This window comes from Ruegeria sp. THAF57 (assembly GCF_903914075.1).
Taxonomy (GTDB): Bacteria; Pseudomonadota; Alphaproteobacteria; order Rhodobacterales; family Rhodobacteraceae; genus Ruegeria.
Map to the genome: position 1 here is coordinate 113,876 of NZ_CAIWNQ010000006.1, position 53,805 is coordinate 167,680.

Below are 53,805 nucleotides of genomic sequence, written 5' to 3' on the forward strand. Positions count from 1 at the left end.
TGACCGTTCTGACAGATACGGACCTGACATTGCGATCCGCAGGCCAGACGGCCCCGGCAATGGCGCTTGTTGAACGGGCGATGATCCGTCTGGCAATGCTTGCACGGCCGCGTTAGCGCCCGGTTTCCAGCCAAACGCAAGCTCTGCGACCTGCCCAACGCCCGGTTGCCAGACATGCCGTTAGCAAATATCCCCCGGTCGGGGCCTCCCAATCCAGCATTTCACCAGCACAAAAAACCCCCGGCAAAGACGTAAGCATAAGTCTGTCATCTACAGCCGCTTTGGCAACGCCCCCAGCGGTCGAGATCGCCTCGTCCATGGGGCGCAGACCGGCGTGATGAACGGGTAAGAATTTGATATAATGAATCAAATTATCTGACGCAAGAACCTCACTCTTTGTCACTTCGTGGAACAGAGCAACTTTTTGAGGGGACAGTCGCAGCGATTTCTTCAGCCACTGCGACACGGTTGCCTTGGGCTTTTTGGTGGATAGACGTTCCGTCAGGACAGACGTTTCCAAGTCAGGTGTAAGATCAACATGCAACGAAGCACCTTGGCGCAAGGCGGGGGTCAGTGAATACAATCCTCCGCCCTCTAGCCCATTGGCGGAAATTGTGGCTTCGCCTCGGCTGGTGACGTCCCCGGCCAGCCATTGAACCGATTTCAGGGCCGCGCCAAAATGAGGGCGCATGTGATGGCTCCAATCCACCGAAAGGGCCGAATTCGCCGGTTCGAACGGGGCAATTGGAACCCCTTTGGCCGCCAGAATTTGTGCCCATTGCCCGTCAGAGCCCAACCGTGCCCAACTTGCGCCGCCCAGTGCCAGAATCGTTGCATCCGCGTTTACACTTTGTTTGCCGTCAGGTGTTTCGAAGACCAGAGCTTCGTCCTCCCATCCGATCCACCGCCAGCGCGTTTTGATCTCAACGCCAGCCGACCCGAGCCGACCCAGCCATGCGCGCAGCAAGGGGGAGGCTTTCATCGCAGTTGGAAATACGCGCCCAGTGGACCCGGTAAACACCTCCTGCCCCAGATCACGGGCCCAGTCCTGAACATGGGTTGCGTCAAATTCGGCCACAATAGGACGCAGCCACAGGGTAGCAGGACCAAAGGATTGCATCAGGTCTTCGAATGGCTCATCCTTGGTCAGATTCAATCCCGACTTCCCGGCCATCAGGAATTTGCGCGCGACCGATGGTTTGGCCTCGGCCACCAAAACGTCGTGACCGGCCGCCGCAAGCTCTTGCGCAGCCATCAGGCCAGCGGGCCCTGCCCCGATCACCACTGCCTGTGCCATTCCTGTCCTATTGCCTTCTGCCGAATCCAACGCAACTCTTACCAAGTCATGCCGGAAATTGATCCAATCTGCCCACTTTGCGACCGTCCGATCCCGGATGGGGACGGCAGCCTGCACCATCTGATCCCAAAACTCAAAGGGGGCAAGGGCGGGCCCACCGTTTTACTGCACGTGATTTGCCATAAGGAAGTCCACGCAACCCTGACCGAGGGCCAGTTGGCGCGCGAGTTCAATACGGTAGAGGCTTTGCGTGCGCATCCAAGGTTGGAAAAATTCTTGAATTGGGTTCGCAAGCGCCCGCCCAGTTTTCGCTCGAAAGTGCCGGGCCGCAGGCGCCCGCGTTGATCAACCAGGCCAAACTTGATCCCCGAAGGCGTCCCTTACCGGGGACGAAAGCCCGCTGATCTCAAGCCCGCGATAGTCCGGGGAAGGCGCGAAAGTTCCACCGGAAGCGTGCTGAAACTCCAGCGTGGTATACGGCCTTTTCCACAGCCATTCCCGGTTTTCGACAGCCCATAAATCCGCATTTGGGGGCGTTTCATCCGTGAACGCATAGAAATGCAGGTCAAACCCGTATTGCGCAACATCCTGCATCGACAACAAGCGCATCCCCTGCGCGCGGCAAAATGCATCCTCGGCAGCGATATCGCCCGTGCGCAGCGTGATCTGACCAAGGCACGCTTTTGCAAATGGGTGTGACGAAGTGGCCGCATTTTCAGGCCGATTACCTTCAAAATCCCACTGTAACAGTTCGATCACGAACCCCTCGGGATCTTTGAGGTGGCACATGTAACCAATATCCAGAAATTGCTTCGGATCCGAAACCTCCACCCCCTTGTGACGCAGGAAGGTCGCCGCCAGGTCCACATCGGGAAGGGTTATTCCGATCTTCCAATATCGTTGCCCCTGATCGTGGCTGTATTTGCCGCCACCCGGCATCATGACCACGTCGGCGTCAGGGCCGCCATAGCCGACACGCTGGCATACGCCCTGAGCTTGAGCCGTCATGCCTAGAACATCGCTGTAAAATACCGACAATCGTTCCGGATCAGAAACGCGCAACCGAAGTCCAGATAACCTCATTCGCACAGCCTTGCGATACCCTGCGCGATTCTGGGATCGGCCTGCACACTGTCGGCAACCAGCTCATGCGCCGTTTGCATCAGCAGGTCAGGTTCTACAACGCGATCCACCAGACCAAAGGAATACGCCTCATCCGCGGTGATCTTTTGTCCCGCCATCAAAATCATCTTGGTGCGTGCCGGGCCGATCAATGCCGCCATACGCTTTGGGTCCGAAGGTTGCGGCAGAAATCCAAGCTTCATCACCGGGTAAAAGAACTTGGCCGATGGCACCGCAATACGCAGATCGCAGGCCAGAACCATACCATTGGCACCACCGGCCAATGTGCCGTTCAGTGCAGCGACCGTCAGGCATGGCAAAGCTGCGATGGCTCCTGACAAACGCTCCCACAGGTCCGAGGTCGCAAGGCCCGCGCGGGCTTCGTCCAGATCGGCACCGGCGCTGAATACCTTGCCTGCACCGGTCAGGATCAGGGCGCGAGCCTCAGTCGCGTTTTCCGCAATTTCACACAGTTCGGCCAGCATCGCCCCGGTCAATGCATTGGCCTTGCCCGGGTTGTTCAGAGTGACAGTCCACAACCCGTCAGTCTTGGTCAGTTGAATCACGTCAGCCCCACCCTTTGCCGAATGTCTTCGCGCCTTAACGAAATTTCAGTTCCCAGAAACTCATCCGCATCCTTTGAACACATCCAAAGCAACGCACGGGCAGGCCAATCAGCCGGGATATGATCGCTCCAATCAAGTTGGCTTACCGCGTTGATGCCGCTTGCCTTGATGACGCGCTGCATATCGGTGGCGACGGTTCCGGGCGACAACCCCATCGCGCGGATGCCATGGATGGCTTCTTCAAGATGCAAGCACTCAGTCAGCATCTTCGCCCCCGCTTTCGAGGCGCAATAATGGCTCCACGCCTCGATGGGGTTTGATGCCGCGCCCGAGGATACGGTCAGCACAGTGCCGCCACCGGCCGCACGCATCACGGGCAGTGCCGCGCGCATTCCGTAAAAGACCCCCTTCAGGTTGATGTCGATCGCACTGCTCCACGCTGCGACATCGGCGCTGGACATGTGAAAGATCGGGTCAATAACACCGGCATTCCCGATCAAAACGTCCAATCCGCCAAACCGGTCCACGCAATCAGCAACGGCTTGTTCTACCTGAGAAAAATCGCTCACGTCGCATTGCAGCGCCATTGCGTTATCGCCCAGCGCTTCGGCCAGGGTTGCAATTTGATCGCGGCTGCGCGCGACCAGAGCGACGTTTGCCCCGGCTGCGGCAAAAACACGCCCAGCCTCGGCCCCGATGCCGCGGCTTGCCCCTGTGATCAGTACGGTTTTCCCTTGCATATGAACCCTGTACCTCCGTTGTTTTTAAATTGTGTGAACCTCTACCGTGCGAAGGGGGAAAGGGTCCACCCCTTGCCCCTTGACGCCCGCCGCCACAGACACGACGATGCGCGCAAGATTTATCAAGAAGGGTTCTGTAATGTCCGTTTTTCTTCGCCGTAGCTGCGGCGCAGTATTTGCCTATGCCATTGTGACTCAGGGCGCGCTGGCCGATTTGACCGCGCAGGATGTCTGGAACGACTGGCAGTCCTATCTTACCCAGATGGGATATACCGTGTCCGGCGAACAATCCGTAGACGGAAACGTGACGAGCGTCAGCGACATGAGCATCGCAATGGCTCTGCCAGAGGAAGACGCGACATTCCAGATGCTGGTTCCGCAGATGACCCTTACCGAAAACGGGGACGGGACTGTCAGCATCGGTTTCCCCGAAAGCTTCCCCATGACCGTTTCGGGCGAGGGTGAGGGCGAGACTTTCTCGGCCAATATTCTCTACACCCATAACGGTCTTGAAATGGTTGTATCCGGGGCGCCCGAAGATATGACCTATGACTATTCCGCAGCCTCGCTTGGCATCAAGCTGGATGGTGTGGATGTCAACGGTGAAGAAATGCCCGGCGATATCCTTGGCGCCAATATGGAAATGAACGACCTGACCGGCAGCTCGCGGATGAAGGTTGGCGAAAACCGTAGCGTTGATCAGACGTTCAAGGCCGCTGGACTGACCTATGGTCTGGTATTCGAAGATCCTGAAAGCGACGAAACCGCAAAGATCGACGGCAACCTGAGCCAGCTTGATTTTGAAGGCACCAGCGTGATCCCATCCGATTTTGACATGTCGGACCCGCAAGCCTTTTACGACGCCGGGTTCGAGTTTTCGGGCCTGTTCACATACGGCTCTGGCACGACCGCGATGGCCGGCACCAGTGACGGCGAGGCGTTCTCGATGGGCAGCGAGTCCGAGGGCGGTCGCTTTGCCGCAAGCTTTAACGCACAGCGGCTGGCCTATGACGTTGAACAAAACAGCGCAAAACTGGCCGTGACAACTGCTGACCTTCCTTTCCCGATCGAAATAGCGATGGCCAATGCCGGGCTGAAATTCGAGTTTCCCATTCAGCAGTCCGAAGAAATCCAGCCCTTTGGATTTGCCATCAACATGACCGATTTCACCATGTCCGACGTGCTGTGGAGCATGTTTGATCCGGCGGGCGCACTTCCGCGCGATCCGGCCACGATTTCGATTGATACGTCGGGCACGGCCAAGGTCTTGACCAACTTCTTCGATCCCGAAGCCGTAGAATCGCTGGAATTCGCCGAAGATGCACCGGGCGAACTGCACTCTCTCAAGATCAACGAACTGCTGATCTCGCTGGTCGGGGCAAAGCTGACGGGTACGGGCGACTTTACCTTCGACAACAGCAACACCGAAGAACTAGGCGGATTGCCTAACCCGACAGGGGCTGCAAACCTGACGCTGACTGGCGCGAATACACTGATCGACAAACTGATCGGCATGGGCCTGATATCGGACAGCGACGCACTGGGCGCACGGATGATGATGGGTTTGATGGCTGTTCCCGGCGAAGAGCCCGATACGCTGAACTCGAAAATCGAGTTTACCGAAGACGGGCATATCGTGGCCAACGGTCAACGCCTCAAGTAACCATTAAAGAGAGAAGGCCAACCGGCCTTCTCTCGACCCATGTGCCGGGCCGTCGGATCAGATTGACGGACGATGGCAAAGGCCCGACCCGGCAGGCCGATTTCCATAGTTTCAGGCAATGTGCCGTAATCAGCGACCCTTGGAGCTTCGTCGAAAACCTCTCCAGGGGTCAATTTGCACCATAGTTTGAATTCCGGATTCGCCCTTGCCCGGCTTCAGGTCTTGCGAGCAGCGCGGTGCAACGCTAGGTCCAATATATACAGACCGGAGACCTCATGACCCGAACACCTGAAGACATCAGCCAAGACCTGTTGGAAACGGCCCTAAAAGCCGGGGCCGAAGCAGCAGATACCATCGTACTTGACGGATCATCGGTCTCGGTCGAGGTCCGTGGCGGGGCGCTGGAACATGCGGAACGGTCGGAAGGTACCGATTTGGGGCTGCGCGTTTTTCTTGGGAAACGCCAAGCTATTGTTTCCAGCTCGGACAGCCGTCCGGAAACCCTGAAGGCCATGGCCGAACGCGCCGTTGCCATGGCGCGTGAAGCACCCGATGACCCCTACACAGGCCTTGCCCAATCTGACCAGCTTGCAACGGATTGGGACATTGAGGCACTGGAACTTTTTGACCCTACCGCTGAACCTTCTGCCGAGGACCTGATGCAGGACGCACTGGCGGCCGAGGCAGCGGCGCTTTCTGTTCAGGGCGTTACTCAAGTTTCTGACGCGGCCGCCTCATACGGGACGCATCGCGTCCATCTGGCCGCCACAAACGGGTTTTCAGGCGGCTATGTGCGCAGCAGCCGATCCACATCCTGCGTTGCAATCTCGGGCGAAGGCACCGGGATGGAGCGTGATTACGACGGCGACAGCCGCACGTTCCAGTCAGACCTGCGCAGCCCGGCTGATATCGGCCACAGTGCCGGAGAACGTGCCATGCAACAGCTCGGCGCCCGCCAACCCGCAACAGGGACTTATCCGGTTCTGTTTGATGAGCGCATTTCGTCATCGCTGATTGGTCATCTTCTGGGGGCCAGCAACGGCGCGGCCATCGCACGTGGCGCATCCTGGCTATCGGATTGTCTGGGTAAGCAGGTACTGCCCGACCACCTGTCGCTGATCGAAGACCCGCACCGCCCGCGTATTTCGGGTTCGCGCCCCTTCGATGCCGAAGGTTTGCCCACCCGACGCAGGGCCATCGTTGAAAACGGCACGCTAACCGGCTGGACCCTTGACCTGTCCAGTGCGCGCAAGCTTGATATGGCTTCAACCGGAAACGCCGCGCGGGGCGTGTCCGGCCCACCATCGCCCAGCAACTGGAACCTGAGCCTGACACAAGGCGATCAAAGCCGGGCGGAATTGCTGCGCGACATGGGCACAGGGTTGCTTGTAACTTCGATGATCGGATCGACGATCAACCCGAACACGGGTGACTATTCCCGCGGTGCATCCGGTTTCTGGGTCGAAAATGGCGAGATTGCCTTTCCGGTCAACGAATGCACCATCGCAGGCAACCTGCGCGATATGCTCAAACGGATCATTCCGGCAAACGACGCGCGGACATACCTGTCCCGTGTGGTTCCGTCCTTGCTGATCGAAGGAATGACACTTGCCGGCAACTGACCTGCCTCTGCTGATTGATGCCGCACTGGAGGCCGGAAAGATTGCCACGCGCTACACGGGCAGTTCTGCGCGGCGGTGGGACAAACCGGATGGCGCAGGACCGGTCACCGAGGCGGATCTGGCCGTCAACGCGATGCTCGAACGGGATCTTCCCGCCGCCCGGCCCGATTACGGTTGGCTCAGCGAAGAGACCGAGGATTCGGAGGACCGGTTGAGCAAATCCCGCGTGTTCATCATCGACCCGATTGACGGCACACGCAGTTTTGCCGAAGGATCGCGCACATGGGCGCATTCTCTGGCCATTGCCGAAGATGGCAAGGTGACGGCGGCGGTGATCTACCTGCCGCGTCGCGATTTGCTGTATGCGGCCACCAAGGGACAAGGCGCGACGCTGAACGGCGCGCCAATACGGGTATCTGGCGTCACTGATTTACAGTCCGCAGAGATACTGGCTGCGAAACCCAATCTAGACGCACGCCATTGGCTGCACGGTCACCCGCCTGAGTTCCTTCGCAATTACCGGCCTTCGCTCGCCTATCGTCTGGCGCTTGTGGCTCAGGGCCGGTTCGACGGAATGCTGACGCTTCGCCCCAGTTGGGAATGGGATATCGCCGCCGGAGACCTGATCATTCGTGAGGCGGGCGGGGTATGCTCGGACCGTTCAGGACAGCCGCTGCGGTTCAACAACCCCCATCCCCGGCTAACAGGTGTGATAGCGGCTGGCACTGCCGTTCACGATCAGCTTTTCGAGCAGCTTGACCCGCGGGGCTCGGGGATCACCCCATGAGCAAGCCGCGCTCACTCAGCCTTGCTGCGTATCGCATCCTGTCCTGGGGCGTGCCCAACGCGACAGACGATCCCTATATTCCCCGACCGGATGGTGAGGTGATCTGGATCCACGTCGGAGCACAGGACCGGCAACGCGCGGCCGTCGACTTTTGCCAGCGGTTGCGGCAATCCCGTCCTACACTTTCGATCATCATGTCCGCGCCGCCCGAGGCAGATCTTTCCAGATGGGATGCCTGCCCGCATCCGTTGGTTAATCTGCCTGCGGAACAGACCGGTGCGGCCCGCGCTTTTCTGGACCATTGGCGCCCGGATATCGGGCTTTGGATCGGCGGTGGGCTTATGCCCAACCTGATCACCCGCGCATCCGAGCGGGATATTCCCCTGATCCTGATCGAGGCTGAAGTCGACATCAAAGTCGCACGCGGTGGGCGCTGGCTGCCGGACATCACCCGATATACGTTTGACTGTTTCCACACGATCCTTGCGACCACACCGGACGTCGTGCGCCATATTCGTCGTTTGGGTGTATCCTCGTCCAAGGCCGAGGTCTCTCCACCCCTGCATGTCAGCCCCAACCCACGCCCTTGGCCGGAAGACGAGTTGATCGAGATGACGCATGCCTTTTCGGGCCGACCGGTCTGGCTGGCGGCATGGGTTCAGGACAAAGAGTTCATCTCGGTCCTCAGCGCGCATCGTCAGGCCATGCGGATGCTGCCCCGACTGGCACTTGTCCTTCACGTCGCCGATATTTCCGAAGCCGGTCCGTTGCACAGACGCCTGGAATCCATGGACCTGCGCTGTATCAACTGGGACGATGGCGGAACCATCGAAGACAACACTCAGGTCGTCCTGTCGGCAGAGCCTGAAGATCTGGGTCTTTGGCAACGTGTCTCACCTGTGACCTTCATGGCCAGTTCTCTGGAACGCGGCGCGGGCGGTCAGGATCCGCTGATCGCGACCGCACTTGGCTCTGCCGTCATTCACGGCCCATTTGTGCATCGCCATCAGCAACTGTACGATCAATTGGACCGGGCAAATGCGGCACGAACCGTAAAATCCGCGACTGAACTTGGCGATGCCGTTGTCTCTCTTCTGGCCCCCGATTGCGCAGCGGACATGGCCTTGGCCGGATGGCAGATCGTGACCGAAGGCGCACCCCAGGCAGATCACCTGATCGACATCGTGCAGGATTGTCTGGATCAGCGGAGTTGAGTTGATGCGAGCACCTGACTTCTGGAACACCACCCCTGACAGATTGAACTTGCAAGCGCGGGTCCTGTCACCGCTGGGGCGTATTTACGCAGCTGCCACCGCGCGCCGGGTAGCCTCGGGGCCGGGTCTGAACCCCGGTGTGCCCGTCATTTGCGTCGGTAACCTGAACGCGGGTGGAACGGGCAAAACCCCAACCGTGATCTGGGTCATCGAACAGTTGCGCGACGCATGGCACACAACGCATGTGGTTACTCGTGGACATGGCGGGTCGCTGGAAGGCCCCGTTCGGGTTGATCCCGCCAAACATTCCGCCGCCGAGGTTGGTGACGAACCGCTGCTCCTTGCAGCATTTGCAGATGTTTGGGTCTCCAAGGACCGTGCGGCAGGTGCGCGCGCCGCCGCAGCCGAAGGTGCCACGGTCATCGTCCTTGATGACGGATTTCAAAACCCGTCTGTTGCCAAAGATTTCTCGATCATCGTTGTGGACGCGGAACGGGGTTTTGGAAACGGCCTTTGCCTGCCTGCAGGCCCCCTTCGGGAACCCGTCGACATTGGCCTGAAACGCGCCGATCTTGTGCTTTCGTTGGGACAGCAAAACGCGCAGAACCAGTTCGCGGATACTTGGGGAAGCGCCCTGACCGTACCCCATGCGACCGGCGCGGTCGCCCCCCTGCAAACAGGGATGGACTGGGCCGACACACCTGTGCTGGCCTTTGCTGGTATTGGCCATCCCGAGAAATTCTTTGCAACCCTTCGCCAGCAGGGTGCCACCCTCTTGCGTGCCGAGGCGTTGGACGATCACCAGCCCTTGACACCCGCACTAATGACGCGGCTCGAGACTGAGGCGCGCGCGCTTGGGGCGCAGATGGTCACGACAGAGAAGGATGCCGTGCGCCTGCCTGCCGCGTTTCGCAGCAAGGTCATAACCCTGCCGGTGCGCCTGAACGTGAACGAGGGCGACAAAGTCAAGCAATTGCTTCTGCAGTCCGCCCCTTCACCCTGATCTGTGGCCGGTCCGAAGACCGGCCATTGCAAGACTTAGCTTCCCAGCTCGTCTTCGATCAGCTTTTTGAAGTCATCATAAGACTGGTTGTCGACTTTCTTGCCGTTCACAAGAAATGACGGGGTCGCCTGAACGCCATCGCGTTCGGCATTTTCCTGATACCAGGCCACCAGCGTCTGCGCGCGTGTTCCGTCCTGAAGGCAGGCTTCCAACTGGTCATTGTCGATCCCGGCCAGACGACCGATCTTGCGCAGCTCGTCCACAATTTCAGCCGGGCCACCAGCGCGGGTCCATTCGGACTGGCCGTCATAAATCAGATCAGAAATGGCAAAGAACTTTTCGGGTCCGCCGCAGCGCGCCACCATCGAGGCCCAGAGGCCGTAGCGGTCAAAATACACTTCGCGGTAGATGAACTTGACCTTACCGGTGTCGATAAAGTCCTTCTTAAGTTGCTTGTACGGCCCAGCATGAAAATTTGCACAATGCGGGCAGGTATAGGATGCGTATTCTATGATCTCGACAGGTGCATCCTCGGCACCAAGTGTCATTTCCACAATGGTCGATGTGTCCAGATCAGCCTCTTGCGCCTCGGCGCTGCTGATCAGCGGATAGGCAGAGTTTGAATTGGACAGCGACAGCCAATAGCCGCCAGCGGCTATGGCGACAGCCGCGCAGATTCCGGTTGCAATACGGCTCATGTCTGGGCCCTTTCTCAGCGTTTTTGTTTGGTTAATACGTTACGGCCCAGACGTTCAAGGGCTGCGCGCAGATCACCGTCGTGAACATCCCGCGCGGCGCGGTCCGCCTCGGCCGCAATCTCTGGTTCGATCTTGGGTTTTGGCGCTTTCGGCTTGTGGTCGAAACTGACCTGCCCCTCGGCAAATCCGGTCGAAGCTGTCTGCGTGATGCGCACCCGACTGATGGCGTTATAGCCGTAGACCGCGTTCACTTTACCGCGCAATTGTTCCTTTTGCATTTCCAGCATCGGAGCCTGCGGCCCAGTGGTCAGCACAGTCAGCGTAGCTCCCATCCCGCCCTTTCCATAGCCAACCTTCACGGGTCGCGCGATCGCGGCCATGTCCTGCCCTACGATTTCGGCCCAATGAGTCAAAAGGCGCGTTACGGCGAACCCCCGGCTTTCACCGGCGTGCCTGATCTGGTCGTTCAGCAATGTCGCGGTGCGTTTGAACCCGCGGGTCGAAGAACGTCTGCGCTGCATCTGGTTTCCAACTCCTGCGCCGCTATTGTAAAGGGCAGGACACTGGGCGCCAGCGAAACCCGACACGGAGATACATAAAACTTGCGTGACTCTGCCGATTTGAACGTAAGCAAGGAATTGCTGGCTTGGTATGACCGCCATGCGCGGGACATGCCGTGGCGGGTCGGGCCCGCGGACAGGGCTGCGGGGGTGCAGCCCGATCCCTATCGCGTCTGGCTGTCCGAAGTAATGTTGCAGCAAACCACGGTTGCTGCCGTTCGCGACTATTTCCTGCGCTTCACGACCCGCTGGCCATCCGTTCAGGCGCTGGCATCAGCGCCCGACGATCAAGTCATGGCAGAGTGGGCCGGGCTGGGCTATTACGCCCGCGCCCGCAACCTGTTGAAATGCGCGCGCGTGGTGACAGATGATTACGATGGAACGTTCCCCGACACCTATGACGCCCTGCTGAAACTGCCCGGTATTGGCCCATATACGGCTGCCGCAATCTCGGCGATTGCGTTTGACCGGCCCGAAACTGTGCTCGACGGGAATGTCGAACGCGTCATGTCCCGCCTTTACGATATTCACGATCCCCTGCCGGGTTCAAAACCAGTTTTAAAGGAACATGCCGCCGTGTTGACGCCCAACAGCAGACCCGGCGACTATGCGCAGGCGGTGATGGATCTGGGGGCAACAATCTGCACGCCAAAGTCCCCGGCCTGCGGCATCTGCCCATTGCGCGACCCCTGCCTGGCGCGCAGCGCCGGAACTCAGGCTGATCTGCCACGCAAGACCCCCAAGAAACCAAAACCAACGCGATACGGGCATATCTATATTGCTCAGGCCGAGAATGGCGACATGCTGATGGAACGGCGTCCGGACAAGGGCCTGTTGGGTGGCATGTTGGGCTGGCCGGGCTCGGATTGGACCGACGCGCCTGAGAATTCCCCGCCGTTTCCAGCAGAATGGCAGCAGCTATCGGGCGAGGTGCGTCACACGTTCACCCATTTCCACCTGATCCTGCAAATTTGGACCACCCAGCTTCCCCAAGGATTGCGTCCCGATAACCTGATTGTCGTGGAAAAACACAGGTTTCAACCCAGCGATCTGCCGACCGTCATGCGCAAGGCACACGACCTCTGGCGCGCACGGTAACCCATTGTGCGGAATACCAGACTAGGACTAATCTTGGCGCAATCGTTCGGAGCCACTCGATGATCGCAGCAGAAACCCTCAGCCGTTGGCAATCTGCCCTCCCGTTCTGGGTATCTTTCCTGCTGATCCCGCTGATCTGGATCACCGCATTTGCGGGCGGATGGTGGGTCTTGCTGGTGCCGCTGTCGACCTGGTGGGCCTTTGCACTATTGGACCGGCTGACGGGGCTTGAGCTGGGGAACGCAGATCCCGACACCTCTGACGCAACCTTGCGATGGTATATCCTGTTGACCAAAGCGTGGGTTCCGGCGCAGTTTCTGACTCTCTATGGCCTGATCTGGTACGCATCGCATACGGATCACCTGTCATCACTGTCAAAAATCGGCCTGTTCTTTGGCATGGGCGTTCTTTCAGGCACGATCGGCATCAACTACAGCCACGAATTGATGCACCAGAAGGGCCGATTGGAACGCTGGCTGGGCGACGTCCTTTTGGCGATGGTGCTGTATTCGCATTTCCGGTCCGAACACCTGCTGGTCCATCACCGTTATGTCGGCACCCCGCGTGACCCCGTGACCGCGCGCTATAACGAGGGGTTTCACCGGTTCTACCCCCGCGTCCTGCGCCAATGCCTGATGTCGGCGTTTCGCGCCGAAAAGGACAAGCTGGCGCGCAAGAACCGCCCCTGGACCGACCTCGCCAACCCCTTCTGGCGGTATTGGGCATTACAGGGTGGGATGCTGTTGTTGGCATTTCTGATTGGTGGATGGTCGGGCTTGGCCCTGTTCCTGCTTCAGGCAGGCGTTGCCATCTGGCAGCTCGAGCTGGTTAACTACGTCGAACACTATGGCCTAACCCGCAAACACCTGGGTGACGGAAAATACGAACATGTTCTGCCGCGCCATTCGTGGAACGCATCGCAAAAGGCGTCCAACTGGCTGCTGATCAACCTGCAAAGGCACTCGGATCACCACTACAAACCCAACCGCCGGTTTCCGCTGTTGCAACACCACTCGGAAGACACCGCGCCGCAACTTCCATTTGGCTATCCGGTCATGACGGTCGCCGCGATGGTCCCTCCCCTTTGGCGCCGCGTCATGAACCCGCGCGTTCGGGCCTGGCGACGGCAATACTATCCCGAAGTAACGGATTGGGCGCCCTACAACGCGTCACGAAATCCTTTACCAAAGGCCTGACCGCAGCGCGCATCAGCGCGCTGCCGGGCCCAACGAATTTGTTTGCATCTTTGATGCACATGAATTCGGCGGGAGACCGACCCTATAGCACCCAGACGTCCATCGGCTCCTCGACACCGCGTACGGTCTGTTTTTCGTGCTTGGCAAAACCTTCCATCACTTCCGGTAGGTTTTGGCCTTCTTGTTGCAATTGCACGTTTATTGCATCACTCAGAACGGCACGCGCGCCGAACTCGCGGGTCAATGCCTCCAGCTTGGCGGCTACGTTGACCGCATCGCCAATGACGGCGAACTCCAGCCTGTTTGCGCCGATGTCACCCAGAACTACCGATCCATAGTGGACACCAATGCCCACCTGAATCTCGGGCTCACCCTGACGTTTTCGTTCGACGTTCCAACGGTCAACCACACGCACCATGTCACGGGCGCAAGCCACAGCGTTCGTAGCGTCCAGCGGGGTTGGGACCGGAGTTCCAAACGTGGCCATCAACCCGTCGCCCAGATACTTGTCCAACGTCCCATGATGCCGAAAGACTTCGGTCTCCATGCGGGCGTGAAAACCGCGCAGAACCTCGATCACCTCATAAGGGTCGCGCCCGGCGGCGTATTTGGTAAATCCGACAATATCAATGAACAGAACCGCGATGTTTTCCTTGCGCACCTGCTTAAGAGGCTCGTCATTCTGGCTTAACTGGTCAACGACATTTGGCGAGAAATACCGGGACAGGTTTGCACGCTCACGCTCCAGCCCGGCATTGGTCAACAGCAGTTGATTGAGACGCCGCATCGAAATGCCAAGCGTTACGGCAACCATCATAAACACGATCACCTGCTGAATCCGTTGCGACGGCATAAAGCTGTTGGGGTCAAGCAGTTCAGCCACATCCGGGTAACCTGACAAAGCCTGCGCGACACGCTCGCTTATGCCCGGAATCGGGGTCGAGACCCACCACGCAATCACCCATCCCACCGTCCACATCAACGCAGTCCACGAACCGATTGCAACAACCGTGCGCCATGAATAGGCCAGCGTACCTGCGGCCAGAATAATGAAGAAATACTGAAAGTTGTCGAACCGGTACTGCATGGCCAATGGCCGCACGTCATCGCTGAACGGGTTGGGCACGATCATGCCCAAGGTCATGATCACAAGGTCCACGAAGATCAGCAGAAGTTCGGTGCGCGATTGCCCAACCTGACCAGCCCTGCGGATCAACCAGCCGTTTGCGCAAATCAATAGCAGAATGAAATGATACCACATCACTTCCCAATGCGGGTTCAGGAAGATCAACAATATTCCCGTCAGACCCATGGCGATCCAACGCGCCCTGACCGCCAACTCCAGCCCTTCGCGCTTGTGCCGTTCTAACGCGGCTTCTGTGTATTTGTTGTCCAGATCGTACTGATCCGGGCGCGTCACAAAAAAACGACTGAACCGAGATTCGTTGGCTGCGGTGTCCGACATGGCTGAGGCTCCTTCGGTGCATTGCACATCCTAGAAGTCTCACATCGAAAGGGGAATGTGAAAAACAAAAGACCCCGCCGAGATCGGCGGGGCAAGGCTTAGTGCCTTGTGTCAGGCCACAGGCACCGGCGGTATTCGTGAAATCAGTTATGCATCTCTGATCGGATCTGCTGACGCAGCACGTCGATCGGTACGGTCTTTCCGTCGCGTTTGAAGCACCAATAGGTCCAGCCGTTGCAGGACGGCGCGTTTTCCAGATGCGCCCCGACCTGATGGATCGAGCCTTTGACGTTGTCGCCCACCAACGTGCCATCGGCGCGGACCTTGGCCTTGTGGCGCTGGTTCATAGAGTACAATTCCTCACCCGGCCGTAGCATCCCGCGCTCGACCAACTGGCCGAACGGCACGCGCGGCTCGGCGCGTTTGCTGGTGCTGACCTCCAACGCCTCGCGGTCAAATTTACGGACCTTGGCGATACGTTTCTCGGCCACCTTGCGATAGCTTTCCTCGCGCTCGATGCCGATAAATTCACGCCCCAGCATCTTGGCGACGGCGCCCGTCGTCCCCGTGCCGAAGAATGGATCCAACACCACATCACCGGGATTGGTCGAGCCAATCAGAACCCGGTGCAACAGCGATTCCGGCTTTTGCGTCGGATGCGCCTTGTCACCGTTTTCATCTTTCAGACGTTCATGCCCTGTGCAGATCGGCAGCACCCAGTCGCTGCGCATCTGAACGCCTTCGTTCAGGGCCTTAAGCGCCTCGTAATTGAACGTGTATTTCGCGCCCTCGCGCTTGGACGCCCAGATCATCGTCTCATGCGCGTTGGTGAACCGCTTGCCACGGAAATTTGGCATCGGGTTCGACTTGCGCCACACCACGTCGTTCAAAATCCAGTATCCCGCGTCCTGCAGGGCCGAACCCACACGGAAGATGTTGTGATACGAGCCGATCACCCAGATTGCGCCGTTGGGCTTTAGCAGCCGATGCGCTGCCTTCAGCCAATCGCGTGTGAACTGGTCATAGACCGCAAAGCTGGAAAACTGATCCCAGTGGTCATCTACCGCATCCACCTGACTGTTATCAGGCCGGTGCAACTGACCTTTCAACTGCAAATTATAGGGCGGGTCCGCAAAGATCAGGTCAACCGATGCCTCGGGTAGACTGTTCATCACGTCGATGCAGTCCCCGGATAGAATCGTGTTTAAAGGGAGCGCTTTTGCGCCCTTTTTGGTGGTTGTCGTCATAATACTGCCTCAAGTATCCACGGCGCTTTTGCGCTCATTTGGTTGAGACAAGGATGAGTCAAAGACGATTCGCCGTCAATTTCTTTTTTGAATCAGCGACTTACGATTTACTCTTGATACAAGATATTGTGTACAGGTTTAAACGAACGTCTATGGTGTGGGGTCACACCAAGATTTTGCAGCGCTTCCCTGTGTTGTTTTGACGGATAACCAGCGTTTGTCTCCCATCCATAGCCGGGATGCTGTTGCGCCAAATCCACCATCACCTGATCACGCCAGTTTTTGGCAATGATTGATGCGGCTGCAATCGACACCGAATACGCGTCACCTTTGACCACGGCCTGTGAGGGGATCGTCAGCCCGCGCGGAATCAAGTTCCCATCAATCAAAAGATAATCTGGCGGCGGGTCCAGCGCGGCCACCGCCCGCTCCATCGCAAGGTGCGAGGCACGCAAGATGTTGTGCTCGTCGATCTCAGCAACACTTGCTTCGGCTATTGCGAACTCAGCCCGCGCGCGTATTTCGACATCCAGACCGGCACGGCGCTTGGCTGTCAGCTTCTTTGAATCGTTCAGCCCCTCGGGGATGTCATCGGCGTTCAGGATCACCGCCGCAGCAACCACCGGGCCTGCCAACGGGCCACGGCCAACCTCATCCACGCCTGCGATCCGCTTATAGCCCTGCGCAATGGCGGCCTGTTCCAGTTCGTAATCAGGTTTCGTCATGCCTTGGAAAGATCGCGTTTCAAGACCGACCGCAAGCAAAAAGGAGGGGGCAGACTGCGCTGCCCCCTTCCCCGCGACGCTTCTATGACGCCGCTCCTGCTCGAACGCGATTACTGGTAAACCACGCGGTATCCTTTTTGGCGCAGGCAGGCGGGCTCATAGGCGCGCTTGACCTTTTTGCCGTTCCAGAAACCGACCTTGCACTCTGGCGGCAGGCTTTTGACATGCTTGTAATGCTTCTTCAGGCACCCCGGCCCCAGCAGCGGTCGCTTTGCCGAATATCTGTCGAATGTGCGCAGGCATTTTTGCGGCAAGTCGTATTTAGCAACACGGCCCGGTAGCGGACGTACAGGATAATAAGAGGGGTCGGGCTTGGCCCTGTAGACAGGGGCCCGGTTTCGGCTGGCGCGCTCTTTGTCTTTCTCTTTGTTGTAATAGTGGACACCAGCGCCGATCAGCGCGATGGCGGCCAACCCTCCGAGTATATCCCTGGCATCTGCGGCCCGCGCCTGAGACACAGAAACGCCGGTGATGGCAATTGCCGTGGCCACGATCAGAGCAATGAATTTCCGGTGCATGGTATTTGTCCTTTTCCAAGTGGTGGGGCGATCCGGCGCGGTGGCCGTTTTCCTTGCCTCAACACTGGTCGCAGCCCTGAAGGACACGCAATAACGGGCCAGTGTTATCAAATATCAACGCCCCAAAACCCCTTGAGTTATTGAATATCGCGCCGAGCCATGCGCAGGATGCAGCCTATGAAACAGATCTTCTCTTCTCTGGCTGTCTGCGCCCTGATATCGGTCGGCTCTGCCGCATCCGCGGCGGAATGCTATGCCGATTACAAGGCCAAACAGGACAATCCTTTGCGCCTGCACTACGGCGTCATGCAGGTATCCGCCTGCGACAAGGGCAAAGCAAAAAAAGAGATCTCGCAACGCCTGCGCGGCTCAGGATGGACCTTGCTGAACGTGATGTCGGTGTTTGGGCCGGATGGGTTGGACAAAAGGAAGGCCAATGCCGGAAAATTCTATCTCCGTTACTGAGGCGCGGCGATCAGGGACACGGCTGGTCGGCGTCGGCATTGCGGCGATCGTTCTGATTCTGATAACCGCCGCCATTTTCCTATTCTGGACCTTGCCCGACGCCAACGCCTTCAACGCGCGCGTTGAACGGTTGTTTATCGAAAGTGACCTGACCTCGCAGGCTGAGATCCGCCTGCTGGAAATCCTCGCGCAATCGGGAACGGCCTTTGCGGATACTCTTTCCAGCTACAGGATGGTCATTTTTGTTCTGTTGGTCTTCGCCAGCACCATGCTGGTCACGGCGCTGGTGTTTCTGGTGATGCTCGTGTTGCTGAACCGGCGGATGGCCCAGATCGAAAGGACGGGCATTCAGGTGACCTCGTTGCTGATCAGCCGCGAAGAAAACACGGTTTATCTGAACAATATGGACTTCAAATTGACACCTGCCGCGATGGAAACGCTGGCGGTTCTGGCCGAGTCCAGACTGGACGACGAAATGCTGTCCGGCGCCCAGATTGAGGCCGTCATTTCCGGAAAAGACGCCTCTGATTGCGAAGAAGCCGCTGGTGCGACGCGGATCAAGCGGCTGCGCGATGCCCTGGGCAACCAGATGGTCAGTGAGTTACTGGTCAAGAATATCGCTAAAAAAGGCTATATGCTGTCGATCGACAAAGATGTGATTCAGATGGTCTGACCAAACGGTTTGTACATTTTAGGCTTGAAAACCGTCATCTCTGCCCCTTGGAAATTCGGGAAAAATGCCCATCATTAGGGAACCCGCGCCTCGGAGGTTGATCATGAACGTCCACGCCACACCGCAATCCACAGGATATCGAATTTCGGTCGAATCATTGAACGGATCGGTCGCGGTCTACCGCGGCGATGTGCTTTTGGCCAAAAGCGACAATGCCAAGGTCATGTATGAAACCCGACTGTCCCCAACAATCTACATCCCCCGCGAGGACGTATGTGTGGATCTTGGCGAAGAGACCGAGTTGCAGACCTTTTGCCCATTCAAAGGAACCGCGACCTATCACGACGTAGTTTTGAACGGTCAACGCCTGCAAAACAGTGTCTGGGCCTATGAAGAAGCTTTGCCGGAAAGCAAAGCGATTCAGGGTCATATCGGTTTCCTGTCGTCAGCCTATGACCGGATCGACCTGGGAGAAAATCGGCTTCGGGAACCCGATGATGGCAATATCAGCGGCCCTTTGATTGACTGGCTGATGCGCGGCGCGTCCGAGCTTACGACCTCTGAAGACTTCACCAAGGCGCTGGCCGAGAAGATGCTGGAACACGGGATAGCGATTCAGCGCCTCAGCATTCTGGTCTGGTCGCTGCACCCCCTGATCGCAGGTAAACACTATATCTGGGAAAAGGGTGAGGCCGAAATCTCGACCAACGTACCGACATACGAAATTCACGATCACCCGGCCTATATCAACAGCCCGCTACGGCATGTGTCGAACGGGCTGGGTGGTGTGCGCCAGCGGCTGAATGACGACAACCCTCATAACAGCTTTCCAATCATGGAGGATTTGCGCGCCAAGGGTGCAACCGACTATGTCGCAATGCCCCTTCCCTTTTCGGACGGTCGCACCAATGTTCTGACGTTGACCTGCGATCATCCCGATGGCTTCACCACTGAAAATCTGGGTTTGGTGTTTGAATGCTCATCGGTCATTGCACGGTTCTACGAAGTCTTCATGCAGCGTGAAAACGCACAGGTTCTGCTAGAAACCTATGTTGGCAAGCGATCGGGCGCACGTGTTCTGGGGGGCGAAATTCGGCGTGGCGATGGTGACGAAATCGACGCGGCCATCATGTTTTGTGATCTTCGCAACTCGACCATCCTGGAAGAGCGACTTGGGCGAACGGACTATATTGTCCTGCTGAATGACTTTTTCGACACTGTGTCGGATATTGTGCACGATAATGGCGGCGAGGTTCTGAAATTCATCGGCGACGCGGTTTTGGCCGTTTTTCCGGAAGGTGATGATGCGATGACCGCTCGCAGCAACGCGCAGCGTACGGCCGTTGAAATCGTCGAGAAGCTGGGCGATCTGCGTCAGGAGGGCTCTGACCTGCATTGTGACTGTTCTATTGGCGTTGCCTATGGGCGTGTGACATACGGCAATGTCGGCTCACGCGAACGGCTGGACTTTACGGTTATTGGGCAGGCCGCAAACATCGCGGCGCGGTTAGGTGAATACGGCAAGACGGTGGATCACCGGATCGTCGTGTCGGCTGACATAGCACCCGCCTGCGCCGACGCTGTGCCATTGGGGGACATTCAGCTTCACAATGTTTCACAGCCTGTGCCTTCCTACGCGCTCAGAACCTCGGCGGATGTTGTACTGAATTCCTGAGCCGATCGCCGTCTTGCAGCGCGGCGGTGTCTGACCAAAGCGGAAACAACTGAACGGCCCGACGCGCAAGACACGCGCTGCGGCAGTGTCAGGCCCCGAGAAGTATGAGCGCAGTTTGTGCGGGTGATATCGTGCTTTGGAGCTGCACGATCTGGCTTCGCGCCAGGAATTGATCTGTCAGCCGATTGATCGCCGTCTCATCCGAAAACTGCGCCAGATCATCTGAACCCGTTAGACCCTTTAACCTGTCCTTGAACTCAACAAGCTGTTTGTCGATATCCAACTGAGCAAAACTTGAAGGAAGGCCAAGCGCTGTTTCCATCATGTTGCGCAATGGCGGCAGGCCCATCAAGTCGAACCATTTGGTGTTAGCCCCACTTTCCTGAACTGCCAATTCCGCCAGAGCATGTTGCGCATACAGTGATATGCGCATTGTCTCATCACGCTCACCCACGGCGACCTCAAACCGTGAGACCAAGTTGTCCTGCGCGATATCTTCCATAAAACTCTGAAGACCGGTACGGCGAATTTCACCCGGACCCAGGCCGAAAGCCTCGGAAAACTCGCGATATCTTTTGTCCGACAACCGATTGGGCAACGCATCATCGGTAGAAGTGCCGTCGGACAGCACTTTTTGAATGAAATAACGGTTATTCAGATCGCCTTCTAATCCGAATGCCCCCAGCGCAACCTGCAGTAACCGGCGATCCGAGACCAAATCTTCGGCTGTCTGAACCTTGCCGATGTTTTCTAGAAAATACCGGGTTTCTCGTTCGTTAACCGCCGACGAAGAAAAGCTTTCTAGCTGAGTGTCGTAGCTACGTTGAAGAAAGCGCCACCCCACGATGCCCCCGACCGGTACAACAGGTTGAAACGTCATTGCCGGTAAGCCATCAACCGCTCTTCCCTCGGCAGCAGCGCGCGAAGAGACTTAAGACACTTGTAATACTGCTCTGCCAGCAGCGCGTCGGTGGCTTCCGAAAGGACCTTGCGGCTGTCTGCATCCGTGAAAACTTGGCTCAACTCTTCGACGCGGCGCAATAATTGCTGTCTTGCGTCCTCGGGCTCCATGTCTCCTGACAAAACTAACTGCGCAGCATAGCACACGCGGCGCACAGGCGTATTGACCTCGTCCGGGTGAATGGCATCGCGCAGGCGCAAGACATTCGCTTGCGGCGTCATAATTGAAAACCGACTGCGCCGATCTCCGTTTTCCAAGACGACTCCGTTGATCAACACCCGCTCTTTTGGGGCGAGTTTCAAAACCAGCCCACCCATTAGGTTGCCCTCATCTGTCGCAAACCGCGCAGGACGGCCATGTTGATTTCAAGCAACGGATCGACACTTGCCTTCTTTCCCAACACCTGACTGCTGTGCTGCTCGGTGAACTCGGCCAGATAGAAAATCCGCGCGCGCAGTTCGTTTGGAAGCGCATTTTCTGAATCCGCAACGCCGCTGGCCAGAACTGACCACAAACGACGATTTTCATGCAATGCCTGAACAAATCCGCCAAAGTCTGATTTCTGTCGAGCGGCAGCGGCTTTGAGGCGATGTGTGATTTTCGAAATGGCCTCGTATTCGGTATCCCGTGGCGTACGTGTCGGAGCCGCGGTTTGGGCATAGGCGCGGTGCGCCATGGTTTGCGGTGTCACTTAAAATCCTTCCAATAGTCCGTCTTTTGGCAATCAGAGTCGGGGCGCTTTTTTAACGCCCCGACCAGGGTCCTACGATTAACGGAACAACGACAAGACCGACTGCGGAGCCTGGTTCGCGATCGACAGAGACTGCGTGGCCAACTGCTGTTGAACCTGCAAGGCCTGCAGACGCGCAGAGGTCTCTTCCATGTCGGCGTCCACCAGCGAACCGATACCGGACTTAAATGAATCCGCCAGGTTCGAGATGAACTCTTTCTGGGTTTCAATCCGGCCCTGCGACGAACCAAAGGCCGCCGAGGCGTCAATGGCGGTGTCGATCAGACCTTCGATGGTACCCAGAGCAGCGGTTGCGCCCGCTGCGGTGGAAACATCGATGCCAGCCAATGCGCCCAGACCGCCGGAGCCGGCATTGGCAAACTGACCGCTGACAGTCAGGTCATTGCCACCAGCGTTGGTGAAATCAAGGGTGCCCGGCGTGCCGCTGTCATAGTCCACGGTCAAACCGGCGATGCCCAAATCATCAATCTTGCCTTTCAGGGCAACGGCAACGATATCAGCCGTGGTTGTTGCCGCCGCATCGTCTGCGGTCACGGTATAAGACACAGTCTGATCGCCAACGGTCAGGCTAACACTGTCCCCGGCAGCAAAGGCCGTGGCGTTTTCAGCAATTTCAATCTGCTCGTTGCCGCCACCGTTATCCAGCGCGATTGCGACGGTATCACCGTTTGCAGACGCCCCCGCCGAACTGCCCGAAAAGATGTCATTGGCCGTGTAACCACCAACCGACAGATCCTGTCCAGCTACGGTGATCGACGAAGCCGTCACAGCACCTGTCGAATCGCGGTCCAGCGAGGACAAGATCGATGCCGAGGCCGCCGACCCATTGACCAGGTTGAGCCCATTGAACTGGGCTGCCCCAACAACAGCAGTGATCTGATCGCGCAGAGCGGTCACGTCCGCATTGATCTTGCCGCGATCCACGTTGTCTTCCTGCGCCGCGACGATCTTGCCCTTCATCTGGTTCAGAAGGTCGGTCACAGTTTCCGAGGCATTCCTCGCCACCGCAACGGTCGATTCACCCAGCGCCAGACTGTCCTTGATCGCGTTGAAACCCTTCACATCGGATTCCATGACTTTCGAGATCGCCCAGACTGCCGAATTGTCCTTGGCCGTCGCCACGTCTTTACCGGTCGAGATCGCGTTCTGGGTTGTGGCCAGGTTCTTGTTGACCGATTTCAGGGTTTGCAGCGCAACCATGGCGCCGTTGTTGGTCAGAATGGACATAACGTCTTCCTTTTTTCGTATGGGCCCTTTGTGCCCGTGCCAACCCCGCACCATCTGCGGGCTTTAACGTCTTTCTGATCACTGCGATCCGCCGTCCGGCTGTTCGCGCCACCTGCTGTTTCAGGTGCGTCGCCACCATTGCCGCCGATCCCCTAACGGAGTGCTAAGACCCGCGATCCCGAAAATTCGGATTTGAATCAAACCCGACACTAGGCGCGTTTCTCCAACGTGGCGTTGCTGCGAACCGCAAAGCCCTTGCGTTGCCCGTCAGCGCTGTAGGTGCTGAGCTCGTTTCGAACGCGGCGCAGTTCAGCCATGCGATCGGAAACCGCCCGAATCCCGTCGGCCGCACTGTTTAGAAGCGCCTGATTCCTTTCGACCTTCCTCTGAAGTCGAACCAGTTCATCGCTTTCCCGAACCGGAAATTGGTTGAGCGCGCCAATCAACTTTTCCTTTTCGGGCATCATTTGACCCAACCGGTCCAGATCGCCCTGCACAAGCGCGTTCCGCTCGAGGTCCAGAACCTCTTCAAGTGACGTGATCACGTCAGCCTCAGATTTACTCGGCATCGGCCTTCTCCATCAGGGACTGGAACAGAACGTCTTGCAGGCCGACCCCACCGGCCTTGGCCAACTGATGCGCCTGCTGCTGAACCAATAAAGTCGAAAACTGGTCCTCACCGGCCCCACCGCCAAAAGACTGGCGACCTTCGCCCAGCCCTGCGGATTTCAGCATCTCGGCCAGAAAAGTTGCCTCAAGCTCAACCGCTGCGGTTTTTAGTCTTTCGACCGTGGACGGGGGCATCGCTTGGGAAACGGGGACAGGTACTTTCATCACTTTCTCCGAAATTTGCATCGAACTTTGTCGAGCAAAGATGAAAGCGGTTAAAATAAACGTAACTTCCTGCGGTCAGATTTCGGTTCACACAACCGGAGTCGGAGCAAAATGCCCAACCCTCTTTTGACAGCAATCGCCCCGCCAAACTCCTCTGCCAAATCCGGCGGATCGTCCACTGATATGCCTGAGCAAAAGGCAGAAGGATCGTTTGAAGCCGTTCTGGAAGAACGGATTATACAACAGGCTGAAGACGCCCATCCTGCTGAAAATCCGGTTCCGGAAACAGGGGGGGGACCGTCGGAAACGGTCGAAGACGGCGAGCCGACGGACGTAACACCGAACATCGTGGCCGTTCCAGATGTCGCGTCGCTTAAGATTTCATTACCTGAACCAAGGGGCGAGGTTCAGGGCAATAACCTTGCCGTTTGGGCGGCCAGCGACCATTCAGACAATTCTGTTTCGGGCCAGCAAAACGGGAGGGAAGTCGCGTCAGGCGGCCTTGCCAGGGACAGCCCTAAAGCTTCTGCAGATGATCCTGTGACAGAGGTTCAGCCTGTTCGAACGGAAAGCCTAGCGCGTAACGCTCCAGCGTCTGCTGAGGGTAGGCTCTTGCACAGCGCAAGGTTTGGTATGCCGCCCACCCCGGACCAAGCCAGGTCCGCACCCGCTGAGTTGCCGAAAACGGATGCTGTTCCCAGCCCTGAGACAGCGGACGGCACACCGCAGGTAAAGTCCCCTTCCGCGCCGGACAAGGCGCAGCAATTCGTCCAAATGCAATTGATGGCAAAGCAGGAAACCCAAGCTGAGGCTGAGGTTCCGGACATGGAGGCAACTCAACAGCTAAGGGACAATTCCCCTTTGCAGACTACTCGGGAATCCACCTCAGCCGTGCATGCACTTGGGGCAAACGTTCGCGCTGAAGTGGCGCGCGCCATTGCCGGGCAGATGGCCGCAATCATACATACGCGACCTCAGGCCGGGGCGATAGAAATAGCGTTGAACCCCGAAGAGCTGGGGCGCGTTTCTATCGTGCTGAATGGCCGCGACGATGGCGTCCACCTGACAATCGCGGCCGAGCGCCCGGAAACGCTGGACATCATGCGCCGCCATATTTCCGTTCTTGAGGCCGAGTTCAGGGCCCTTGGTTTCGGCGATCTGTCTTTCGACTTGGGAAATTCATCTGATGCCCAACGGAATGGTCAGGACGACATGGCCCAATCGCCATTTGAACCAGAGCGGGAGGCCCCCTCCCCTTCAAATACACAGGTCCCATCACGCGTTGGTGCGTCTGGGCGCATCGACATAAGGCTTTGACATGATCAATCCGACTACCTCCACCATACATACCGGCGCTCAGACACCGGCTTCTCAGCCTCAGGCGGCGGGGTTAGCATCAGATTTTGAGACATTCCTTTTGATGCTGACCGCTCAGGCGAAAAACCAGGACCCGCTGGAGCCTTTGGATTCATCGGAATACGCGTCGCAACTGGCACAATTTTCAATGGTCGAGCAGCAGGTTCAAACCAACGCGTTGCTGTCCGGCCTGTCCGTGTCGATGGGCAATGTGGGGTTGGAACAACTTGCGGGCTGGGTCGGAATGGATGTGCGATCGGCCTCGGCCTTTCAATTTGACGGTGCGCCGGTCAAACTGTTCGCGAAACCCGACGTCGCCGCAAGCTCAGCATCTATCGTGGTTCGGAACGCCAGTGGAACGGTCGTCGACCGCGTCCCGGCATCCCCCAGTAATTCCGAGTTCGTGTGGACCGGGACAGACAGCGCTGACAATTCAGTTCCTGCAGGGACCTATTCCGCCGCGCTGGAAAGCTATGATGGAGAGGATCTGCTGTCCGAGCAGACAGCATCAGCGTATAACCGCGTCGTCGAAGCTCAGGCCGTGGATGACGCGCTGTTACTAACGCTGGAAAGCGGGCAAATTATACCCGTCAGCATGGTAAGTGCCGTACGATCTGGAACTTGATCTGAGGGCCAAGGCAGGCCAAAGCTTTGCCAGATTCGACTCGCTTACAGAACTGGTGAACCTTCTGCCCGACCAAACCGCCCCACCGCGTGATCTTTTTGACCACCTCCGCAGCACGGGCCTTGTCGACGCCAATGCCCGGTTTCAGACATTGTATGGGGGCCGCACCAATCAGGTCTGGAAGGTTCTGGGCGGTGACGGGGACAAAGTGCTGAAACTCTATCGGTCCAAGCTGCGCAACCCGCTGTTTCGCAACGACGCCGAACTGGAAGCCCGATGCCTGAATGCGCTGGAGCCGATGGGCTTTGCGCCGCGCCTGCGGGCAACGGGCAAACACGACAACGGACTTTGGGTGTTTTATGATCACGCGCCCGGGTCACCATGGCAGTCAGGAACAACCTGCGTTGCCGAATTGCTGCGCAAACTGCACATGTTGGACATCTCGATAGAGGTGCCCGCAGGGTGCAACGGCAGCGCCGATCTTGCGCATCAGACGCAACAAATTCTGAACATGTGCCTTTCGGATCAAAAGGCACAACTTGCGCGAATGCGCCCTGACAGCCCGGTGCCTGCAACAAACCACACCTGTTTGGTTCACGGTGACCCGGTTGCCGGAAACATACTGGTGGATGCAACGGGGCTAACGCTCATTGATTGGCAGTGTCCGGCCCGTGGCGACCCCTGCGAAGATATCGCGCTGTTCCTGTCGCCCGCGATGCAACAGCTTTATCGCGGTGCACCGTTGCGCGCAGCCGAAGAGGCGCAGTTCCTGTCTGCCTATGACCGACCTGAGATAACGCACAGATACCGCGAACTGCAAAAGTGGTATGCGTGGCGGATGGCGGCATATTGTCTGTGGCGCGTAGAGAATGGTGCGACCGATTACTCAGCCGCGCTGGATTTGGAAATCGCAGCCCTCGGATAAAATCAAAGATCGGCAAGCGACATCATTGCATATGCCGGTGGAAGCAAGGCACGCCGCCAGAACCCAAGCGGGAAGCGACCGGGAATTTGGCCAATCAACTCTGGCAGCCCTGCGTCCTGCCCCAAAACCAGGCGGGACAGGGCGCGCCCGCAATAGGTGCCCATCGCGACACCATTACCGTGATATGCAAACCCGGCAAATAGCCCGGATTGCCCCGGCACCGCCCCGGCAAACGGAGTCAAATCGCGGGACAAACACACCATGCCGGACCACATATGCGTGACATCGACATGCGCCCATTCGGGGAACATCTTCCGAAAGTCCGATTGAACTTTTTGGCGAATTGCAGCTTCGGCCTTGGCCGATGACCGCAAACCACCGCGCATACCGAACAGAAACCTCCTGTCCGGCATAAGACGGAAGTAATGCAACAAGTTGCGCGTATCGTATGACATCTGATCCGTGGTCCAGCCCTGAGCTTGCAACTCAACCTCGGACATTGGGCGCGTCACAAGAACCGTTGACTGGGTGGGCATGTAGCGGCCTGCCATCCAGTTTGGGATATCTTCGCTTGAATATCCGTTGGTGCAGATCAGAACATTTTCAGCGCACACGCGGCCTGCCGATGTACGAAGGTCAAAACCGCGCGCGGATTTCTGAAGGGCTTGCACACCACTTTTCTGAAACAGTTTCACGCCGGCTTTAGCTGCCGCCGTCGCAAGTCCAAACAGGTATTTTCTGGGGTTCAGGCCGAAACCGACCGGGTTTGTGTATCCGCCATAAAACGCTCCCCCGATGCCAAGCCCGGAAAGGTCCTGCGCCTCGTGCAGCGTTCCGGATGCGTCTGCGTTGCGGCGAAGTCTTTCCATCGCACGCGCGGTATGGGCCAGTTGGGTTTCCCCTTTTGAATGGGTGTCCGCGTTGATCCCGTGGGTGTCCAACAACTCGGCGACAAGGTCCACTGCCTCGGCTTCTGCAGCGTCATAGCGCTCAGCAGCCGGGGCGCCGTAAATCCGCTCCATCGCTTTGTGGCTGAGTTTCGAGCCGCCGAGGCAACAAAACCCACCATTCCGGCCCGACGCGCCCCAACCGGGTGTTTCCGCCTCGAACACGGCAACAGAAACCCCAGCGTTAGCCAGATGCAGGGCCGCAGACAGGCCCGTGAACCCGGCCCCGACGATGGCTACGTCAACACTCAGATCGCCTTGTAGGTCCGGCCAGTCCGGGGCGGCAATTGTCTCGTCCCACCAACAGCCCTCTCGCGGGCCGGGGCCATAGGTGTAATCCGGGAACAGCCGTTTCATTCGGTACGGGCCGCCGCCATCTCATCCTGTTTCTGCCGCATCATGGCGCGTTTTGTGACCAATGACGCGGTGATGACGCCCACGGTCACAACGGCAATCATCAACGTCGACAGCGCGTTGATCTCGGGGCTGACCCCCAAACGCACGGCCGAGAATATCTTGATCGGCAAGGTTGTCGCCGACGGCCCTGAGGTAAAGGACGCAATCACCAGATCGTCCAGCGACAGGGTAAAGGCCAGCAACCAGCCCGAGATCACGGCAGGCGCGATGATCGGCAATGTCACCAGACGGAACGCTTGTGCGGGCGAACAACCAAGGTCCAGCGCAGCCTCTTCCAGCGACTGGTCAAACGTCACCAAACGCGACGAAACGACGACCGAGACGAAACACATCGAAAAGGTCGTATGGGCCAGCACGATGGTCAGGATACCGCGATCCAGCCCAATGCCGATAAACAACAGCAACAGCGATAGGCCGGTAATCACCTCGGGCATGACCAGCGGGGCGTAGATCATGCCGGAAAACAGCGTGCGCCCAAAGAACCGCCCCCCGCGCACCAGCACATAGGCCGCGGCGGTGCCCAGAACAGTCGCCAGCGTTGATGAGAACACAGCCACCCGGATCGTGACCCAAGCGGCATCCAGAAACGCCTCGTTCTGGGCCAGCTCGCCATACCATTTGGTCGAGAATCCGGCCCAGACGGTGACCAGTTTGCTCTCGTTGAAGGAAAAGATGATCAGGATAATCATCGGGATGTAGAGGAACGCAAATCCCAGCGTCAGCGAGACCGCGTTGAACCAGCTTAACCTGTTCATTGCTCGGCCTCCGTCTGTTTTTGCTGGTTGCGCTGGAACAGCACAATCGGGATCACGAGGATCAGCAACAGCACCACGGCCACGGCGCTGGCAACGGGCCAGTCGCGGTTCGAGAAGAACTCCTCCCACAATACCTTACCGATCATCAACGTGCCTGAGCCGCCAAGAAGCGAGGGGATCACGAACTCACCGATCACCGGGATCATGACCAGGAAACAGCCCGCGATGATACCGGGGCGCGACAGCGGGATCGTCACCAGCCAGAATGCCTGCACGCGCGAACAACCAAGGTCTTCGGCAGCCTCGATCAGGGATTCGTCCATCCGCTCCAGCGCCGAATAGATCGGCAGGATCATGAACGGCAGATAGGTGTAGACGATCCCGATATAAACCGCAGTCTGCGTGTTCAAAATGGTCAGCGGGGTCGAAATGATGCCCGTCCACAGCAGCAACTGGTTCAGATATCCTTCGTTCGACAGGATGCCCATCCACGCATAGACGCGGATCAGGAACGACGTCCAGAAAGGCAGGATCACCAACATCATCAGCGTCGGTCGCCATTCGACCGGCGCACGGGCCATGCCATATGCGATGGGATAGCCCACCAGCAGCGTGAAAAACGTGGAAATCACAGCGATCTTGACGCTGGACAGGTAAGCTTTCCAATACAGGTCGTCCTCGGTCAGCCAGATGAAATTCTCAAAGTCCAACTGGCTGAAGAAATCCTTGATCCCCGCCCAGCCCTGCGAAAAGTCCAGAGTCGGAGTGTAAGGCGGAATCGCCAACGCGATATCCGACAGCGAGATTTTCAGGACGATGAAAAACGGCACCAAAAACAGCGCCAGCAGCCAGACATAGGGAATGGCGATCAGGAACGCGCGGCGCATCAGTCGACCAGCAAAACCGCAGCCGTTGCTGTCCAGGACAGCCAGACCGGGTCTTCCCAAGTGAATGAACGGCGTGAGATGCGGCGGGTATTGGCCGTTTGCGCCTTGATGATCGTGCCGTTAGGCAGTTCCACGTAGTAGGTGGACAGATTGCCCAGATAGGCGATGTCATGCACCTTGCCCTGCACCGCGTTGATCGCATCTGCCGGACGGTCGGCAGAAATCGTCACCTTCTCGGGGCGTATGGCCAGATGACAGGCCTGCCCCTGCGCAAACCCATTGGCCGAGGTTGCGGTCAGCGGGGCCTGCCCCTCGGCCCAGTCGATCTGATAGGTATTCTCGCCATTAGCGGAGGCGCGGCCCTCGATGATATTCACGTCGCCAATAAAGTCGGCGACATAGACCGAGTTCGGGTTCTCATAAATCCGATCCGGGGTAGCGACCTGCATCAGTTTGCCCTGATCCATAACGGCCACGCGGCTGGCCACGGTCATCGCCTCTTCCTGGTCGTGGGTCACGATGACAAAGGTGGTGCCGGTCTTTTCCTGAATGTCCATCAGTTCAAACTGGGTGTCCTGCCGCAGTTTCTTGTCCAACGCACCCAGCGGTTCGTCCAGCAGCAGCAGCTTGGGCGCTTTGGCCAAAGACCGCGCCAGCGCCACCCGCTGCCGCTGGCCGCCTGAGATCTGGTGCGGTTTGCGGCGCGCGAATTGGGTCAGCCGAGTTAGACGCAGCATTTCTTCAACCCGATCTTCAAGATCGTGTTTGGGCATGTTGTCCCGGCGCAGGCCGAAGGCGATGTTTTCCCAGATGCTGAGGTGTGGGAACAGCGCATAGGACTGGAACATCATGTTCACCGCCCGCTTGTTCGGCGGGATCGGGTCGATATCCTGACCACCCAGCATGATGTGGCCTTCGGTGGGCGTTTCGAACCCCGCCAGCATCCGCATCATCGTGGTCTTGCCGCAGCCTGACGGCCCCAGCAGAGCAAAGAATTCTTTCTCGAAAATATCCAGAGACAGGTTGTCGATCGCCGTGAAGTCGCCAAATCGTTTGGTGACATTCTGGAACTGGATCAAGGGTTTCGCCTGCGGGTCCTCCCACGGCGCAAAGACTTCAGAGTTCACTATGGCCCCCGTTCGGCAATCTGGTAAAAAGGGCAAGGCGGACATGCCGCCCTGCCGTGTTAAATCGGATCAGGTGCCCGATTTGATCTTGGTCCACAGACGGGTCACGACCCGCTGCGTTTTCGCCGGATAAGGCGTGGTGATGTAGAGGTTCTGCATCGTCGCATCATCCGGATAGATCGCCGGATCACCGATCACATCTTCCTCAAGGAACTCTTGCGACGCCTGGTTGCCGTTGGCGTAATACACATAGTTCGACGCCGCAGCCATGTTGTTGGCATCCAGAATAAAGTTCAGGAACTTGTGCGCACCCTCAGGGTTCGGCGCATCTGCCGGAATCGCCATTTGGTCGAACCACATCAGCGAGCCTTCAGCAAACGGGTGGTATTCGATCTCAACGCCATTATCAGCCTCGGCCGCACGGTCACGCGCCTGCAGAATGTCACCAGACCAACCCACGGCCACGCAGATATCGCCATTCGCCAGCGCGTTGATGTATTCCGAGCTGTGGAATTTCTGGATATGCGGGCGGACACTGGTCAGAACTTCTTCGACCTTTTTGATGACGTCCGGGTCATGGCTGTCCGGGTCTTCACCCAGATACTGCAAAGTCATCGGGATCATTTCCGCTGGTGCGTCCAGGAAATGCACGCCGCACGCAGCCAGCTTTTCCATGTTTTCAGGCTTCAGCACCAGATCCATGCTATTCAGGGCAACATCGTCGCCAAGCGCCTCTTTGACCTTGGCGACATTCACACCGATACCGGTGGTGCCCCACATGTAGTTGATCGAATAGGCGTTGTTAGGGTCGTATCCGGCGGTGCGTTCCTGAATAACGTCCCACAGATTGCCTGAGTTGGACAGTTGTGACGCGTCCAGTTCCTGAAACGCTCCAGCCTGAATCTGACGCTGAAGGAACGTGCCAGACGGGACAACCACGTCATAGCCCGACCCACCGGCCAGCATTTTGGTCTCCAGCACTTCGTTGCTGTCAAACACGTCGTAAATGAGGGTCAGACCGGTTTCTTCCTCGAACTTCGTCAGAAGCTCTTCGTCGATATAGTCGGACCAGTTGTAGACACGCACTTCTTCGGCGAAGGCTGCCGAAGTCCCCAGTGCGATGGCCGCTGTCATGGTCAGCGCTTTGATTGACATTTTATTCTCCCTGCAAGTGTCCGGGTATTTTCCCGTTTTTTTGGATTTGATCAAGTTTTGCGTTTTCCCCCGATCCCGCGTATGGTTTCACGAGGTCAGGCACCTGGCAAGTCAGCATCATTGGAAACAGGGCAAACCAATTGGATTTGATCAAAAATAAGGCGGTCGGGTCGTCCGGCAGTGGGCAAAAGCGGCCTGCACACGAACAGGTTTATCATTCACTCAGATCTCAGATCATGTATGGCGAACTGGTCCCCGGGCAGCCCGTCACCATTCAGGGGCTGACTGATTCGCTGAACGCCGGAATGACCCCCGTGCGCGAGGCTATTCGGCGGTTGATTTCCGACGGAGCACTGGTGTTTCAGGGAAATCGACGGGTCAGCGTACCGATGCTGTCATCGCGTGACGTCAAGCAGATGATATATGCAAGAATATCAATAGAATCAGAGCTTTCACGGCAAGCAACGGCCAACCTGACGCCTGCGGACGTCGATCATTTGGAACGCATCGATCAACAGTTGGATCAAACAATTGCCGATGGGGATGTCAGTGGTTACCTGCGTTTGAACCATCTGTTTCACGAAACGCTCTATGCTCATGCCGACGCGCCGATCCTCAATGATCTGGCGGAACGCCTGTGGCTCAGGTTCGGGCCGTCCCTGCGTGTGGTCTGCGGCCGATTCGGAACCCAGAGCCTTCCTGACCGCCACAAGGACATTATCCGGGCGCTTCGTGATCGAAACGCCGATCTTGTTGCAAAAGCAACCGCTCAGGACATCGAACAGGGGATGGAGCTTATGGCGGACTCACTTGCGAACGTCTAGATCAGCGCGATTCGATTGACAGGAAAAAATTTGATCATATTGTGATGATCAACCGCTCTTGCAGGAGATTCCCTGATGTCGACCATCACCAACCACATGCCAACCGCCGAATTGCAGGCGCTTGACGCAGCCCATCACATGCATCCGTTTTCAGCCAATGGCGCGCTGGGGAAAGAAGGCGCACGCGTCATCACCCGCGCCAAGGGCGTCTATCTGACTGACAGTGAAGGCGAAGAAATTCTGGACGCCATGGCGGGCCTGTGGTGCGTAAATATCGGCTATGGCCGCGACGAACTGGCCGAGGCCGCCGCCCGCCAGATGCGAGAGCTGCCCTATTACAACACCTTCTTCAAAACCACACATGTCCCCGCCATTGCACTGGCCAATAAGCTGGCTGAACTTGCGCCCGGCGACCTGAACCATGTCTTCTTCGCTGCTGGTGGGTCCGAGGCCAACGACACCAATATCCGTCTGGTGCGCACCTATTGGGCCGAAAAAGGCCAACCCGATAAGAACATCATCATCAGCCGCCACAACGCCTATCATGGCTCGTCCGTCGGTTCGGCGTCGCTTGGGGGCATGGCCGGGATGCACGCGCAGGGCGGCATTCCGATCCCGAACATCCACCACATCAACCAGCCGAACTGGTGGGCCGAAGGCGGCGACATGTCGCCCGAAGACTTTGGCCTGGCCCGCGCACGCGAGTTGGAAGAAGCGATTCTAGAACTGGGTGAAAACCGTGTCGCGGCCTTCATCGCCGAACCCGTGCAGGGCGCCGGCGGCGTGATCGTGGCACCTGACACCTACTGGCCCGAAATCCAGCGTATCTGCGACAAGTACGACATCTTGCTTATAGCGGATGAGGTCATCTGCGGGTTCGGTCGCACCGGCAACTGGTTCGGGTCACAAACCGTCGGCATCCGGCCCGATATCATGACGATCGCCAAAGGCCTCAGCTCGGGCTATGCGCCGATTGGCGGATCAATCGTTAACGATGAGATTGCCGAAGTCATCGGCGGAACCGAATTCAATCACGGCTACACCTATTCCGGCCATCCGGTTGCGGCTGCCGTTGCGCTGGAAAACCTGCGTATCCTTGAAGAGGAAAAGATCGTCGAGCACGTCCGCGACGTTGCCGCGCCATACCTCAAGGAAAAGTGGGAGGCTTTGACCGATCATCCGCTGGTGGGTGAGGCAAAGATTGTTGGCATGATGGCCTCGATTGCGCTGACCCCGGACAAGGCCAGCCGCGCCAAGTTCGCCTCGGCCCCTGGCACAGTAGGCTATATCTGCCGCGATCGTTGTTTTGCCAACAATCTGATCATGCGCCACGTTGGCGACCGCATGATCATTTCGCCGCCGCTGGTCCTGACTCCGTCAGAGATCGACGAGATGTTCGTGCGTATCCACAAATCGCTGGATGAGGCACAAACCGACATCATCGAACAGGGGTTGATGAAAGCCGCATCATAAGTGGCATTTGACCTTGTTTGGAAACTGAAACGGGCGGCTCTTTGGAGCCGCCCTTTTTTTAACGCATACGTTCCAGAAGTGTCAGGCTAGGATACCCGTCGGGCAAAAGCCCTTGCGCCAGTTGATAGGCGCGAACGGCGTTGATCGTATTCGGCCCCGTCCGCCCGTCGATGCCTTGTGTATCGAAACCTGCTTGGGTCAGCCGCGTCTGCAGTTCCTTTTTTTCAGTGAAACTCAGCACGCGGTCGCCGCGTGGCCAACCGGCCTGAAACGGGGCACGTCCGGACAGGCGGTCTGAAAGATGACCGATACCAATCACATAAGCATCTGCCCCGTTATACGCCTCGATCACGCTGAAATTATCAAAAATCATAAGCGCAACGCCCTGTCCGCCCGCAGGTAGCAGGATCGCGGCCTGCCCATGATCCGCCACGGCTTCGCCATTCATCGCAGTCACACCCCGCGCCGCCCATTCAGATGGCAACAGAGTGTAATCTCGCTTGGCCGTGGAAAAATCGAAATCACGGGGCAGGCGCACCTCAACGCCCCACGGCTGCCCCTTCGTCCAACCATGGCGCGCCAGATACGACGCGGCAGAGGCCAGTGCATCCGTCGGGTCATCCGACCAGATATCGCGGCGGCCATCCCTGTCAAAATCCACGGCGTGATCCAGATACGAGGTCGGCATGAACTGCGTATGCCCCATCGCGCCGGCCCAGCTTCCGACCATATTGTGAGGACTGACATCCCCGGCCTCAATGATCTGCAACGCGGCAATCAACTGGGTTTCAAAGAACCGCGCGCGACGCGCATCGAACGCAAGCGTGGCCAAAGATCGGATGGTGTGGTCACCTCCCCTAAAAGATCCAAAGGATGTCTCTAGCCCCCAGATCGCGGTCACAACCTCTTTTTCAACGCCGTACTGCGCCTCAATCCGGGTCAGCGTATCGCCGTAGCGCTGCAATCCGGCGCGGCCATCTGCGATGCGTCGGTCCGAAACGGCAGCGTCCAAATATTCCCAAATGGGTTTCGAAAACTCCGCCTGATTGCGGTCCCGTTTGATGACGTCCTTGTCATATGTCAGACCCTCCAGAGACCGGTCCAACGTCGCAGCGGAAATGCCCTGTTCAAGGGCGCGCTCACGAAAGGCACCCAGCCACGCCTGAAACCGCGCGTTTCCTTCGGTAGACACCCGATACTCCTTGGCTGGTGGTCGAACGACCGGTCGGATCGAGACCGTTACATCAGCCGAAGCCAACTGCAAGATCTGCAACCCATCTGACTTTTCCTGCGATTCCGCCTGCACTATGGATGCCCATAATGCAGCGGTCATGACGCCGCCTATGCATTTACGCATTCCGATTTTTCCTGATTACTGCTCATTCACAGAATAGCGCAAAACCGCGCTTCGACAAAGCGGTCATATGTTCTGTTCGCGATCTTTTGCTTCCCGCTCGGCCCGTATCTGGGCCAGCGCCTGCCGCAACATAGGAACGCGATTTGGCCTAAAGCTATCGTCTGTTACGAACATTTCGCGCATGCGATCCAAACGAAAGACCCTGAAATCCTGTCTCAGATGGCACCACGACAGCAGAACGCTGGCGCGATCCATATAAACAATACTAAGCGGGTCCACCCTTCGGCGCGTTTCCTCCCCCTTGCCGTCCGTATAAGCAAAATCAATGGTGCGCTCGTCCCACGTGGCCTGCCGCAGATCGGCCACTTCGATTGTCGGCTTGGCCGGGCGTGCAAACCGGGCGGCGGCGAGTACTGCGTGACTTAACCGGTGGGATTGGCGCGGCGGCAAACGACCCTGCAGTTTTCGAAGCGCGTCACTGGCGGCCTCTGCCAGACTCGGATCACCGATCGACTGCACCTCGCGCAGGCCAAGAACCAAGGCTTCCAGCTCATCATCGGTAAAGCCCAATGGCGGCAGGGTGGCGTCCTCGATCAGGGTAAACCCGAAACCTGCCTCTCCGTCTATCACAGCGCCTAAGCCACGCAGCGCGTCTATGTCACGATGAACGGTACGGGCTGAAACACCCAAGTCCTGCGCCAATTTCACCGATGTTTTCGGCGATGGGCCAGAGCGTAAAGCTTGCATCAACTGGAACAGGCGGGCGGTGCGGGACATAACGCAATTTACCTTAGTTCTAATGACAATTTTTGTCATCAGGCGCGCGTAACTAGGAGGCATCCAACCAAGGGAGATGCCAATGTTGACCTTACTGACCTTTCCAGCCGCTTTCGGGTCTTTCAGCGCCAGTCCATTCTGCGTCAAGACGGCCCTAATGCTGCAATACTCAGGCCAACACTGGCAGCGCTCCGATTTGCTGAACCCCGGCAAAATGCCCCACCAAAAGCTGCCCGTCCTGCGCACACCGGACCGTCTTTTGCCCGACAGCGACCTGATCCGGGATTGGCTGGAATCGCAGGGCGCCGATTTCGACAAGGGGCTGACTGACGCGCAAAAGGCGCAGTCCCGCGCCCTGATCCGCATGGCCGAAGAGCATATTTATCACCACATTGTACTGGATCGTTGGGGCAACGATGAGGCATGGCCGATTCTGCGCGACACGTTCTTTACCGAAATCCCAGCGCTGATCCGCAGGCCTGTGACAAAAGCAATTCGCCGGTCGGTGCTCAGGCGTCTGGACGGGGTTGGTGTATCCAGATTCTCAGAGTCCGAACGCCGTGGGCGTCTGGAACGCGATCTCGAGTCGATTTCCGCGTTGCTTTGGCAATCTCCCTTCCTGATGGGAGATACCCCCACGGCAGCAGATATGAGCGTGGGCCCAATTCTGGCAGCGATGCGCGCAACACCGGTAGAAACGCCACTGACCCGGCGGATCAAACAAGATACGCTTCTCAGCAGCTATATCGACCGCATAGAACAGGCGATTCCCGTATGATGCCCTTCAAAGACCCTGCCGTCGCTGCCGTCTTCGACGCCTTCCCCCAGAGCACCCGAAAAGGTGCGCTGGCACTGCGGGACCTGATCTTTGAAACCGCCCAGACGTTGCCCGACACGCACCCCATGCAAGAGGCTCTACGTTGGGGTCAACCAGCCTATCTTGCGCCCAAAGGGTCAACACTCAGGCTGGGAGGGCACAAGTCTGCCAATTTCGCTTTATTTGTGCATTGCCAGACACGGCTGATCGGCGACTTTACCTCGGCCTTTCCGGGCGAAGACCGGCTGGACGGCAATCGCGCGGTCCTGTTCGATCACCCCGGGCAGATCGACGCAAACCGCCATGGTTGGCTGATTGCCAGGGCGCTGACTTATCACGTTACAGAGAAAACCAGATGAATTTGGATCGCTATTCGCATTCAGGCAAAGCCAAAAGGCAACTAAAAACGATACGACATATTTCTGAAACGCGTTTTACCTCTGACGGCGTTTGCGTTCGACCTTGCGCTTGATCTTGTCTTTTTTGCGCTTGTTGCTGGCTGCCTTACGGCGCGTACTACGTTTCGCAGGGCCGCGACCACGCGGCAGGGCCTGATCGTCGATCGAGAGCAGTTCCAATTCCAAACCGCCAGTCACTGGCGTGGCTTCGGTCAGGCGCACGGTGACGCGCTGACCGATGGCGATGATCAGGCCGGTGTCTGATCCCATCAGCGTCCCAGCCTCGCGGTCGAAATGAAAGAACTCACGCCCAAGCGAGCGCACGGGCACCAGCCCATCCGCGCCGGTTTCGTCCATTTTCACGAAAGCCCCGAACCGCGCGATGCCGCTGATACGGCCGGTGAACTCATTGCCCACCCGCTCGCTCAGATAGGCCGCCAGATAGCGGTCGGTGGTGTCGCGTTCGGCCATCATCGAACGGCGCTCGGTATCCGAGATATGGGTGGCAGTTTCATCCAGCCGCGCGATTTCATCCTCGGTCAGCCCATCGTCGCCCCACCCATGGGCCGAAATCAGCGCGCGATGCACGATCAGGTCGGCATAGCGCCGAATGGGCGAGGTGAAATGCGCATAATTCCGCAGCGCCAGACCGAAATGGCCGAAATTCTCGGGGTTGTAATAGGCCTGTGCCATCGACCGCAGGGTGGACAGGTTGATCAGCTCGGCATCCTCGGTCCCGGCGGCAGCATTAAGCAGCGCGTTCAGGTGACGGGTTTGCAGCACCTGCCCTTTGGCCAGGTTCAACCCGGCGGCCTGCGCGGTTTCCCGCAGGCTTTCCAGCTTTTCCGGTGCAGGTTCTTCGTGGACACGGAACAGCAGCGGGCGGCGCTTGGCGATCAGCGTCTCAGCCGCAGCTACGTTGGCGAGGATCATGAATTCTTCGATCAGCTTATGGGCATCCAGCCGGTCGCGGAACGCCACGCTGGTCACTTCACCCGTGTCGCTGAGAACGATCTGTCGTTCCGGCAGGTCCAGTTCCAGCGGCTGCCGCTCTGCCCGCGCGGTTTTCAGCGCGTCATAAGCGGCATAGAGCGGTTTCAAGACCGTATCCAGCAATGGCCCTGTACGGTCATTGGGGGTGCCGTCGATGGCTTCCTGCACCTCGGCATAATGCAGCGACGCGGCCGAGCGCATCAGCCCGCGCACAAAACGATGACCGATTTTGTTGCCTTCGGTGTCGATCTGCATCCGCACCGCGATACAGGCGCGCGGAACGCCTTCGTGCAGCGAACACAGATCGCTCGACAGGCGGTCCGGCAACATCGGCACCACCCGGTCGGGGAAATAGCTGGAGTTGCCGCGCTTGCGCGCCTCACGGTCCAGTGCGGTCCCGGGCTGCACATAGGCGGCCACATCTGCAATGGCGACCCAGATCACATGGCCGCCGGGGTTTTTCGGATCGTCATCCGCGTGCGCGTAACAGGCATCGTCATGGTCCCGCGCATCCGAAGGGTCGATAGTCAGCAGCGGCATATCCCGCAGGTCTTCGCGGCCCTTCAGGCCAACGGGTTTGGCCTTGTCCGCTTCGGCGATCACCTTATCGGGGAAGTCGTCCGGGATACCATGCTGATGGATTGCGATCAGCGACACCGCCTTGGGCGCGGTCGGGTCGCCCAAACGTTCGACAATGCGCGCGCGGGGCAGGCCCATCCGGTTCTTGGGGCCGGCCTGTTCCGCCTCGACCAGTTCCCCATCCTTGGCACCCAGCACGGCCCCTTCTGGCACTAGCCATTCGTTTTGGCCGGCTTTGTCGATGGGCACGATCCGCCCGCCCTCGGCCCCTTTACGGAAGATGCCAACGATCTTGCGCGGGTTGGTGCCGATCCGGCGGATCAGGCGGGCCTCATAATTGTGGTCTTCCTCATGCACCACGTTCAGTCGGGCCAGAATCCGGTCGCCTTCGCCCAGCGCCGGGTCGCTGGCGCGGGTGATCAGCAGCACGATGGGTTCTACTCCTTCGCCATGCCATTCCAGCGGACGAGCGAACAAGTCGCCATCGGCGTTCGGAGCCTTCACCTGCAACACGCTGACCGGCGGCAGGCGATCCGGGTCGCCATAGCTGCGTTTGCGTTTTTCCAGATGGCCCTCGGCCTCAAGCTCACGTAGGATGCGTTTCAGGTCGATCCGCGCCGCGCCCTTGATCCCAAAGGCTTTGGCGATATCGCGTTTCGAGGTCAGGGTGGGGTTCGCCGAGATCCAGTCCAGGACCTCCTGCTTGGTGGGGATACGACTCATGTATTTGGCGTAACACGGGCGTGCGACGGCGTCATGACCAAAAACGGATCAGGGCTTCAGATCGGCCACCGTGTCCACGTCTCGCAACGGGTTCAGTAGCGCCACGCGCTGACCGGGGATCGAGGCCAGCGTGTCCGCCAGCGCATACTCAGTCGACCAGCGCACATTGCGGAACAGGTTGTGGGGCAATGCGCCGTATCTTTGCGCACCCACCAGCCAATAGCCACCGTCGGGCGCGGGGCCAAATGCCATCTGCGCCGCACCCAGCGCCTTGAAGGCCCCGGCAATATGGGGGCGCGTAATGCCCGGAATATCTGCACCGATCAGGCAGACTGGCCCCGGCGGCATCCCGCGCAGCATCCGGCCCATCCTATCCCCCAGATCTCCGCCCCCCTGCGCAGCGCGCGGCAGGTCTGCGGGCCAGATACGGCTGGTTAGCCCCTCGCGGTCGGGCGCAACCGCCAGCACGATCTGCCAACGCGGATCACGCAGCCGCCGGATCAACGCGCGGGTCTGATGACGAAACCACCACGCTGCCCCGACCATGCCGATATCCCGGCCCAGCCGGGTTTTCACCCGACCCGGTCGCGGCTCTTTCACCATGATCACAAGAGTACGCTGCATGTCAGGCGAAATAATCCCGCAGGATGCGAGTGTAGATCGCCTTGAGCTGTTCGATCTGGGCCACCTCGACGCATTCATCCACCTGATGCATCGTGCGCCCGACCAGACCGAATTCCACCACCGGGCAGTGATTTTTGACAAATCGCGCGTCCGAGGTGCCGCCCGTGGTCGACAACTCAGGTTTCACGCCCGTTTCCGCCTCAACCGACTTGGCAACCAGATCAGACAAAGGGCCGGGGGGTGTCAGGAAGCTTTCGCCTGAGATCTTGATCCGCAGGTCAATCTCAACCCCGAACGCCTCCGCCACAGCAGCGGCCTCGGCCCGCAGCCAATCGCTGAGGCTGGCCCCTGAATGCAGATCGTTGAACCGGATATTCACCGCGCCGGTGCATTGCGCGGGGATCACGTTGGTTGCCGGATTACCCGTGTCAATCGTGACCACGGCCAGCGTCGAGGCGTCGAAGTGATCCGTCCCCTGATCCAGTTCGTGACTGGCCAGACGATCCATCAGCCGCGCCATTGCGGGCATCGGATTCTTGGCCCGGTGCGGATAGGCCGCGTGCCCCTGCACGCCGGTCACGGTGAGCCAAATATTCATAGACCCACGACGCCCGATCTTCATCATCTCGCCCATCGTATTGGGACACGTCGGCTCACCCACTAGACAGACCGACATCTTCTCATCTGCGCGGTCCATATACTCCAGCAACGCGGTTGTGCCGTCCACCGCATCCCCTTCTTCGTCGCCCGTAATCGTCAGGATCACCGCCCCGTCCGGCGGCGTGTCGCGCACGAAATCAACGGCAGCCGCGGCAAAGGCCGCAACACCGGACTTCATGTCCGTCGTTCCGCGGCCAAACATGACACCATCTTTGATCTCGGCCCCGAAGGGCGGCATGGTCCATGCGTCCTCATCCCCGACCGGAACTACGTCAGTGTGACCGTTGAACCCAAAACTGCGCGCATGTCCTTTCGCGCCCCAACGGGCAAACAGGTTGCTGACGCCGCCCCGGTCCACGCGCGTGCACTCGAACCCGGCGTCGGACAGGGTGCGCTCAAGCAAGACAAGGGCACCGCCTTCTTCGGGTGTGACCGAAGGGCAACGGATCAGGTCTGCCGTGAGTTGTACCGGATCTGTCATTTCTCGCCCTTTCTGATTGTGGCTTCGCAGGATCGCGCACAGATTCAACGAATTGGGTGAATTGCCAACCCCTGCACCCCCATTTCTCGCGGCTTTTTTGCATAGACCTCAGTTTGATATCTCAATAAAACATGCCCGTTTACCCCAAGACCATCTTGCCGCCTTGTTCAAAACTGAGTTACAGGGCGGCGAAACAGGTAAATTGACGATGAAACGAGTCCTTTTCGCTTTGATCTGCCTGACTTTCGCCGTTCTCGCACAGCAAAGCCAGGCCCAGACGCTGTCGGTCGCCACCGTGACCCGTACCCCATTTTCCTATGTCGAGGATGGGGCGCAGACCGGTTTTTCGATGGATCTGCTTGCGGCACTGTCCGAGTCCCTGAACTGGGACTACGAGATCAACCGAGTCGAATCCTTTGGCGACATGCTGGGATCGGTTCAGGACGGGTCTGCTGATCTGGCCATCGCCAATATTTCGATCACCGCCTCGCGCGAAACGCAGATGGACTTTAGCCAACCCATTTTTGAGGCTGGTTTGCAGATTATGGTCCCCTCTGACGCCGTGCGGCGACCGTCACTGCTGCAGGCGTTGCTTTCGGTCGAGTTGTTTATCGCCATCGGGCTTGCCTTTGCGATCCTTCTGGGTGGTGGCATGTTGATGTGGATTTTCGAGCGCCGCTCGCAACCCTATTTTGACCGCAAGTTGGACGAAGCATGGTTTCCGTCCTTCTGGTGGGCGCTGAACCTTGTGGTCAATGGCGGGTTCGAGGAACGGATGCCGCGCACCCCGTTTGGTCGGCTGTTGGGCGTTGTTCTGGTGGTGTCCTCGCTGTTTATTGTATCCGTCTTCACCGCGCGGATCACCTCGGTGATGACCGTGGACGCCATCAGCGGCAATGTGAATTCGGTCAACGATCTGTACGGAAAGCAGGTTGGCACTATTTCCAATTCAACCGCAGCCAATTTCCTGAACCGGCGAGAGATTGAATTTATCGGCTATGACGCGTTGGACCCATTGCTGGACGCCTTCAAGAATGAAGAGCTTGATGCGGTCGTGTTCGATGCCCCGATCCTGGCCTACTTTGCCTCACACGAAGGGAGGCGGATCGCATCGGTCACCGGCGGTGTGTTCCTGCGCGAAAATTACGGGATCGCTTTCCCGACCGGCTCGCCTTTGGTCGAGGACGTCAATCAGGCGCTGCTGTCTCTGCGGGAGGACGGCGCCTATGACGAGATTTATCGCAAGTGGTTCGGGGCGCGGAACTAAGGCGGCTTAGGCCGGTTCCTCATCTCCGAAAAACGGTGTCATCTGCGCGACGATAACCGCGTTCTCGTCCAGCGCGCGCTGCATCAGGGCTCGTTCATCAGGATCGATATCGTGACCCTGCGCTTCACGCTCGGCCAGAGTACCGTAACCAGTCACATCCAGAGGCGCCGTGTCCGCCTGTTTCAGGATCGCCACGGTCTCACGCACCGCTTCCGCCTCATCCACACCACTGGCGAAACACATCAACGCCGCCCCGGTCGCGCCTTCGGGCAGGCCGTCGCCGTCTTTGCGACCGATCTGCACAAGCAGGGTGTAAACTTGCTGACGGGACGGTTTCTTTTGCTTTTCCATGCGGGGGCCATAGACCTGTGCACCTTCCCGGTCAAGCGATTGCGCTGACGCATGCGCGTCGTCATAGTGGTCCCGCCGTTAGTCAAAAAGGTGCTTAATGACCTATCCAGAATTCATCACCGATTTTCCCAGCCTCGACGTGCCCTTCCCCGAGGACGTCGTGCAGACCGCCGTGATCCGGTCCGATGCCGGGCTGGTGGCGTTTTTCACTTTCCTGAAGGATTTTGAACTGCCCCCGCATTCGCACAAGGCCCAATGGGGAACGGTAATCGAAGGTGAGGTTGAACTGACCATCGGGGATGAAACGCGAACCTACCGCCCCGGCGACAGCTATACGATCCCCACGGGCGTCGAACATGGCGGCAAAATCAAAGCCGGGTCTCGGGTGATCGACGTGTTCGAAGAACCCGACCGCTATCCGGTGAAAGGCTAACAAAAAAGACCGCAGCGCGATGCTGCGGCCCTTTTCCGGCTGGAGCGAGTTTTAATCGCGCAGCAATTCGTTGATCCCTGTTTTCGAGCGGGTCTTTTCATCCACCCGCTTCACGATCACCGCGCAGTACAGGCTGACATTGTTCTTGGACGGCATCGAACCGGCGACAACTACCGAATAGGGCGGCACTTCGCCATACATGACCTCACCGGTTTCGCGGTCGACGATCTTGGTCGACTTGCCGATGAACACGCCCATGCCCAGAACCGAGCCTTCGCGAACGATGCAGCCCTCGACCACTTCCGAACGCGCACCAATAAAGCAATTATCCTCAATGATAGTCGGACCCGCCTGCATCGGCTCCAGCACGCCGCCGATGCCCACACCACCCGACAGGTGCACGTTCTTGCCGATCTGCGCGCAGGAACCCACGGTGGCCCAGGTGTCGACCATGGTGCCTTCATCCACATAAGCACCCAGGTTCACGAAAGAGGGCATCAGCACCACGCCCGGCGCGACATAGGCCGACTTGCGGACGACACAGTTCGGAACGGCGCGGAACCCGGCATCCTTCCACTGGCCCTCGCCCCAACCGGCGAACTTGCTGTCCACCTTGTCCCACCAGCCGCCGTCCTGCGGGCCGCCGGTCTGGATTTCCATATCTTTGATGCGGAAGCCCAGCAAAACCGCTTTCTTGGCCCACTGGTTCACGTGCCAATCGCCGCTCTCCAGCTTTTCCGCCACGCGCAATGCTCCGCTGTCCAGTGCGTTCAGCGTATCCTCGATCGCCTCACGCTGCTCGCCTGTGGTGGCGGGGGTAATTGAGTCGCGCGCGTCCCAGGCGGCTTCGATGGCGGCTTCGAGTTGAGCGTTGGACATGGGGGGCTCCCTGCAGAATCTGTTCACGTTGGTCTTGCCTATACGCAAGCAAAGGACTGGCCGCAATGCGACGCAGCAGGCACAGTTTGCGTCCGGTCGAGCCGGTTTCAGCCGCCCAGCGGGTCAGGAGAGATGTTGCCACCGCAGATAAGTACCGCCACCCGCTCTTGCGGTTCGGGTTTGTAAGCGCCCGATAGCAACGCGGCCAAAGCTGTTGCGCCCGCAGGTTCGACCAGAATCCGATGGGCGCGCCACAGCACCTTCTGCGCCTCGACGATGGCCTCGTCCGGCACCAGAACCGATGTCATGCCCTGCGCCAGTTCGAAACAGATCGACCCGATCCGCCGCGCGCCCAGCGCATTGGCCGCTATGCCCGAGACGGTGACATCCACAGGTTCCCCGGCACTCAACGCGGCGTTCAGCGCACAGGATGTCTCGGGCTCGACCGCCACAACCTTGCGCGCCCCTTGCAGCCAAGCCTGCGCCCCGGCGATAAGACCACCGCCGCCGACCGCGACCAGAATAGTGTCCGCCTGCACCCCCTGCGCATCCCATTCGGCGAAACAGGTGCCCTGACCAGCCACCGTCGCAGGCGCGTCATAGGCGTGTATCTGCATCGCGCCAGTCGCGTCCTCATGCGCCTGAGCCGCCGTCAACGCGTTGGCGTATTCACCCGACACCACAGTCAAATCCGCGCCTGTTTGCCGGATCAAAGCGATCTTTGACGGCCCCGCCAATTCGGGTACGAAAATCTTGGCCGGATACCCCAATGTCTGAGCCGCATAAGCCGCCGCTGCCCCGTGATTACCACCCGACGCGGCCACAACACCGGCCTCGGGGACATCCATGCTGAGCAGCGTGTTAAACGCCCCGCGCGCCTTGAAGCTGCCGGTGTGCTGCATATGCTCCAGCTTCATCTCGACCGGATAGTCCAGACCCAGCGCACGGCTTTCCATCACCGGCGTGACCTGTGCATATCCGGCAATCCGGTCGGCGGCTGCTGAAATTTCGCTCTTCCAATTCATTCTTGTTCTTCCGTGACTGGCACTCTGACCGCGAACCCTATAGCTGTTTTGGAAACACGCAAGCAGGGAAACTTCACCCATGAGAGAAGACCGCCACAGCCCGTTTCGCGACGCGCAGACCGACCGTTCGACCGCGAGCGAGGTGCCGGACACGCCCCAAACGCGGTCTCCGGCCTATCGCCTTGCCTTTGCCGATGACGAATTCCTGTGCCGGGACGAGCTGCGCCCGGTGCGGCTGCAGCTGGAACTGCTGAAACCCGAGATGCTGATGTCCGAGCGTCAGATCACCTCGACCATCGTGATGTTCGGCGGCGCACGCATCCCCGAGCCGTCGCAGAAACACACGGCCCGCACCGAAACGCTGGCCGGTCTGTCGCAGTATTATGACGAGGCACGTGAATTCGCCCGACTGATGACCGAGAAATCGAACGAAACCGGCTGCCGCGAGAATGTCATCGTCACCGGCGGCGGGCCGGGCGTGATGGAGGCGGGAAACCGCGGCGCGCAGGATGCGGGCGGCTGCTCGATCGGGCTGAATATCGTGCTGCCGCATGAACAGGCGCCGAATGAATATGTCACGCCCGAACTCAGCTTCAACTTTCACTATTTCGCCATCCGCAAGATGCACTTTTTGATGCGCGCCCGCGCCATCACCATCTTTCCCGGCGGTTTCGGCACCATGGATGAGCTGTTCGAATCCCTGACCCTGATCCAGACCGGGCGCATGGACCGCGTGCCCTTCCTGCTGTTTGGCCGCGAATTCTGGGAAAAGGTCATCAACTGGGAGGCGCTGGCCGATGCGGGCACCATCTCGGACGAAGATCTGGACCTGTTCCGCTTTGTCGACACCGCGCAAGAGGCGGTCGAGATCATCGAGAACTGGGAACCCGCCCCGCCCCGCGACGACATTCCGGGGCGCTGAGAGATGGCCCCAAAACCCGGAGAGATGTTGCACTTGCGCGGCAATGCCCTAAACGCCGGTGATCCTGTGGCGCTGCCCCTGACACAAAGCAGCATGTACCACCTGCCCGGCACGCCGGATGGCTTGCCCACCTATGGCCGGGTCGATAACCCCACTTGGGCGCATCTGGAACATGTGCTGGCCCATCTGGAAGACGCGCCGTGCCTTGTGTTCCCATCGGGCATGGCCGCGATATCGGCTGCGTTCTTTGCCACCATCAAGGCTGGGTCGCGCATCCTGATCCCCTCTGACGGCTATTACGTCACCCGCGTGCTGGCGGATCGGTTCCTGTCCGGTCTGGGCGTGTCCGTTACCGAGCGTCCCACGACAGCGTTTACCGCAGGTGGCTTTGACGGGTTCGATGTGGTCTTTGTCGAAAGCCCCTCGAACCCCGGTCTGGATATGATGGACCTGCCCGCGATTGCGGCAGCCGTGCGCGCGGCCGGAGGGATCACGATTGCCGACAACACCACCATGACCCCTCTGGGTCAGCGGCCGCTGGATCTGGGCGTGGATGTGGTTGTCGCGTCGGATACCAAAGCGATGGGTGGGCATTCCGACCTGTTGATGGGCCATGTCGCCAGCCGCAACGCGCAGATCATGGAACGGGTCGAAGAATGGCGGCGCGTGTCCGGCGCAATTCCCGGCCCGCATGAGGCATGGCTGCTGCATCGCGGGCTAGAAACGCTGGATGTGCGGTTCGACCGGATGTGTGCTTCGGCGCAGGTGCTAGCCGCGCGACTGGCGGATCTCCCTGTGGTGAAAGCCATCCGCTATCCCGGCCTGCCCTCTGATCCTGCGCACGCATTGGCGCGGGCGCAGACCGCGCGGTTCGGGTTCCTGCTGTCGATCACGCTGGACAGCGAAGACAAGGCCGAAACCTTTATCAACGCTTGCCCAATGCTTCGGCCCGCCACATCCTTCGGCGGTGTCCACAGTTCTGCCGAGCGTCGCGCGCGATGGGGCGACGATGTAGACCCGGCCTTCATCCGCCTTTCGGTCGGCTGCGAACCAACCGAGGAACTGTGGCAGGCGATCAATACCAGCCTGACTGCGCTGTGATTACTTTTTCTTCTGCTCGCGCAGCTCAGTGAACACATAGATCGGCAGCACGATGCTGGCGATTAACGCCCCCAGCCAGACCAGCAAGGTCGCCGCCAGCAGGTTCGAAATTCCACCCACGGTCAGACCGTTGGTAATCAGGTCGGTCAACAACAGCCCCACGAATGTCACGATCAGTGCGATACCACCCTTGATCGCGGGGGCGCGCTTTTCACCTAGCTTCAGGATCAGCGGCTCGGCGATCCACTGAACCAGCGTAAAGACGATCACCACAACGATGAACGAGATCGGCCGGATCGCGAATTCGGGCAGCAAAATCGCGGCAAGCAACAACCCGATGGCGTTACCGACCAGCAGGGCCAGAATGGACTTGAGTCTGCGCGTCATTGAGGTCTCCGTCAGCAATCAATTAGAAACATGAAGATATTAGCAGGATTAAGCAATTTAGCGAGGCGTTTCAAAAGCCCCTTCCTTTTGGCCTGTTGAAATCGCATGATAAAACGGAACTATCAAGATCAGACCCCCACCGATGAGAGGTGAGATGAGCGACGATCCTTACTCCGTCCTTGGTGTTGCGAAAGACGCCACCGCTGCCGAAATCAAGAAAGCCTATCGGCGTATCGCCAAGGAATGTCACCCGGACCTGAAACCCGGCGACGCCGAGGCAGAGGCCAAGTTCAAAGCTGCCGCAGCTGCCTATGACCTGCTGAAAGATCCCGACACACGCGCGCGATACGACAATGGCGAGATTGACGCCTCGGGTCAGGAACGCGCCCAGCAGCAATACTACCGCGACTATGCCGAGGCCGCTGGAAACCCCTATCGCGGGCGGGCTGCGGACCCGGACGATATGTCCGACATCTTTGCCGAGTTCATGCGGGGGCGCGGCGGCTTTGGCCAGCGCAGTCAGGACTTTCACGCGCCCGGCCACAATCGCGGCTACAGCCTGCAAATCAGTTTTCTGGATGCTGTGTTCGGGGCAAGTCAGAAGCTGACGCTGCCCGATGGCGACCGGATCGAGGTCAAAATTCCGGCAGGCATTACCGATGGCCAGACGATCCGTCTGCGCGGCAAAGGCGATCCCGGCTTTGGAGAAGGGCCACCGGGTGATGCTCTGGTCACGGTTTCGGTCGCGCCGCATCCGGTCTTTGATCGTCAGGGGGATGATATCCACATCACTCTGCCCATCTCGATTGATGAGGCCATACTAGGTGGCAAAGTCCCTGCACCAACGATTGATGGTGGCGTCAATGTCAGCGTCCCTGCAGGAACCAGCAGCGGCAAGACGCTGCGATTGCGCGGCAAGGGAGTCAAAAAACGCGGGTCATCTGAACGGGGCGACCAGTTGATCGAACTGACTGTCGCCCTGCCAGACGAGATAGATGCAGACCTGAAAACTTTCTTCGAAACATGGCGCGAAGCCCACAGCTATGACCCGCGCAAAGGAATGCCGTCATGACACGCACCCTGACCGAAGAGGAACTGATCACAACCGTTGCCCGGCTGACCTCGACCCGGCTGTCCGAATATCTCGCCGCCGAAATCGTCATCCCGGAGCAGACAAACCGGGGATTGGTATATCACACGCTGGATGTGGCGCGGCTGGAACTTGCCTGTGAATTGCACGAGCAATACGACATGGAAGCTGACGCGCTGGCCATGATGATCTCATTGATTGACCAGATGCATGGGCTGCGTGCGGAACTGCGCGAGGTTCTGAGCGCGGTCGAAGCCCAGCCCGACCCCGTGCGGCAAACTCTGATCGAAGTGATCGGCGCGGCGCGGTTCGGCCCCAAGTAACAGGTCAGTTTCCGACCACGTATTCCTCGGGTACGAAAAAGGTATAGTCACGATCCGCGACGGCCTCATGACAATCGTGGCAATAGGCGACGTTGTCCGCGCGATCCCCCATGGTGTCGCCAAACAGGGACCCGTCCGGCATGACCATGATATAGCGCCAGTCAGCCGTTTCCGGACTGGTGCCTTCGGCCAGTTTTTCCATGACGAACAACGCACCGGGATGGGTGTTTCCTTCGTCCGTCACGGTCATGCTGTCCTTGGCCAGCACCGACCCTGTCGGCAGTTTTTCACCTTCCTGCAAAGTCCCGTAATTATGCGCCATACGGTTTGCATAACTGTTCACGAACCGCTGCCCATGCGTGGCTGAAATGTAGGGCGCGTCATTAAAAAGGGGCCAGTTCTGATAATTCCTCAACTGTTCAAACTGCGCTGCCGCGTATCCTTGTGCCATTCGCTTTTGCAATGATGTGTAGATTTGCAGCGCTTCTTCCTTTGACAACTCTGCCGGGTTTTCGATCGCCAGATGCGCATCCTCCCCCCCGGACTGAGCCAGCGCCTGCCTCGCATCAACAATTGCAAATGAAAGTGCGTAAATTAAACAAAGTCTTAGTGCTATCAAACGAGAAAACATACTGATCGCCCAAATGGTCAATTCGTTCAGTTGAAAGCCGCGTGCCGTACAAGAGGAACAATAGCGCTCTTGAACAATCGCGCCATGTCTGGGTGCCTGCCTTCACCGCTTTGTGTGCTTGGGTGAAGGCAAATGCCGAGTCTATATCAGACATATATATCAAACTACGCATGCAATAGACAGCGTTTGGCGCAGAAAATCTGCCAGCGGGTGGTGTAAATTTAGGGCTTAGCTCCCGTCCAGGCCCGCTTCTGCTGCGATCTGCTTTCGAGATTTTCTGGCGCGTTCGGTTGCCGATTTCAACTGGCCACAGGCCGCCATGATGTCTTCACCGCGCGTTTTCCGGATCGGCGACGCATACCCCGCCTGATAGATGATATTCGCAAATGCCCGGATACGATTATTCGAACTGCGTTTGTAGGGCGCGCCGGGCCATTCGTTGAACGGGATCAGATTGATCTTGGCCGGTATCTTATGTCGCTTGATATGGTCGATCAGACGATGCGCGTCGTCATCGCTGTCATTCACGCCATCCAGCATCACGTATTCGAACGTGATCCGTTCAGAATTCGACACATTCGGATAGCTAGCCAAAACGCCCAGCAATTCCTCAATGTTCCAGCGTTTGTTGATCGGAACCAAAACATCGCGGGTCTCGTCCGTCGTGGCGTGGAACGAGATCGCCAACAAGCAGCCGATTTCCTCGGCGGTGCGGGCAATTTCGGGCACCACGCCACTGGTCGACAAGGTGATCCGGCGACGAGACAGGGAAATTCCTTCGGGGTCCATGGCGATCTTCATCGCGTCGCGGACATTTTCGAAATTGTAGAGCGGTTCACCCATGCCCATCAGAACGATGTTCGACAGCAGGCGTGTTTCATCCTTGGGCGCGCCGGGGGTGGGCCATTCGTCCAGATCGTCGCGCGCCATCATCACCTGACCGACGATTTCCGCCGCTGTCAGGTTGCGCACCAGCTTTTGCGTCCCAGTGTGGCAGAAAGAACAGGTCAGCGTGCACCCTACCTGCGAGGAAATACACAGCGTGCCGCGATCGTCCTCGGGGATATAAACCACCTCGACCTCATGCCCACCGGCGATGCGGCACAGGTACTTGCGGGTGCCGTCTTCGGACACCTGACGGGTCACGACCTCGGGGATTTCGATGACGAAATGCTCGGCCAGTTGGGCGCGATACGCTTTGGCAAGGTTCGTCATCTCGGCAAAGTCGCGCTTGCCCCACTGGTAAATCCACTGCCAGATTTGTCCGGTGCGCATCTTGGCCTGCTTTTCCGGTGTGCCATGGTCGATCAGCGCCGCGCGCAACTGGTCACGGGTCAGACCGACAAGGTTCACTTTCCCCTCGGGCAATTTGCGGGGGATCGTCATGACGTCTTGAGTGATCGGCGCTTTGGGCGACATGGGCTATCTCGGTAGATTCTGGCTTGGGATGCGCCTCTATATAGGACCCAGCGCAAAGATCAAAAGGAATCGTACAGATCAATTTGCAAGACGCAGCAGTTCGTCCACGCGCGCGCGGCCAAGCTCAACTCGGCAAGAGGTGATGCCGATGCCTGTCCCCGACCCGCCCCCATACGATGCACCCACAGCTTCGCACTGTGCGTCCCTGTACCTTATCCACGCATCTTGCGACGCTTCCAAGGCAGGCTGGACGACAACGCGTTGCGTCACGTCGTCCAGTTCTTTCGCGGACTGCATCGCAATCGCATAACTTGTCTCCAGTGCCAGTTCGACGCGCTGTTCCATGTCGCCGACACATGTTCCGATTTCGACCTGGGAACTTGCGTCGCCACACTCCAAAGCAGGATCCGCCGCTGCGGAGGACGAAAGCAACAAGACGAAAATAGCAAAACGCATGACCAAGCCCCTGAAATTGCTGATACGGCAATTGCTACAATAGCACGCGATCGGCAACGACCCCAAACGCGTGTTGGCCGCATCAGCAGGGCTTATGCGGCCAATGCCCTAAGGTTTGTTCGGACTGGTTTGTGCCGCCAAAAGACGCTCAGACCCCGGCAGGCAAGATATCACAGTCCGAGGCATCCAATGTTTGCACCGGATCATCCGGGCCGCATTGGTCCCCGGTTACCGGGTAGGTACTTGCTTCTTTTTCACACGCGCCAAGAAACACGGTGGCTGCCATCAACAACGCAGAAAGGGATTTGTTCAGCATCTGCAGATTCCTTCATTATTACTGAACCGATGAGTTCAGAAAATGAGGTCCCTCGCATTGATACGGATCAAATAGACGGTCAACGCCCGACAAAAGAGAACCCAGCTAAATGACGGGGCGATCTGGCGAACAAACTTATTGGTTGGTGCAGCGCTTTTCAGCGTCTTCGATCGCAGCCGTGAACCCTAGCAACGAGAACGTGTCTTTGGTCTGCGTGCCACGCTCGGACCGGGCCGTCAGGACAGCTTCGGTACCGCGCTTCATGGCTGCAACCACTTTGAGGTCTTCGCCCTCGGTCGCGGGCCATGCCCATTCGCCTTCGGTGATCAGCTCGAACTTGGTGCCGTCAACGTCCAGGTTAACAGTTGAACCGGCTGCAAAGGGATAGCCGCCGGTGAACGTGACTTGACCCTTCACTTCGGCGTTGGGGCGGTAAAAGACGAACAACAGGATGTCGCTGCGGCGGACCGACACAACGCGCCCACCTCGTGTGTTTACCGTTTCTTTCGGGGCGGATACGCTCCAGCATTCCGTGGGATCATCCTCGACGAACACGCTCCAGTCCGTTTTGGCTGCAACGCGATTTGTGCTGGTCGCCTGCTGAGCGGTTGCTGTTGTAGCCATCCCTGCCACGCAAAGACCCGCGATCACGCGGACAAGCTTTGATCCCATTGTCCAGCCTCCTAGCTCGACCTAATACCTCATACCCACCGAACATGCCTGCGAACCCTGCCTGGTTCGTCTGTGAGTTGCGTAATCCGGTGATTGCCGACATACACACACTAACGCAGGTTTCGCCACAGGCGAAAGGGCGATTGGCAGAATTTTGCGCATGTTACGGAGGGTTCAGATGACACAGCCAGTACCAATGACAGAACTGTGGCGCGGCCCCTTGCTGGAAAGCCTGCATCTGGGTCACGCGGTGATCTGCGATGACAGCGGCCAGATCGTGCAAAGCTGGGGCGATCCCGACGCGGTGATCTATCCGAGATCCTCGGCCAAGATGATCCAGGGGCTGCCGCTGATTACATCCGGGGCGGCGGCGAAATACGGGCTGAATTCGGAACATCTGGCACTGGCCTGCGCGTCCCACAGCGGCGCGCACATCCACACGGATCGGGTTTCGGCTTGGCTGGAT

The 53,805-nt window shown here is 58.4% G+C and carries 61 protein-coding genes (2 of these 61 only partly in view); 26 read left to right on the plus strand and 35 right to left on the minus strand.

The genetic code is table 11. The features are described from left to right. On the plus strand, nucleotides 1-116 hold the final stretch of the coding sequence (gene holA / locus RUESEDTHA_RS15090; RefSeq protein ID WP_180887586.1) for a DNA polymerase III subunit delta. Its footprint begins 913 nt before the window's first position; the window shows 116 of its 1,029 coding nt (coding positions 914-1,029); its start codon lies beyond the left edge, outside the window; the stop codon is at nucleotides 114-116. Here holA and RUESEDTHA_RS15095 read toward each other — a convergent pair. Continuing rightward, nucleotides 113-1,297, minus strand: coding sequence for a TIGR03862 family flavoprotein (locus tag RUESEDTHA_RS15095; protein WP_180887587.1), 1,185 nt, complete (start codon nucleotides 1,295-1,297; stop codon nucleotides 113-115). The genes holA and RUESEDTHA_RS15095 overlap by 4 nt on opposite strands. Nucleotides 1,298-1,345: 48 nt before the next feature. Between RUESEDTHA_RS15095 and RUESEDTHA_RS20905 the strand changes: the two genes are divergently transcribed. Further along, complete coding sequence (locus RUESEDTHA_RS20905; protein WP_255431759.1) at nucleotides 1,346-1,642, plus strand: HNH endonuclease; 297 nt, start codon at nucleotides 1,346-1,348, stop codon at nucleotides 1,640-1,642. Here the strand turns inward: RUESEDTHA_RS20905 and RUESEDTHA_RS15100 are convergent, their stop codons facing one another. From RUESEDTHA_RS15100 to RUESEDTHA_RS15110, 3 genes are read right to left on the minus strand one after another with little or no spacing between them, the layout of a single operon-like run. Next, nucleotides 1,643-2,380 carry a VOC family protein gene (locus tag RUESEDTHA_RS15100; RefSeq protein ID WP_180887588.1) on the minus strand — a complete coding sequence of 246 codons (738 nt, stop codon included), beginning with the start codon at nucleotides 2,378-2,380 and terminating at the stop codon, nucleotides 1,643-1,645. Next, nucleotides 2,377-2,985 carry an enoyl-CoA hydratase/isomerase family protein gene (locus RUESEDTHA_RS15105; RefSeq protein WP_171211131.1) on the minus strand — a complete coding sequence of 203 codons (609 nt, stop codon included), beginning with the start codon at nucleotides 2,983-2,985 and terminating at the stop codon, nucleotides 2,377-2,379. The genes RUESEDTHA_RS15100 and RUESEDTHA_RS15105 overlap by 4 nt, the downstream gene beginning before the upstream one ends. Then, entirely contained in the window at nucleotides 2,982-3,725 is a 744-nt protein-coding gene (locus RUESEDTHA_RS15110; RefSeq protein WP_180887589.1) for an SDR family oxidoreductase, read from the minus strand. The genes RUESEDTHA_RS15105 and RUESEDTHA_RS15110 overlap by 4 nt, the downstream gene beginning before the upstream one ends. A gap of 139 nt (nucleotides 3,726-3,864) precedes the next feature. On the opposite strand from RUESEDTHA_RS15110, the gene RUESEDTHA_RS15115 reads away from it, so the two are divergent. The 5 genes from RUESEDTHA_RS15115 to lpxK all read left to right on the plus strand — a co-directional run bounded on the left by RUESEDTHA_RS15115 (nucleotide 3,865) and on the right by lpxK (nucleotide 10,014). Continuing rightward, complete coding sequence (locus RUESEDTHA_RS15115; protein WP_180887590.1) at nucleotides 3,865-5,388, plus strand: DUF2125 domain-containing protein; 1,524 nt, start codon at nucleotides 3,865-3,867, stop codon at nucleotides 5,386-5,388. Between the two features lie 275 nt (nucleotides 5,389-5,663). Then, nucleotides 5,664-7,010, plus strand: a complete 1,347-nt coding sequence (locus tag RUESEDTHA_RS15120) for a TldD/PmbA family protein (RefSeq protein WP_180887591.1) — start codon at nucleotides 5,664-5,666, stop codon at nucleotides 7,008-7,010. Next, nucleotides 6,997-7,797 (plus strand): 3'(2'),5'-bisphosphate nucleotidase CysQ, encoded by an 801-nt coding sequence (locus RUESEDTHA_RS15125; protein ID WP_180887592.1) that lies wholly within the window; start codon nucleotides 6,997-6,999, stop codon nucleotides 7,795-7,797. The genes RUESEDTHA_RS15120 and RUESEDTHA_RS15125 overlap by 14 nt, the downstream gene beginning before the upstream one ends. Further along, nucleotides 7,794-9,011: a 3-deoxy-D-manno-octulosonic acid transferase gene (locus RUESEDTHA_RS15130; protein ID WP_180887593.1), complete on the plus strand. Its 1,218-nt coding sequence runs from the start codon at nucleotides 7,794-7,796 to the stop codon at nucleotides 9,009-9,011. Before RUESEDTHA_RS15125 ends, RUESEDTHA_RS15130 begins: the two co-directional genes overlap by 4 nt. A 4-nt stretch (nucleotides 9,012-9,015) precedes the next feature. Then, nucleotides 9,016-10,014 carry a tetraacyldisaccharide 4'-kinase gene (gene lpxK, locus RUESEDTHA_RS15135; RefSeq protein ID WP_180887594.1) on the plus strand — a complete coding sequence of 333 codons (999 nt, stop codon included), beginning with the start codon at nucleotides 9,016-9,018 and terminating at the stop codon, nucleotides 10,012-10,014. A gap of 35 nt (nucleotides 10,015-10,049) precedes the next feature. On the opposite strand, the gene RUESEDTHA_RS15140 is transcribed toward lpxK, so the two are convergent. Continuing rightward, on the minus strand, nucleotides 10,050-10,712 hold the full coding sequence (locus RUESEDTHA_RS15140) for a DsbA family protein (RefSeq protein ID WP_180887595.1): 663 nt from the start codon (nucleotides 10,710-10,712) through the stop codon (nucleotides 10,050-10,052). A gap of 14 nt (nucleotides 10,713-10,726) precedes the next feature. Beyond that, nucleotides 10,727-11,233 (minus strand): DUF721 domain-containing protein, encoded by a 507-nt coding sequence (locus RUESEDTHA_RS15145; RefSeq protein WP_180887596.1) that lies wholly within the window; start codon nucleotides 11,231-11,233, stop codon nucleotides 10,727-10,729. Between the two features lie 150 nt (nucleotides 11,234-11,383). On the opposite strand from RUESEDTHA_RS15145, the gene RUESEDTHA_RS15150 reads away from it, so the two are divergent. Continuing rightward, entirely contained in the window at nucleotides 11,384-12,370 is a 987-nt protein-coding gene (locus tag RUESEDTHA_RS15150; protein ID WP_370456803.1) for an A/G-specific adenine glycosylase, read from the plus strand. A 59-nt stretch (nucleotides 12,371-12,429) separates the two neighbouring features. Further along, on the plus strand, nucleotides 12,430-13,566 hold the full coding sequence (locus tag RUESEDTHA_RS15155) for an alkane 1-monooxygenase (protein ID WP_180887598.1): 1,137 nt from the start codon (nucleotides 12,430-12,432) through the stop codon (nucleotides 13,564-13,566). 82 nt (nucleotides 13,567-13,648) lie between these two features. Here the strand turns inward: RUESEDTHA_RS15155 and RUESEDTHA_RS15160 are convergent, their stop codons facing one another. The 4 genes from RUESEDTHA_RS15160 to RUESEDTHA_RS15175 form a co-directional block, all read right to left on the minus strand. Continuing rightward, entirely contained in the window at nucleotides 13,649-15,031 is a 1,383-nt protein-coding gene (locus RUESEDTHA_RS15160) for an adenylate/guanylate cyclase domain-containing protein (protein WP_180887599.1), read from the minus strand. Nucleotides 15,032-15,174: 143 nt separating this feature from the next. Beyond that, complete coding sequence (locus RUESEDTHA_RS15165; protein WP_171124496.1) at nucleotides 15,175-16,278, minus strand: site-specific DNA-methyltransferase; 1,104 nt, start codon at nucleotides 16,276-16,278, stop codon at nucleotides 15,175-15,177. 107 nt (nucleotides 16,279-16,385) lie between these two features. After that, nucleotides 16,386-17,003 carry a ribonuclease HII gene (locus RUESEDTHA_RS15170; protein ID WP_180887600.1) on the minus strand — a complete coding sequence of 206 codons (618 nt, stop codon included), beginning with the start codon at nucleotides 17,001-17,003 and terminating at the stop codon, nucleotides 16,386-16,388. 110 nt (nucleotides 17,004-17,113) lie between these two features. Then, nucleotides 17,114-17,581: a hypothetical protein gene (locus RUESEDTHA_RS15175; protein ID WP_180887601.1), complete on the minus strand. Its 468-nt coding sequence runs from the start codon at nucleotides 17,579-17,581 to the stop codon at nucleotides 17,114-17,116. 177 nt (nucleotides 17,582-17,758) lie between these two features. Between RUESEDTHA_RS15175 and RUESEDTHA_RS15180 the strand changes: the two genes are divergently transcribed. The 3 genes from RUESEDTHA_RS15180 to RUESEDTHA_RS15190 all read left to right on the plus strand — a co-directional run bounded on the left by RUESEDTHA_RS15180 (nucleotide 17,759) and on the right by RUESEDTHA_RS15190 (nucleotide 20,394). Next, entirely contained in the window at nucleotides 17,759-18,046 is a 288-nt protein-coding gene (locus tag RUESEDTHA_RS15180; protein WP_180887602.1) for a hypothetical protein, read from the plus strand. After that, the gene (locus tag RUESEDTHA_RS15185; protein ID WP_180887603.1) at nucleotides 18,018-18,719 is read left to right on the plus strand and encodes a helix-turn-helix domain-containing protein; all 702 of its coding nucleotides are present in this window, start codon (nucleotides 18,018-18,020) and stop codon (nucleotides 18,717-18,719) included. The genes RUESEDTHA_RS15180 and RUESEDTHA_RS15185 overlap by 29 nt, the downstream gene beginning before the upstream one ends. Nucleotides 18,720-18,822: 103 nt before the next feature. Then, the gene (locus RUESEDTHA_RS15190; RefSeq protein ID WP_180887604.1) at nucleotides 18,823-20,394 is read left to right on the plus strand and encodes a DUF427 domain-containing protein; all 1,572 of its coding nucleotides are present in this window, start codon (nucleotides 18,823-18,825) and stop codon (nucleotides 20,392-20,394) included. An 88-nt stretch (nucleotides 20,395-20,482) separates the two neighbouring features. Here the strand turns inward: RUESEDTHA_RS15190 and RUESEDTHA_RS15195 are convergent, their stop codons facing one another. The 6 genes from RUESEDTHA_RS15195 to RUESEDTHA_RS15220 all read right to left on the minus strand — a co-directional run bounded on the left by RUESEDTHA_RS15195 (nucleotide 20,483) and on the right by RUESEDTHA_RS15220 (nucleotide 24,167). Continuing rightward, on the minus strand, nucleotides 20,483-21,274 hold the full coding sequence (locus RUESEDTHA_RS15195; protein WP_180887605.1) for a DUF1217 domain-containing protein: 792 nt from the start codon (nucleotides 21,272-21,274) through the stop codon (nucleotides 20,483-20,485). Continuing rightward, the gene (gene flbT / locus RUESEDTHA_RS15200; RefSeq protein ID WP_180887606.1) at nucleotides 21,271-21,672 is read right to left on the minus strand and encodes a flagellar biosynthesis repressor FlbT; all 402 of its coding nucleotides are present in this window, start codon (nucleotides 21,670-21,672) and stop codon (nucleotides 21,271-21,273) included. Before flbT ends, RUESEDTHA_RS15195 begins: the two co-directional genes overlap by 4 nt. Next, nucleotides 21,672-22,046, minus strand: a complete 375-nt coding sequence (gene flaF, locus RUESEDTHA_RS15205; protein ID WP_171124508.1) for a flagellar biosynthesis regulator FlaF — start codon at nucleotides 22,044-22,046, stop codon at nucleotides 21,672-21,674. Before flaF ends, flbT begins: the two co-directional genes overlap by 1 nt. 78 nt (nucleotides 22,047-22,124) lie before the next feature. Then, a complete protein-coding gene (locus tag RUESEDTHA_RS15210) occupies nucleotides 22,125-23,333 on the minus strand; it encodes a flagellin (RefSeq protein ID WP_255431766.1) in 1,209 nt (402 codons plus the stop codon). 209 nt (nucleotides 23,334-23,542) lie between these two features. Then, a complete protein-coding gene (locus RUESEDTHA_RS15215) occupies nucleotides 23,543-23,902 on the minus strand; it encodes a flagellar biosynthesis protein FlgN (protein ID WP_180887608.1) in 360 nt (119 codons plus the stop codon). Further along, nucleotides 23,892-24,167 (minus strand): rod-binding protein, encoded by a 276-nt coding sequence (locus tag RUESEDTHA_RS15220; RefSeq protein WP_180887609.1) that lies wholly within the window; start codon nucleotides 24,165-24,167, stop codon nucleotides 23,892-23,894. Before RUESEDTHA_RS15220 ends, RUESEDTHA_RS15215 begins: the two co-directional genes overlap by 11 nt. Before the next feature lie 111 nt (nucleotides 24,168-24,278). Here RUESEDTHA_RS15220 and RUESEDTHA_RS15225 point away from each other — a divergent pair, with 111 nt between their 5' ends. Genes RUESEDTHA_RS15225 through RUESEDTHA_RS15235 form a run of 3 tightly spaced genes read left to right on the plus strand, consistent with a single transcriptional unit; the run spans nucleotide 24,279 to nucleotide 27,073 of the window. Continuing rightward, the gene (locus RUESEDTHA_RS15225; RefSeq protein WP_180887610.1) at nucleotides 24,279-25,484 is read left to right on the plus strand and encodes a flagellar hook-length control protein FliK; all 1,206 of its coding nucleotides are present in this window, start codon (nucleotides 24,279-24,281) and stop codon (nucleotides 25,482-25,484) included. A gap of 1 nt (nucleotide 25,485) precedes the next feature. Further along, nucleotides 25,486-26,148 (plus strand): flagellar hook capping FlgD N-terminal domain-containing protein, encoded by a 663-nt coding sequence (locus tag RUESEDTHA_RS15230; RefSeq protein ID WP_180887611.1) that lies wholly within the window; start codon nucleotides 25,486-25,488, stop codon nucleotides 26,146-26,148. Next, nucleotides 26,126-27,073, plus strand: a complete 948-nt coding sequence (locus RUESEDTHA_RS15235) for a phosphotransferase family protein (protein ID WP_255431767.1) — start codon at nucleotides 26,126-26,128, stop codon at nucleotides 27,071-27,073. Before RUESEDTHA_RS15230 ends, RUESEDTHA_RS15235 begins: the two co-directional genes overlap by 23 nt. A gap of 2 nt (nucleotides 27,074-27,075) precedes the next feature. On the opposite strand, the gene RUESEDTHA_RS15240 is transcribed toward RUESEDTHA_RS15235, so the two are convergent. Genes RUESEDTHA_RS15240 through RUESEDTHA_RS15260 form a run of 5 tightly spaced genes read right to left on the minus strand, consistent with a single transcriptional unit; the run spans nucleotide 27,076 to nucleotide 32,361 of the window. Continuing rightward, on the minus strand, nucleotides 27,076-28,377 hold the full coding sequence (locus tag RUESEDTHA_RS15240) for an FAD-binding oxidoreductase (protein ID WP_180887612.1): 1,302 nt from the start codon (nucleotides 28,375-28,377) through the stop codon (nucleotides 27,076-27,078). After that, nucleotides 28,374-29,192, minus strand: coding sequence for an ABC transporter permease (locus RUESEDTHA_RS15245; protein ID WP_180887613.1), 819 nt, complete (start codon nucleotides 29,190-29,192; stop codon nucleotides 28,374-28,376). The genes RUESEDTHA_RS15240 and RUESEDTHA_RS15245 overlap by 4 nt, the downstream gene beginning before the upstream one ends. After that, on the minus strand, nucleotides 29,189-30,079 hold the full coding sequence (locus tag RUESEDTHA_RS15250; RefSeq protein WP_171124522.1) for an ABC transporter permease subunit: 891 nt from the start codon (nucleotides 30,077-30,079) through the stop codon (nucleotides 29,189-29,191). Before RUESEDTHA_RS15250 ends, RUESEDTHA_RS15245 begins: the two co-directional genes overlap by 4 nt. After that, a complete protein-coding gene (locus RUESEDTHA_RS15255; RefSeq protein WP_370456802.1) occupies nucleotides 30,079-31,251 on the minus strand; it encodes an ABC transporter ATP-binding protein in 1,173 nt (390 codons plus the stop codon). The genes RUESEDTHA_RS15250 and RUESEDTHA_RS15255 overlap by 1 nt, the downstream gene beginning before the upstream one ends. A gap of 24 nt (nucleotides 31,252-31,275) precedes the next feature. Beyond that, a complete protein-coding gene (locus RUESEDTHA_RS15260; RefSeq protein WP_180887615.1) occupies nucleotides 31,276-32,361 on the minus strand; it encodes a polyamine ABC transporter substrate-binding protein in 1,086 nt (361 codons plus the stop codon). 140 nt (nucleotides 32,362-32,501) lie between these two features. On the opposite strand from RUESEDTHA_RS15260, the gene RUESEDTHA_RS15265 reads away from it, so the two are divergent. Further along, nucleotides 32,502-33,185 (plus strand): GntR family transcriptional regulator, encoded by a 684-nt coding sequence (locus RUESEDTHA_RS15265; RefSeq protein WP_180887616.1) that lies wholly within the window; start codon nucleotides 32,502-32,504, stop codon nucleotides 33,183-33,185. A 75-nt stretch (nucleotides 33,186-33,260) separates the two neighbouring features. Beyond that, the gene (locus RUESEDTHA_RS15270; RefSeq protein WP_180887617.1) at nucleotides 33,261-34,658 is read left to right on the plus strand and encodes an aspartate aminotransferase family protein; all 1,398 of its coding nucleotides are present in this window, start codon (nucleotides 33,261-33,263) and stop codon (nucleotides 34,656-34,658) included. 58 nt (nucleotides 34,659-34,716) lie between these two features. Here RUESEDTHA_RS15270 and RUESEDTHA_RS15275 read toward each other — a convergent pair whose 3' ends face one another. Both RUESEDTHA_RS15275 and RUESEDTHA_RS15280 read right to left on the minus strand, forming a co-directional pair. Continuing rightward, nucleotides 34,717-35,991, minus strand: a complete 1,275-nt coding sequence (locus tag RUESEDTHA_RS15275; protein WP_180887618.1) for a lytic murein transglycosylase — start codon at nucleotides 35,989-35,991, stop codon at nucleotides 34,717-34,719. Nucleotides 35,992-36,078: 87 nt separating this feature from the next. After that, complete coding sequence (locus tag RUESEDTHA_RS15280) at nucleotides 36,079-36,792, minus strand: YafY family protein (RefSeq protein WP_180887619.1); 714 nt, start codon at nucleotides 36,790-36,792, stop codon at nucleotides 36,079-36,081. Nucleotides 36,793-36,874: 82 nt separating this feature from the next. Here RUESEDTHA_RS15280 and RUESEDTHA_RS15285 point away from each other — a divergent pair, with 82 nt between their 5' ends. Further along, the gene (locus tag RUESEDTHA_RS15285; RefSeq protein WP_180887620.1) at nucleotides 36,875-37,570 is read left to right on the plus strand and encodes a glutathione S-transferase family protein; all 696 of its coding nucleotides are present in this window, start codon (nucleotides 36,875-36,877) and stop codon (nucleotides 37,568-37,570) included. Continuing rightward, on the plus strand, nucleotides 37,567-37,968 hold the full coding sequence (locus RUESEDTHA_RS15290; RefSeq protein ID WP_180887621.1) for a DUF1801 domain-containing protein: 402 nt from the start codon (nucleotides 37,567-37,569) through the stop codon (nucleotides 37,966-37,968). Before RUESEDTHA_RS15285 ends, RUESEDTHA_RS15290 begins: the two co-directional genes overlap by 4 nt. 75 nt (nucleotides 37,969-38,043) lie before the next feature. Here RUESEDTHA_RS15290 and rnr read toward each other — a convergent pair whose 3' ends face one another. Genes rnr through dapE form a run of 3 tightly spaced genes read right to left on the minus strand, consistent with a single transcriptional unit; the run spans nucleotide 38,044 to nucleotide 42,067 of the window. Further along, a complete protein-coding gene (rnr, locus tag RUESEDTHA_RS15295) occupies nucleotides 38,044-40,302 on the minus strand; it encodes a ribonuclease R (RefSeq protein WP_180887622.1) in 2,259 nt (752 codons plus the stop codon). A 48-nt stretch (nucleotides 40,303-40,350) separates the two neighbouring features. Continuing rightward, nucleotides 40,351-40,926, minus strand: coding sequence for a TIGR04282 family arsenosugar biosynthesis glycosyltransferase (locus tag RUESEDTHA_RS15300; RefSeq protein WP_180887623.1), 576 nt, complete (start codon nucleotides 40,924-40,926; stop codon nucleotides 40,351-40,353). 1 nt (nucleotide 40,927) lies between these two features. Further along, nucleotides 40,928-42,067 carry a succinyl-diaminopimelate desuccinylase gene (dapE, locus tag RUESEDTHA_RS15305; RefSeq protein WP_180887624.1) on the minus strand — a complete coding sequence of 380 codons (1,140 nt, stop codon included), beginning with the start codon at nucleotides 42,065-42,067 and terminating at the stop codon, nucleotides 40,928-40,930. A gap of 208 nt (nucleotides 42,068-42,275) precedes the next feature. Here dapE and RUESEDTHA_RS15310 point away from each other — a divergent pair, with 208 nt between their 5' ends. After that, complete coding sequence (locus RUESEDTHA_RS15310; RefSeq protein ID WP_180887625.1) at nucleotides 42,276-43,334, plus strand: transporter substrate-binding domain-containing protein; 1,059 nt, start codon at nucleotides 42,276-42,278, stop codon at nucleotides 43,332-43,334. Nucleotides 43,335-43,340: 6 nt separating this feature from the next. Here the strand turns inward: RUESEDTHA_RS15310 and RUESEDTHA_RS15315 are convergent, their stop codons facing one another. Beyond that, nucleotides 43,341-43,685, minus strand: a complete 345-nt coding sequence (locus tag RUESEDTHA_RS15315; RefSeq protein ID WP_170388822.1) for a hypothetical protein — start codon at nucleotides 43,683-43,685, stop codon at nucleotides 43,341-43,343. A 97-nt stretch (nucleotides 43,686-43,782) separates the two neighbouring features. Here RUESEDTHA_RS15315 and RUESEDTHA_RS15320 point away from each other — a divergent pair, with 97 nt between their 5' ends. Continuing rightward, nucleotides 43,783-44,118, plus strand: coding sequence for a cupin domain-containing protein (locus tag RUESEDTHA_RS15320; RefSeq protein ID WP_171211101.1), 336 nt, complete (start codon nucleotides 43,783-43,785; stop codon nucleotides 44,116-44,118). A 51-nt stretch (nucleotides 44,119-44,169) separates the two neighbouring features. On the opposite strand, the gene dapD is transcribed toward RUESEDTHA_RS15320, so the two are convergent. Together dapD and RUESEDTHA_RS15330 are read right to left on the minus strand one after the other, a co-directional pair. After that, entirely contained in the window at nucleotides 44,170-44,997 is an 828-nt protein-coding gene (gene dapD / locus RUESEDTHA_RS15325; RefSeq protein WP_180887626.1) for a 2,3,4,5-tetrahydropyridine-2,6-dicarboxylate N-succinyltransferase, read from the minus strand. Between the two features lie 107 nt (nucleotides 44,998-45,104). Continuing rightward, nucleotides 45,105-46,022 (minus strand): threonine/serine dehydratase, encoded by a 918-nt coding sequence (locus RUESEDTHA_RS15330; protein WP_180887627.1) that lies wholly within the window; start codon nucleotides 46,020-46,022, stop codon nucleotides 45,105-45,107. A 79-nt stretch (nucleotides 46,023-46,101) separates the two neighbouring features. On the opposite strand from RUESEDTHA_RS15330, the gene RUESEDTHA_RS15335 reads away from it, so the two are divergent. Then, nucleotides 46,102-46,944: a TIGR00730 family Rossman fold protein gene (locus RUESEDTHA_RS15335; protein ID WP_180887628.1), complete on the plus strand. Its 843-nt coding sequence runs from the start codon at nucleotides 46,102-46,104 to the stop codon at nucleotides 46,942-46,944. 3 nt (nucleotides 46,945-46,947) lie between these two features. Further along, nucleotides 46,948-48,045, plus strand: a complete 1,098-nt coding sequence (locus RUESEDTHA_RS15340) for a cystathionine gamma-lyase (RefSeq protein WP_180887629.1) — start codon at nucleotides 46,948-46,950, stop codon at nucleotides 48,043-48,045. On the opposite strand, the gene RUESEDTHA_RS15345 is transcribed toward RUESEDTHA_RS15340, so the two are convergent. Further along, nucleotides 48,046-48,432, minus strand: a complete 387-nt coding sequence (locus RUESEDTHA_RS15345; RefSeq protein WP_171124558.1) for a hypothetical protein — start codon at nucleotides 48,430-48,432, stop codon at nucleotides 48,046-48,048. 154 nt (nucleotides 48,433-48,586) lie between these two features. On the opposite strand from RUESEDTHA_RS15345, the gene RUESEDTHA_RS15350 reads away from it, so the two are divergent. Together RUESEDTHA_RS15350 and RUESEDTHA_RS15355 are read left to right on the plus strand one after the other, a co-directional pair. Then, nucleotides 48,587-49,504, plus strand: coding sequence for a DnaJ C-terminal domain-containing protein (locus RUESEDTHA_RS15350; protein WP_171126402.1), 918 nt, complete (start codon nucleotides 48,587-48,589; stop codon nucleotides 49,502-49,504). After that, complete coding sequence (locus tag RUESEDTHA_RS15355) at nucleotides 49,501-49,845, plus strand: hypothetical protein (RefSeq protein WP_180887630.1); 345 nt, start codon at nucleotides 49,501-49,503, stop codon at nucleotides 49,843-49,845. The genes RUESEDTHA_RS15350 and RUESEDTHA_RS15355 overlap by 4 nt, the downstream gene beginning before the upstream one ends. A gap of 4 nt (nucleotides 49,846-49,849) precedes the next feature. Here RUESEDTHA_RS15355 and RUESEDTHA_RS15360 read toward each other — a convergent pair whose 3' ends face one another. The 5 genes from RUESEDTHA_RS15360 to RUESEDTHA_RS15380 all read right to left on the minus strand — a co-directional run bounded on the left by RUESEDTHA_RS15360 (nucleotide 49,850) and on the right by RUESEDTHA_RS15380 (nucleotide 53,339). Then, nucleotides 49,850-50,296 (minus strand): cytochrome P460 family protein, encoded by a 447-nt coding sequence (locus tag RUESEDTHA_RS15360; protein WP_255431770.1) that lies wholly within the window; start codon nucleotides 50,294-50,296, stop codon nucleotides 49,850-49,852. 408 nt (nucleotides 50,297-50,704) lie between these two features. Continuing rightward, nucleotides 50,705-51,895 carry a 23S rRNA (adenine(2503)-C(2))-methyltransferase RlmN gene (gene rlmN, locus RUESEDTHA_RS15365; protein WP_180887632.1) on the minus strand — a complete coding sequence of 397 codons (1,191 nt, stop codon included), beginning with the start codon at nucleotides 51,893-51,895 and terminating at the stop codon, nucleotides 50,705-50,707. A gap of 78 nt (nucleotides 51,896-51,973) precedes the next feature. Further along, the gene (locus tag RUESEDTHA_RS15370; RefSeq protein WP_180887633.1) at nucleotides 51,974-52,351 is read right to left on the minus strand and encodes a lysozyme inhibitor LprI family protein; all 378 of its coding nucleotides are present in this window, start codon (nucleotides 52,349-52,351) and stop codon (nucleotides 51,974-51,976) included. Nucleotides 52,352-52,499: 148 nt separating this feature from the next. Then, a complete protein-coding gene (locus tag RUESEDTHA_RS15375) occupies nucleotides 52,500-52,667 on the minus strand; it encodes a hypothetical protein (RefSeq protein ID WP_180887634.1) in 168 nt (55 codons plus the stop codon). 135 nt (nucleotides 52,668-52,802) lie between these two features. After that, entirely contained in the window at nucleotides 52,803-53,339 is a 537-nt protein-coding gene (locus RUESEDTHA_RS15380) for an invasion associated locus B family protein (protein ID WP_171124571.1), read from the minus strand. A 178-nt stretch (nucleotides 53,340-53,517) separates the two neighbouring features. On the opposite strand from RUESEDTHA_RS15380, the gene RUESEDTHA_RS15385 reads away from it, so the two are divergent. Further along, nucleotides 53,518-53,805, plus strand: partial view of an asparaginase gene (locus tag RUESEDTHA_RS15385; protein ID WP_180887635.1) — the beginning only. The gene runs 711 nt beyond the window's last position; only the first 288 of its 999 coding nucleotides appear in the window; the start codon lies at nucleotides 53,518-53,520; the stop codon falls past the right edge of the window.

Coding starts and splice junctions, on each gene's coding strand:
- RUESEDTHA_RS15095 (WP_180887587.1), bottom strand. CDS start 1,297: ATGGCACAGGCAGTGGTGATCGGGGCAGGGCCCGCTGGCCTGATGGCT.
- RUESEDTHA_RS20905 (WP_255431759.1), top strand. CDS start 1,346: ATGCCGGAAATTGATCCAATCTGCCCACTTTGCGACCGTCCGATCCCG.
- RUESEDTHA_RS15100 (WP_180887588.1), bottom strand. CDS start 2,380: ATGAGGTTATCTGGACTTCGGTTGCGCGTTTCTGATCCGGAACGATTG.
- RUESEDTHA_RS15110 (WP_180887589.1), bottom strand. CDS start 3,725: ATGCAAGGGAAAACCGTACTGATCACAGGGGCAAGCCGCGGCATCGGG.
- RUESEDTHA_RS15115 (WP_180887590.1), top strand. CDS start 3,865: ATGTCCGTTTTTCTTCGCCGTAGCTGCGGCGCAGTATTTGCCTATGCC.
- RUESEDTHA_RS15120 (WP_180887591.1), top strand. CDS start 5,664: ATGACCCGAACACCTGAAGACATCAGCCAAGACCTGTTGGAAACGGCC.
- RUESEDTHA_RS15130 (WP_180887593.1), top strand. CDS start 7,794: ATGAGCAAGCCGCGCTCACTCAGCCTTGCTGCGTATCGCATCCTGTCC.
- lpxK (WP_180887594.1), top strand. CDS start 9,016: ATGCGAGCACCTGACTTCTGGAACACCACCCCTGACAGATTGAACTTG.
- RUESEDTHA_RS15140 (WP_180887595.1), bottom strand. CDS start 10,712: ATGAGCCGTATTGCAACCGGAATCTGCGCGGCTGTCGCCATAGCCGCT.
- RUESEDTHA_RS15145 (WP_180887596.1), bottom strand. CDS start 11,233: ATGCAGCGCAGACGTTCTTCGACCCGCGGGTTCAAACGCACCGCGACA.
- RUESEDTHA_RS15150 (WP_370456803.1), top strand. CDS start 11,384: ATGCCGTGGCGGGTCGGGCCCGCGGACAGGGCTGCGGGGGTGCAGCCC.
- RUESEDTHA_RS15155 (WP_180887598.1), top strand. CDS start 12,430: ATGATCGCAGCAGAAACCCTCAGCCGTTGGCAATCTGCCCTCCCGTTC.
- RUESEDTHA_RS15160 (WP_180887599.1), bottom strand. CDS start 15,031: ATGTCGGACACCGCAGCCAACGAATCTCGGTTCAGTCGTTTTTTTGTG.
- RUESEDTHA_RS15165 (WP_171124496.1), bottom strand. CDS start 16,278: ATGACGACAACCACCAAAAAGGGCGCAAAAGCGCTCCCTTTAAACACG.
- RUESEDTHA_RS15170 (WP_180887600.1), bottom strand. CDS start 17,003: ATGACGAAACCTGATTACGAACTGGAACAGGCCGCCATTGCGCAGGGC.
- RUESEDTHA_RS15175 (WP_180887601.1), bottom strand. CDS start 17,581: ATGCACCGGAAATTCATTGCTCTGATCGTGGCCACGGCAATTGCCATC.
- RUESEDTHA_RS15180 (WP_180887602.1), top strand. CDS start 17,759: ATGAAACAGATCTTCTCTTCTCTGGCTGTCTGCGCCCTGATATCGGTC.
- RUESEDTHA_RS15185 (WP_180887603.1), top strand. CDS start 18,018: ATGCCGGAAAATTCTATCTCCGTTACTGAGGCGCGGCGATCAGGGACA.
- RUESEDTHA_RS15190 (WP_180887604.1), top strand. CDS start 18,823: ATGAACGTCCACGCCACACCGCAATCCACAGGATATCGAATTTCGGTC.
- RUESEDTHA_RS15195 (WP_180887605.1), bottom strand. CDS start 21,274: ATGACGTTTCAACCTGTTGTACCGGTCGGGGGCATCGTGGGGTGGCGC.
- flbT (WP_180887606.1), bottom strand. CDS start 21,672: ATGGGTGGGCTGGTTTTGAAACTCGCCCCAAAAGAGCGGGTGTTGATC.
- RUESEDTHA_RS15210 (WP_255431766.1), bottom strand. CDS start 23,333: ATGTCCATTCTGACCAACAACGGCGCCATGGTTGCGCTGCAAACCCTG.
- RUESEDTHA_RS15215 (WP_180887608.1), bottom strand. CDS start 23,902: ATGCCGAGTAAATCTGAGGCTGACGTGATCACGTCACTTGAAGAGGTT.
- RUESEDTHA_RS15220 (WP_180887609.1), bottom strand. CDS start 24,167: ATGAAAGTACCTGTCCCCGTTTCCCAAGCGATGCCCCCGTCCACGGTC.
- RUESEDTHA_RS15225 (WP_180887610.1), top strand. CDS start 24,279: ATGCCCAACCCTCTTTTGACAGCAATCGCCCCGCCAAACTCCTCTGCC.
- RUESEDTHA_RS15230 (WP_180887611.1), top strand. CDS start 25,486: ATGATCAATCCGACTACCTCCACCATACATACCGGCGCTCAGACACCG.
- RUESEDTHA_RS15240 (WP_180887612.1), bottom strand. CDS start 28,377: ATGAAACGGCTGTTCCCGGATTACACCTATGGCCCCGGCCCGCGAGAG.
- RUESEDTHA_RS15245 (WP_180887613.1), bottom strand. CDS start 29,192: ATGAACAGGTTAAGCTGGTTCAACGCGGTCTCGCTGACGCTGGGATTT.
- RUESEDTHA_RS15250 (WP_171124522.1), bottom strand. CDS start 30,079: ATGCGCCGCGCGTTCCTGATCGCCATTCCCTATGTCTGGCTGCTGGCG.
- RUESEDTHA_RS15255 (WP_370456802.1), bottom strand. CDS start 31,251: ATGTCCGCCTTGCCCTTTTTACCAGATTGCCGAACGGGGGCCATAGTG.
- RUESEDTHA_RS15260 (WP_180887615.1), bottom strand. CDS start 32,361: ATGTCAATCAAAGCGCTGACCATGACAGCGGCCATCGCACTGGGGACT.
- RUESEDTHA_RS15270 (WP_180887617.1), top strand. CDS start 33,261: ATGTCGACCATCACCAACCACATGCCAACCGCCGAATTGCAGGCGCTT.
- RUESEDTHA_RS15275 (WP_180887618.1), bottom strand. CDS start 35,991: ATGACCGCTGCATTATGGGCATCCATAGTGCAGGCGGAATCGCAGGAA.
- RUESEDTHA_RS15280 (WP_180887619.1), bottom strand. CDS start 36,792: ATGTCCCGCACCGCCCGCCTGTTCCAGTTGATGCAAGCTTTACGCTCT.
- RUESEDTHA_RS15285 (WP_180887620.1), top strand. CDS start 36,875: ATGTTGACCTTACTGACCTTTCCAGCCGCTTTCGGGTCTTTCAGCGCC.
- RUESEDTHA_RS15290 (WP_180887621.1), top strand. CDS start 37,567: ATGATGCCCTTCAAAGACCCTGCCGTCGCTGCCGTCTTCGACGCCTTC.
- rnr (WP_180887622.1), bottom strand. CDS start 40,302: ATGAGTCGTATCCCCACCAAGCAGGAGGTCCTGGACTGGATCTCGGCG.
- RUESEDTHA_RS15300 (WP_180887623.1), bottom strand. CDS start 40,926: ATGCAGCGTACTCTTGTGATCATGGTGAAAGAGCCGCGACCGGGTCGG.
- dapE (WP_180887624.1), bottom strand. CDS start 42,067: ATGACAGATCCGGTACAACTCACGGCAGACCTGATCCGTTGCCCTTCG.
- RUESEDTHA_RS15310 (WP_180887625.1), top strand. CDS start 42,276: ATGAAACGAGTCCTTTTCGCTTTGATCTGCCTGACTTTCGCCGTTCTC.
- RUESEDTHA_RS15315 (WP_170388822.1), bottom strand. CDS start 43,685: ATGGAAAAGCAAAAGAAACCGTCCCGTCAGCAAGTTTACACCCTGCTT.
- RUESEDTHA_RS15320 (WP_171211101.1), top strand. CDS start 43,783: ATGACCTATCCAGAATTCATCACCGATTTTCCCAGCCTCGACGTGCCC.
- dapD (WP_180887626.1), bottom strand. CDS start 44,997: ATGTCCAACGCTCAACTCGAAGCCGCCATCGAAGCCGCCTGGGACGCG.
- RUESEDTHA_RS15330 (WP_180887627.1), bottom strand. CDS start 46,022: ATGAATTGGAAGAGCGAAATTTCAGCAGCCGCCGACCGGATTGCCGGA.
- RUESEDTHA_RS15335 (WP_180887628.1), top strand. CDS start 46,102: ATGAGAGAAGACCGCCACAGCCCGTTTCGCGACGCGCAGACCGACCGT.
- RUESEDTHA_RS15340 (WP_180887629.1), top strand. CDS start 46,948: ATGGCCCCAAAACCCGGAGAGATGTTGCACTTGCGCGGCAATGCCCTA.
- RUESEDTHA_RS15345 (WP_171124558.1), bottom strand. CDS start 48,432: ATGACGCGCAGACTCAAGTCCATTCTGGCCCTGCTGGTCGGTAACGCC.
- RUESEDTHA_RS15350 (WP_171126402.1), top strand. CDS start 48,587: ATGAGCGACGATCCTTACTCCGTCCTTGGTGTTGCGAAAGACGCCACC.
- RUESEDTHA_RS15355 (WP_180887630.1), top strand. CDS start 49,501: ATGACACGCACCCTGACCGAAGAGGAACTGATCACAACCGTTGCCCGG.
- RUESEDTHA_RS15360 (WP_255431770.1), bottom strand. CDS start 50,296: ATGGCACAAGGATACGCGGCAGCGCAGTTTGAACAGTTGAGGAATTAT.
- rlmN (WP_180887632.1), bottom strand. CDS start 51,895: ATGTCGCCCAAAGCGCCGATCACTCAAGACGTCATGACGATCCCCCGC.
- RUESEDTHA_RS15370 (WP_180887633.1), bottom strand. CDS start 52,351: ATGCGTTTTGCTATTTTCGTCTTGTTGCTTTCGTCCTCCGCAGCGGCG.
- RUESEDTHA_RS15375 (WP_180887634.1), bottom strand. CDS start 52,667: ATGCTGAACAAATCCCTTTCTGCGTTGTTGATGGCAGCCACCGTGTTT.
- RUESEDTHA_RS15380 (WP_171124571.1), bottom strand. CDS start 53,339: ATGGGATCAAAGCTTGTCCGCGTGATCGCGGGTCTTTGCGTGGCAGGG.